The organism is Arthrobacter sp. PL16 (assembly GCF_035985055.1).
Taxonomy (GTDB): Bacteria; Actinomycetota; Actinomycetes; order Actinomycetales; family Micrococcaceae; genus Arthrobacter_D; species Arthrobacter_D cheniae.
Map to the genome: position 1 here is coordinate 115343 of NZ_JAXCIC010000004.1, position 53235 is coordinate 168577.

Genomic DNA, 53235 nt, shown 5'->3' on the forward strand with positions numbered 1-53235 from the left:
GGTCGGCGATGGCGGTCAGGCCCAGTGTGAACGCGAACCCGCGCACGTTGCCCACTGCGACGAAGTACAGGACGAGCGCGGCCAGGAGGTTCACGGCTTTCGACGCGAGCACCGTGCGTTTTGCGCGGCGCCAGCCGTTCTCGACGGCGGAGATGAGCCCGCGCCCGTCGCGCAGCTCGTCACGGATACGTTCGAAGTAGACGATGAACGAGTCGGCCGTCTGGCCGATGGCGACGATCAGCCCTGCTACACCCGCGAGTGAAAGGCGGTAGTTCTCGGTCCAGCCGAGGATGCAGATGGCGAGGTAGGTCAGGATGCCGGCCACGACGAGCGACGCGATCGTCACGAGGCCCAGCAGTCGGTACTGGAACATCGAGTACGCGGCGACCAGCAGGAGCCCGATCAGGCCGGCGATGAGCCCGAGGCGCAACTGGTCCGCACCGAGGGTCGCGGAGATCTGCTGCTCGCTCTGGATCTCGAAGCTGATGGGTAGTGCGCCGTACTTGAGCTGCTCGGCCAGGGCGGCGGCGGATTCCTCGGTGAAGTTTCCGCTGATCTGCGGGTTGCCGTCGGCGATCACAGCGTTGGTGGTCGGCGCGGACACGATCCGCCCGTCCAGCACGATGGCGAACTGATTCCTCGGATCGCCTTCGCCGAGTGCGAAGAGTCGCTCGGTGACCTCGCGGAAGGTCTCTGTGCCTTCATCGTTGAAGTCGATGTTCACGGCCCACGTGTTGAGGGCCTGACCCTGCGGGCTCCGCTGCAGCCCGTAGCTTGCCGTCGAGATGTCGGTACCGGGCACCTCGACGGGGCCGAGGATGTACTTCCCTTGCGTGTCGGGCTCACAGGCGACCATGGGCTGGTCGGCGGGGGCGGTTTCCTCCGAAGGCTCCAGAGCGGCGGGATCGAGGCAGTTCAACGCCTCGAACTCCTTGTACAGCTCGGGGGTGATCCAGTTGGGGTCGCTCGCGTCCTGCGGCTCGGCCGCGGGCTGGGGCAGCTGGTCGTCCGGGGTCGGGGTCTCGGCCGCCGGAGCCTGACCGGGCCCGCCCGCCAGAACCGGACGGAATTCCATCTGCGCCGAGGCCTGGATCAGGTCGCGTGTCTGCGGATCCGGGGTTCCGGGCAGCGACACGATGACGTTCTGGCCGGACTGCGTGTTGATCTCCGCTTCAGCCACACCCGAACCGTCGACGCGCTGGCGGATGATTTCCACGGCCTGATCGAGCTGCTCCGGTGTGATCTCGCTGCCACCTTGTACCCGGGGGGCGAGGATCATCTGCGTGCCGCCCTCCAGGTCGAGGGCGAGGCGGGGGCTCCAGCTCGCGGTACTCCAGTAGGAGCCCACTCCCAGCAGGATCGCGAGCAGTGCTGTCAATGCGCCCAGCCAGACTAATGTCCGCTTGGCTGCCGTCCCGGGACCGGTACGAGGCATGGTGGGTTGTCCTTATGCAATGGCGCGGCTCGTGCGCCGAATTGATCGTGACGGGCCCGGTTGAGTACCGGCCCTACGGAATGCTAGTTGTCCGGGTTCACTTTGGGATCGCGGGCATCACGCGCGTCGCGGTTTTCCCGCACGGCCTGCTCCCGGTTCAACCGTTCGGTGGTCTCCTCATGGCTCTCGCCCAGCGTCGAACCTGTGGTTCCCGCCGCTGTGGCACCGCCTGATGGGGCGCGGTCGGCGCCGTCGATCGAGGAGGCGTCGTCGGGTACCGGAGCGCCGTCGTACGCATCGAGATCGCGCTGAGCTGCCGCGTCATCCCCGGTAGCTTCCGCTCCGTCACCAGCGACGGCGCTCTCCTGCTGGACGACCTTGGACAGGGCCTGCGTGTGCACGGTCGCGAGGTTGCCCGGAGAGAGTTCGAGGACTGCCTTGTTGTTCTCCTGGTCGATCGAGACGATCGTGCCGTAGAGACCGAACTGGGTCATGACCTCGGTACCGGGCTCCATCTGCGTACGCATCTCCTTCACCTGCTTCTGCGACTTACGCTGCCTGCGGAACATGGTGAAGATCAGGAATGCCAATGCCAGCGGCAGCAGCAGCGAGAAGATGTCGAAGGGGGGTGCATCTCCGGAGGCGGTCTGGGCAACTACATGTGCAAGCACTGGAAAATCCGTTCCTGGGACTGGGTGTGGGCGGCAGAACTGTGCCCCGGCACACATCGTGAGACTCCAGTCTAAAGGGGAATGCTGACCACTCCCGCGTCAGGAGTCCTGTTGGCCCCAACTGTCAAGGGCGGATTCGGTACCCATCAGGTCATCCGGAGCTACGGAGAACAGATCCTCGGGCATGGCGGCGGCAACGTTCGCCGGCATCACCAGGCCCAGGTGTTTCCAGGCCGCCGCCGTCGCGATACGCCCACGCGGGGTACGCCCGAGCATGCCTTCGCGGACCAGGTACGGTTCAGCCACTGTCTCGACCGTCTCGGGTTCCTCTCCGACGGCGATCGCCAGCGTGGACAGGCCGACGGGGCCGCCGTTGAATTTCGTGATGAGTGCCGTGAGGACGGAGCGGTCGAGGCGATCAAGGCCCCGTGCATCGACCTCGTACATGTCCAGCGCAGCACTCGCCGCGCGGACATCGATGGTATCCATACCGTGGACGAGCGCCCAGTCACGGACGCGCCGCAGCAGGCGATTGGCGATACGGGGCGTGCCGCGCGAACGGCCTGCGATCTCGGCGAAGGATGCCGAACTGACCTTCATGTCCATGAGCATCGCGGAGCGGCGGAGCACGAGTTCGAGTTCAGCGGTGGAGTAGAACTCGAGGTGCCCCGTGAATCCGAACCGGTCCCTCAGCGGACCCGGCAGCAGTCCCGCGCGTGTCGTGGCCCCGACGAGGGTGAACGGGGGCAGTTCGAGGGGGATGGCGGTGGCGCCGGGACCCTTGCCGACGATGATGTCGACGCGGAAATCCTCCATGGCCATGTAGAGCATCTCCTCGGCCGGCCGCGACATGCGGTGGATCTCGTCGAGGAAGAGAACCTCCCCCTCGGTGAGGGACGAGAGGATCGCGGCGAGGTCACCGGCGTGCTGGATCGCGGGACCGGACGTGATGCGGAGCGGTGCATTCATCTCGGCGGCGATGATCAGGGCGAGGGTCGTCTTGCCGAGGCCGGGCGGACCTGACAGCAGGACGTGGTCGGCGCTGCGTCCGCGGAGCCGCGAGGCTTCCAGGACGAGGGAGAGCTGCCGCCGGACCCGCTTCTGACCGACGAAATCGTCGAGGTTCTTCGGGCGCAGCGCCGCCTCGACGGCGCGGTCCTCGGGATCGGAGGACGGAGCGACGAGCGGCACCTCCTCGGAGTTCTGGTTCGTCACGAGCCGACCCTCCTCCGGGCCGAGCTGCGTGCGCCGTCCTGGCCGAGCCTGCGCAGCGTGAGCTTGAGGATCTGTCCGACATCACCTGTCGCTGCCACCTCGGGGGACTCTTCGACCGCGGCGTCGATGGCCGCTCCGGCGTCCTTCTCGGACCAGCCGAGGCCCATCATGGCGGTGAGCACCTGGCCCTGCCACGTCTGCTTGGAGATGCCGGGCTTGGATTCCAGCGGCACGAGCTTGCCCGCGAGTTCGAGCACGATGCGCCGCGCACCCTTGGGCCCGATGCCCGGCACCTTGCTGAACGCCTTGTCGTCGCCCGACGACGCCGCCACGCGGACGGCATCGGGGGTGTGGACGGCGAGGACGGCCAGCGCCAGGCGCGGCCCGACCCCGCTGACCGCGAGGAGCGTCTCGAAGACTTCGCGCTGGTCCGCGTCCTCGAACCCGAAAAGAGTCATCGAATCCTCGCGCACGATCATGGCGGTGGACACGGAGGCCTGCTCCCCCGTCCTCAGCCCGGCGAGGGTCTGCGGCGTGGCCTGGACGAGCATGCCGAAGCCGTTGACGTCGATGACGGCGGATTGCAGGCCCACGTGGGTCACTGTCCCGCGTAGGGAACTGATCATGAGGAACTCCAGGGGCACGTGCGGATGGATGTCCGGGCTTCCGCCCGTCGAACATACGTTCTAATGCTCAACCGTACCGGCGTCGCGCCGTGCGATCGAGCCGCCACACCGAAAACCGGTTCTACCGACGTCGCGCCTTGGCTTCTGCCTCGGCCCAGATCCTCTGGGCGGGCGTGATGGAACCGGCCGCCGCGGCCGCACCCTGCTGTCCCACTCCCCGTCGCCACGCATGGGTGATGGCGAGGGCCAGCGCATCGGCGGCATCTGCGGGCCTGGGGGCGGTGTCGAGCCGCAGGATCTTCGTCACCATCTTCGTGACCGCCACCTTGTCGGCCTGGCCGTTGCCCGTGACCGCCGCCTTCACCTCGGTCGGCGTGTGCAGGGCGACCGGGATCCCGCGCCGGGCGGCTGCGACGATCACGACTCCGGAGGCCTGCGCGGTGCCCATGACGGTGCTGACGTTCAGCTGGCTGAAGACGCGCTCGACGGCGAGGACCTGCGGCTTGTGCAAGTCCAACCAGGAGTCGACGGCGTCCGAGATGACCAGGAGCCGCTCATCCAGGCTGCGACCCGCCTCCGTGCCGACGACACCGACGGCGACGAGGGTGGAACGCCGGTTCGGTTCGATGTCGACGACGGCGAGTCCGCAGCGAGTCAGGCCAGGGTCCACTCCCATCACGCGGTAGGTCATCGGGCACCCCGCAGGGCGGCGTCGAGCGGTGCGATGTCAGTCGTCGTTCTCGAGCTCGGCCAGCACATCGTCCGCGAGATGCGCGTTCGAGTAGACATTCTGGACGTCGTCGAGCTCCTCGAGCGCGTCCACGAGCTTGAGGAACTTCCGGCCGCCGTCGGCATCTAGGTCCACGTGCATGGACGGGACGAACTCCACCTCGTCGGACTCGTACTCGATACCACTCTCATCGAGCGCTGCGACCACTCCACGAAGGTCCTGCGGCTCGGAGACGATCTCGAAGGCATCAGCCGATTCCCTGACCTCGTCAGCTCCGGCGTCGAGGACGGACATGAGCAGCTCGTCCTCCGTGAGTCCGTTCTTCGGCAGGGTGACGACGCCCCTGCGCGCGAAGAGGTACGCCACGGAGCCGGGGTCGGCGATGGTGCCCCCGTTGCGACTGATCCCCAGGCGCACCTCGGACGCTGCGCGGTTCTTGTTGTCCGTCAGGCACTCGATCAGCAGGGCTGAGCCCTGGGGACCGCGGGCCTCGTACATGATTGTCTGGTAATCGACGACCTCGCCGAGCAGACCGGCACCGCGCTTCACTGCGCGGTTGATGTTGTCGATGGGGACGGAGGTCTTCTTGGCCTTGGAGACGGCCAGCTCGAGGCCAGGATTACCGGCGACGTCTGCACCGCCGGCCCGCGCAGCGACCTCGATGTTCTTGATCAACTTCGCGAAGGACTTCGCGCGCTTGGCGTCGATCGCAGCCTTCTTGTGCTTGGTTGTTGCCCATTTGGAGTGGCCCGACATGCTTACGCTTCTCCTCTGATCATCCGGATAAACAATTCGTGGACCCGCCGCTCGCCCGTTACTTCCGGGTGGAAACTCGTGGCCAGGAGGTTCCCTGAACGCACTGCGACAATTCTAGCGACCGGGGCCAAGTCGGTCCCCGTACCGGGTGCCCCAGCCCCATACGAAGCGCCCGATCCACCGCTCGGCGGGCCGGCAGGGGGCGTCTCCGCGGCAGGTACCTGAGCCAGGACCTCGACACCTTCGCCGACCTTCTCCACCCATGGAGCGCGGATGAAAACCGCCCGAACGGGGTTATCACCCGCCGCGTTGCCGGTCGTCGCGAGGCCCGCGAAGTCGAGGTCCGTCTCGAAGGACTCGCGCTGGCGTCCGAAGGCGTTGCGCCGCACCACCATGTCGAGGCCCCCGAAGGTCTGCTGCGGATTCCCCGAGCGGTCGGTGGAAGGATCGGCGACGACGTCGGACAGCATGATCATGCCCGCGCAGGAGCCGTACACCGGCAGTCCACCGGCGATCAGGTCCCGCAACGGATCGGCGAGGCCGAGGGTGCGCGACAGCTTGTCCATGGTGGTCGACTCGCCTCCGGGAATGATCAGCCCGTCGACCGCAGCGAGCTCGGACGGGCGCCGGACGGCAATTGCGCGCCCTCCCAGTGATTCGATGGTCGCGATGTGCTCGCGCACGTCGCCCTGCACGGCGAGAACGCCGACGACGATATCGCGCCGGCCGTTCGCCGTCGTGCCGATGGTCCCTGCAGCTGAAGGGACAGGTGGTGACGGTGCATCATCGGATTCGGGGACCGACATGGGCAGGGGCGCCGAGAAGGACGGGGAGGACATCCCTCAATTCTATGGCGTGCGGATCCCGTACCCGACCCTCGGAGGCGGCCGCGCGGAGCGAGTCTCCGTCGCTTCCCGGCAACGGTGGCACGCCAGCGATAATGTGGAGGGATGAATCCCCTTCCAGTCCTCGTGGGCAAGGCCGTGCGCATCGCGTCCCGCCTGCGCGGCGGCGGCTCCGCCCTTCCCGGCCTCGTGGTCGAGCGCCTCGACCCCGGTTTCATGGGCCGCGCCCTGTCCACCCTCCCCCACGGCGTGGTCGTCGTCAGCGGAACCAATGGCAAGACGACCACCACCAAGATGGTGGTCGAGCTGCTCGAGGGGCAAGGGCTGACCGTCTTCACCAACCGCACGGGCAGCAATTTCACGCGCGGCGTCGCGGCGGCGCTCCTCGGTGACGTCGACTGGCGCGGACGCCTGAAGGCTGACGTCGCCGTCCTCGAGCTCGACGAAGCGCACGCCGTGCACTTCGTGAAGCTCGTGCCCCCGGAGTACTCGCTCCTCCTCAATGTCCTTCGGGACCAGCTCGACCGCTTCGGCGAGATCGACGCGACCACCCGCCTGTTGGAGCGCATAGCCATTGCCACCACGGGGACGGTGGTGCTGAACCGCGAGGATCCCCGCGTCGCCGGCCTCGCTCCGTCGATCTCCAGGGCCGACGTCGTCTATTTCGGACTCGACGCTTCCCTCCGCAGCACGTTCCCCAACGACGATGAGCTGCGCAGCGCCGAAGGAACCGCTCCCGCATCGGAGCTGCCGGCCGACGTCGTGCTCCGCTCCGTCGACGGCAACTCCGCGGAGTTCGAGGCGGACGGAAAACTGACACACACCGATCTGCGACTGCGCGGGGTCTACAACATCTTCAACGCCGCCGCTGCGCTCGCGGCGGCCCGCGCCGTCCTCGGCGCCACGGTCGACGACGCGCGACTCTTCTCGTCGCTGGCCGCGGTCGAACCAGCGTTCGGGCGGGGCGAGAGTCTCGTCGTCGACGGCCAGGCTCTCGAGCTGGTCCTCGTGAAGAATCCCAGTGGTTTCCGGCTCGGACTGAAATCGTTCGACCCGGCAGGATGCGCCACCATGATCGCCATCAACGACAACTATGCCGACGGGCGCGACATGTCCTGGCTGTGGGACGTCGACTTCGATTCGCTCGGCCTCGGCGGGGTGGACATCGTCAGCGGCGTCCGCGCCTACGACATGGCGCTCCGGCTCACGTACGACGACGTCCGGGTGGGTGCCGTCGAAACCGACATCGCCGACGCACTCAAGCTGTTCATCCGCGGCTCGGAGGGGCGCCCCAAGCGCATCTTCTGCACCTACACGGCGATGCTCGCGGTTCGCCGTGAACTCTCCAAGATCACGAAGGTCGAGGTGGTCTCCTGATGACCGACGCACCATCCGCCATCGCCCTGACCGAGGCACCCGCCGATCCGTCGAAGGGCACCCTGCGCATCCTGCAGCTCTACCCGCGGGAGATGAACATCTACGGGGACTACGGGAACGTCCTCGTGCTCAAACAACGCCTCGCATGGCGCGGCTACGGGGCAGAGATCCTTGAACACAACGCCGGCGACACCTTCCCCGAGGACGTCGACCTGATCATCGGTGGAGGAGGACAGGACAGCGGTCAGGTCGTCATCCAGGACGACCTGCAGGCCATAGCTCCGAGGCTGCGCGAGCTGGCGGAGGAGGGAACTCCCATGCTGCTCATCTGCGGGCTGTACCAGCTGTTCGGCAACGAGTTCCGCACGCACGACGGCGCCGTCATCCCCGGCATCGGCGTGCTGGACCTCGAGACGCGCGGCGGTACCGAGCGCCTGATCGGCAACGTCGTCGCCACGAGCGAGGAGTTCGGCGAGATCCATGGGTATGAGAACCACAGTGGGCAGACTTTCCTCGGGGACGGCCTGAAACCGTTGGCCACCGTCGTCAAGGGAGCCGGCAACAACGCCGAAGAGGGACACGAGGGCGCTCGATACAGGAATATCGTGGCGAGCTACCTCCATGGCTCACTTCTGCCGAAGAATCCTGCGATCGCCGACTTCCTGCTGCGCACGGCGGCGGAGCGGAAGTTCGGTTCGTTCGAGGACGAAGGCGTGGACGACTCCCTCGCGGACCTCGCGCGGAAGCACGCCGGCGCCAGGCCACGGTAGGGACAGCCCTCCGCCATATCTCACGGCGCGAGCCGAGGCTTCGACCTGTGAGCGGTGCACCTCCTAGCGGGAGCGACGCTCATCCCGGGAGGCCCTAGGGCTCCCGCGCTACCAACACACCCGTCGTCACCAGCTCCCGTGCCACCTCGTGCAGTTTCAGATTGGTCCGGGAGCTCGCCAGCATGAGCACCTGGAACGCACCATCAGCATCCAGTCGGTGGCGTTCCATCAGAATGCCCTTTGCCTGCCCGATCACGTCCCGCGACGCCAGCGCTTCATACAGCTGGCCCACCTTCGCCCGCTCCTGCTCGAAGCGCAGGAGCAACTCCTGATACTTCAACTCCCACATGCCCGCATCAACAAAGGGATACGTCTCCATGATGCTCCCCCTCATGCCCGCTCCGGTTGAGACCGTTGGGCAAAGCCTAACCGGAGAAGTCGACACCAGACAGGGTCACCCACCCCAAGGATTCGCTGCGCTGACGATGTTCCCTGCCTCCCGTGAGCGGGTCGGTGCCATGAGGGGTTCTACCAGTTCCGCCCGTTCCTGGCCGCGTCGTTACGGCCATCGAGGCATCTAAGCAGGAGCTCCTTCAGCTCTCAGGGCGTGCCACCTGGTCCCCTGGTCAATACAGTTGGGTCATGATCATCAACACAGACGGCATCACTTTGACCAGCAACCAGCGGAACGACGTGGAGGCGGGGCTTCTCGCCATGGGGGATCCGGAAGGTACGGTCCTCGTCACGACCGACTTCGAGCAGTCCGTCCGCACCCTCTCAGGCCTGAAGGACTACTCAGCGGGTCGAGGCAGTGGACAAGTCGCAGCGAAGACCGTAGAAGACCAGGTGATCATCAATGCATCGGTGTTGGACGAGCTGGCTGACGGCGGCCTCAAGCGTCTGACTGCGCATGAAGCCGGACACGTCCTGATGAACCTCCGGGAGGAGGACGGCAGGAATTACCACAGCCTCGCGACCACACAGTGGCAGTGGAACATCATCGGGCTCGCTGTGAAGGGTATGGAGGAGTACCGCATCGAGCGGAGGCTGGCTCAGCTTGGATTCGACCCTGCGCCTCTTACAGCGCTCGATTACTGGGACATCATACTTTTCGAAATCAACGCCACCCTGGCCGAGTCGGTCGTGAAGAACCTGCTTGCTGAAATCACCGGGGCGGCCGACATCCTCGTGACGACCCTGGCGTACACCATCGGTTCGTCCACAAACCCCAGGAGTACGTTTGCCGTAGAGGCGCTCCCGCCGTATGCACGCCAGAACTGGGACGACTTCGTCGCTCCGACGTGGGAACGGCGCGTCCAGCTCTACCAGGATCTTCCTACCTGCTCGGAGCCCACTTCCTCCACCGACTGGGAGATGAAGATCAAGGAGGCTCGGTCGCTGGAGAACGAACTCTTCAGGAGTTTCGGCTGGGAGTTGAGCGGCAATGGACAGGACGAACCCGAGGCGTTCCGGCGCACCGGTGATGATGATCTTTTCCATCGCCGAATTGCTCGGTTCCAGGTCGAGAATGATCTGATCTAGCGTTCGTTCCAAGGGCCTTCGACGAGGTAAAGTTCGTGAGTGCGCACAGATGCACGCTCAGGGCAATTGCTTCTGATTCCACCTCCAGGAGGCACTTTGCTTTCAGTCTTCCGTCATTCCGCATACCGCAACCTCTTCACCGCTCAGGTCGTGGCCCTGTTGGGGACGGGCCTGCTCACGGTGGGACTGGGTCTGCTGGCTTTCGACGTGGCCGGCGCCCGGGCCGGTGCTGTACTGGGCACCGCACTGACGATCAAGATGGTCGCCTACGTCTTCGTGGCACCCCTGATGGCCGCGCTGGTCGAACATCTCCCCCGCAAGGGCGTCCTCGTCGGCGCGGACCTGGTCCGGGTGGCCATAGCCCTGAGCCTGCCGTTCATCGATCAGGTGTGGCAGATCTACGCGCTGGTCTTCGTCCTCCAGTCGGCATCGGCCACTTTCACGCCCGCATTTCAGGCCCTGATCCCGGTTGTCCTGCCGGAGGAGAGGGACTACACGAAGGCCCTGTCGCTCTCGAGGCTCGCGTATGACCTCGAATCCCTTGTCAGCCCCCTGCTCGCTGCAGCCTTGTTGGCCGTCACGAGCTATCACAACCTCTTCGTCGGCACGATGGTGGGGTTCCTGGTGTCTGCCGCGATGGTCCTTGCGACCAGGCTTCCCACTCCCCCAACCTCACCCGCCCACGGTTCGCTCCTGCACCGCACCACCCTTGGCACACGGATATTCCAACGGGAATCGGCCCTGCGCGGACTGATGGTGCTCAATCTTGTCGTCGCCGCCGCCACAGCCCTCGTACTCGTGAACACCGTCGTCTACGCCCGGGACCTGTTCGACGGATCCAACACCGACGTCGCGATCGCCCTGGCGTTCTACGGTGCCGGGTCGATGCTCGTCGCGTTCATCGCACCACGAGTCCTCGAGCGCATGCCAGACCGCACGTTCATGCTGATCGGTGGCACCATCGTGCCCTTGGGCCTGGTCGGTGCTGCGCTCATTGCACCGACGGGCGCACCATGGCTCCTGCTTCTTGGCCTGTGGTTCGCGCTGGGCATCGGGACATCGATGATCAGTACACCGTCCTCGCGGCTGCTGCGGCGGGTCGCGACGGACAAGACGCGAAGCTACCTCTTCACGGCCCAGTTCTCCCTCTCGCACGCCTGCTTCATGCTTACGTACCCCGTCGCCGGATGGGTCGGAGCCGCCGCGGGTCAAACGGCTGCAGCCCTCATTCTCGGCGCGCTCGCCCTGGCCGGGACCATCACTGCCGTATCGGTGTGGCCGTCGGAATCGGCCGGTGCACCCGTGGGCGCACCGGAAGTGACTGGGGACATGAGAAGCCGGCGGTAACGTAGCGATCAACAGCAAAGTGAACAGGGAAAGGACGGTGATCGACATCGGCGAGCAACGCAACGAACACGACCCAGCACCGCATCGGGCTCCAGCACCACCCCCGATCATGCACTCGCCCCCCTCCGGTGGGCCCAGTCTCGTCCATCCGAGAGAACCGGACAGGCAGCGCCTCGAGGCAGGGGCGGAAACGTTCCGCATGCTTGCCGATCCGACCCGACTACACATCCTTTGGCTCCTTACACAGAACCCGTCCGACGTCGGAACCCTCGTCGCAGCGACCGGCGCACCTCGCACCGCGGTCAGCCAACACCTGGCTAAACTGCGATTTTCCGGCCTCGTCTCCACACGCAAGATCTCCCGCAACGTCGAGTACAGCATCGTTGACGGGCACCTGTCCCGCCTTATCCGCGAAGGTATGAATCACGCGGATCACCGCGTGAGCGGCGAGCCGGCTCACGAATAATCCGCTGCGACAGCGAGGACGCCGCGGTATCCCGGACAGCGACCTCGCACGAGCACGCACAACGGATCAAGGTGCTCCGTGCCGATAGGGCGGAAGCAACCCACAAAACACCCACCCGAGTCCTGAAAGATCTGACCATCATGAAGCGTTACCTCACTCTTGCCGCACTGGGCCTCGCGACAGCCCTCCCCCTCTCCGCCTGCGGCACCGATTCCGGCACCACCGGCAGTGACACGACAACCGGAACCACGAGCGCCGAGGCAGCGGCACCTGCCCCGAGCGCGGCCGCCGGAACTTCTTCGTCCGCTGAAGGGTCGATCAGCTCCGACGCCCTGCCGCCGGAACACAATGACGCGGACGTCATGTTCGCGCAGATGATGATCCCCCACCACCAGCAAGCTGTCGAGATGAGCGACCTGATGCTCGCTCAGGACGGCATCAGCCCTGAGATCACAGAGCTCGCAACGAGGATCAAGGAAGCCCAGGGCCCGGAGATCGGGACGATGACCAGCTTGCTCGAAGCCTGGGATGAGCCTGTCGAACCGGACGGCGGCATGGAAGGCCACTCGATGGACGGCACGGATACGGGCATGGGCTCCGATTCCGGATCCATGGAGGGCATGTTGAGCGAGCGCCAGATGTCCGAACTCGAGTCCGCCGAGGGAGTCGAGGCTTCCCGCATCTTCCTCGAGTCCATGACGGCCCACCATGAGGGTGCGATCGGCATGGCACGGAACGAGATCGAGAACGGGCAGAATCCCGAAGCCGTGGAACTGGCCGAGACCATCGTCGCCACCCAGAAGGCCGAGATCGACGACATGGAAGAGCTGCTCGAAGGCCTCTGACTCCGTCAGTACTCGTCTACCCGATGATCACCTCGCCCGACGCCTAGGGACTTCCGACCATGGTCCGAGCGATGCCCGCTCATGCGCGCCTCACCCTTGGGGAGGATCCGCGGCCTTTCGACAGTAGGTATCCTGCCCGAGCACGGTCGAGGGTGGTGCACGAAGGTGCAACATCGTGCAAAAGTTAGTTCCCATGAGCAACCCCTTCCTCGAGCCGAGCACCCTCGACTACCAGCTGCCCCCCTTCGCCTCCATCAGGGAAGAGCACTACCTGCCTGCTTTCGATGCGGGATTCGCGGAGCACCTCGCCGACATCGACCGCATCACGGCTTCGGGCGAGACGCCCACGTTCGAGAACACCGTCGTCGCGCTCGAACGTGCGGGGAGCACGCTGGACCGGGTGTCGAGCGTCTTCTTCAGCAACTCAGTCAGCCACGCCACGGCGACCATCCAGGACCTCGAACAGCAGGTGGCCCCACGCCTCGCCGAGCACGAGGACAACATCAAGCTGAACCGAGCCCTGTTCGGACGCCTCCGTCAGGTGCCGCTCGACGGGCTCGACGAAGAGTCCATGCGGCTCGTCGAGGAATACCTCCGCAGTTTCGTCAGGGCGGGCGCGGAGCTCGACGACGACGCGCAGGCCACGCTACGGGGGCTCAACTCGGAGCTCTCGGGGCTGAGCACGGAGTTCTCGCAGAAGCTGCTGAAGGACACCAATGACTCAGCGCTGCTGCTCGATTCGGTCGAGGAGCTCGACGGGTTGTCCGCCGACTCGATTTCCGCCGCAGCCGGTGCAGCTTCGGATGCCGGCCACGAGGGCAAGTACCTCCTGACCCTCATCCTGCCGACGGCGCAGCCGGCCCTGGAATCGCTCACCGGCCGGGACGTCCGCCGTCGCCTGCACGAGGCGTCGGTCAACCGCGGTGCGCGAGGCACCGACGCCGACACCCTCGCGATCGCGACCCGCATGGCGACCCTACGCGCGGAGCGCGCCGCCCTGCTCGGCTTCGACACCCACGCCGCCGCAGCGACCGACAATCAGACGGCCCCGTCGCTGGACGCGATCATGGACCGCATGCGGCAACTCGCCGCTCCGGCCGTCCGGAACGCGCGGGACGAGGCTGCCGAGCTCGAGGCCGAGGCAGGCCACCCGATCGAGCCCTGGGACTGGGCGTTCTACGCCGCCCGGGTCCGGAAGGCAAAGTTCGACGTCGACATGGACGCGCTGCGCCCCTACTTCGAGCTCGAGCGGGTCATTCACGACGGCGTCTTCTACGCTGCCAACCGCCTCTACGGGCTCTCGTTCACGGAGCGACCCGACCTCGTCGGTTATCACCCGGACGTCCGGGTGTGGGAGGTCTTCAACGAGGACGGATCCGGACTCGGCCTGTTCCTCGGCGACTACTACACCCGTGATACCAAGAGCGGCGGAGCCTGGATGAACTCCTTCGTCGACCAGTCGACGCTCGAGGGCACCCGCGCCGTCGTCATCAACAACCTCAACATCTCGAAGCCCGGCCCCGGGGAACCGACGTTGCTGTCCTACGACCAGGTGGTCACCACGTTCCATGAGTTCGGCCACGCACTGCACGGGCTGTTTTCGGACGTCACCTACCCGCTCTTCGCCGGCACCTCGGTGCCGCGTGACTTCGTCGAGTACCCCTCCCAGGTCAATGAGATGTGGATCCTCTGGCCCGAGATCGTCGCGAACTACGCGCGCCATCACGAGACCGGCGAGGCACTTCCCCAGGAGGTCATCGACCGCATCCATGCCGCCGGAGCGTGGGGTGAGGGTTTCGAGACGACCGCCTACCTCGGAGCCACCCTCCTGGACCTCGCCTGGCACTCTATCCCCGCCGGCACGGAGATCGAGGACCCGCTCGCCTTCGAAGCGACCGCCCTCGCCGATGCCGGCGTGGATTTTGCGCCCGTTCCCCCGCGCTACCGCACCTCCTACTTCAAGCACATCTTCGCTGGAGGCTACGCGGCGTCCTACTACGCGTACATCTGGAGCGAGATGCTGGACGCCGACACCGTCGAGTGGTTCAAGTCCTCCGGTGGCCTGACGCGCGAGAACGGCGACCACTTCCGGCGCGAACTTCTGTCGCGAGGCAACAGCATCGATCCACTCGAGGCGTTCCGCCGCTTCCGCGGCCGTGATGCCGACCTGCACCCGCTGCTCGTCCGCCGCGGCCTGGCATGAGTTCCCGTCCCGTCGGCGGTGCGGGATGGTAACCATCGTGCAGTGCCAGCGGCTCCAATCCGCGTGGTGTGCTGCGCTGGCCACGGCCACGGGCGGGAAGACGTTCTCGACACACGGTTCCACCTGGGTATGGCTGCCCGCGCGGAAGGAACTGATGATGATGTTCCCCGAGCGGGTCAGTGCCTACGCGGTCAGGCCGGCCCTGGCCGAGGGCATGCGTCTCGGTGCCTCGTCGGCGCGGGTGTGGCTGAACAGCGCGGTGAACGCCAGCGAACTGGGAGTTGTCGGGTTCTCGCCGAGCTGGCAGCCCTGGTGGATGGCGGCGCCTGTGTCCGCCGTCGTCCGCTCCGACGACGACGACGCCGTCCTCACAACGGACGTCCCCGACTACTCGGGCCCGCTCGAGCAGGAACTGCGGGTGGTGAGGTCCCAGCCTCGGCAGGCCTGGCACGCGGTGACACGGGACCGGGACAGCGGCATGCTTTCCGGCGCGGCGTATTCGTTCTACCCCTCGGGTGTCGACGGGCTCGACCGCCTCGGCGGCATCCATCACCTCGAAGTGCTGCCGGACCACCAGCGGCGCGGTCTTGCCACGGCGCTGCTGAGCGCGACGGCCCGGGCGGCGGGTGATGCCGGGGCCACGAACCTCGCCGTCAATGCCACTCCGCAGGGATTCGAGTTCCTCTCCCGGCGCGGTTTCACGCTGATCGGACGCGGCAGGACCTACGCCCTGCATCTCTGAGCCCCGCTCCGTGCCACTGCGCCGCACGTCGCTACCCTTGACGCACGATGGCCGACCAACCCCCTTACCCACCCATCGCGGCGGGCGAACAGGCCACCCTCACCGGCTTCCTCGACTACGTGAGCGGTAGCAGAAAGGACCGCACCCTCCTGGGGGTGCGATCCTTTCCGCTGCGCGCCCGATGCCGGCGCTCGGCCGTCCTACAGGCCGTACTGCAAAGCTGCTACCAGCCGCGCTCCGCGAGACGGTGCGGCTGCGGGATCTCGTCCACGTTGATGCCGACCATCGCTTCGCCCAGTCCACGCGAGACCTTTGCGATCATGTCGGGGTCGTCATGGAACGTCGTCGCCTGCACGATGGCGTTCGCGCGCTCGGCCGGGTTTCCCGACTTGAAGATGCCTGAGCCGACGAACACGCCGTCGGCGCCGAGCTGCATCATCATGGCCGCATCCGCAGGCGTGGCGATGCCACCCGCGGTGAACAGAACCACGGGCAGGCGGCCGGCGGAGGCCACTTCCTTCACGAGTTGATAGGGAGCCTGGAGCTCCTTGGCCGCGACGTACAGCTCATCCTCGGCCATCGAGGACAGCCTGTTGATCTCCGAGCGGATCTTGCGCATGTGCATCGTGGCGTTGGAGACGTCACCGGTACCAGCCTCGCCCTTCGAGCGGATCATCGCAGCGCCCTCGTTGATACGCCGAAGCGCCTCACCGAGGTTGGTGGCTCCGCAGACGAAGGGAATGGTGAACTTCCACTTGTCGATGTGATTGGTGAAGTCGGCGGGCGTGAGGACCTCGGACTCATCGATGTAGTCGACGCCGAGGGACTGAAGGACCTGTGCCTCCACAAAGTGACCGATACGGGCCTTGGCCATGACGGGGATGGACACGGCGTCGATGATGCTGTCGATCATGTCGGGATCGCTCATGCGGGAGACCCCGCCCTGGGCACGGATGTCCGCGGGAACCCGTTCGAGCGCCATGACGGCTACCGCACCGGCGTCCTCGGCGATGCGTGCCTGATCGGCTGTGACGACATCCATGATGACGCCGCCCTTGAGCATTTCAGCCATACCGCGCTTGACCCGGTTGCCGCCGGTCTGCGCTGTGGTTGCCGAATTGTCTTCAACGGTGGACACAACTTGCCCCTAAAGGTAGATAAAAGCTGACCCTTCATGATACGCCGCTCGCGACCCCTCCCCCGCTCGCCAGCGTCCTCCGGTGACACGCACGCCGCCGTGGCGCGGACGAATGCGGATGGATCAGGTCCAGTAGAGGAGCCGGGCAGCGGGTAGGCGCCGCTCCAGTTCCTCCGTGAACCACTGCCGCATCTCCGTCATGGTCTGCTTCGGGTACACGTACTTGACCCCGCCGAACTTCGAACGCTTCTGGCTCCACAGATCCTCGTCCATGTCGAGCTTCGTCCTGGGATACCAGCTCAGCAACACCTCCTTGCTCGCCGGGGTGAAGCGGTGCGTGATAATCTCCGCCGTCAGGTCGAGGTCGTCGATACCGGCGACTGCCTCGGAGATGTCATCCAGCAATGCGCCGTACTGCTCGCGCCAATCCGGTACGGGCATGATGGGCGCGATCGTCAGGCCCACACGGTAGCCGGCTGTAGCCACAGCACGGAGGGCGGCGAGCCGGGCCGGCATACGCGCCGTTCCGCCCTCGAACCGGTTAGCTACCTCGGCAGCATTGACCGAGAAACGGACCCGCGTCCTGCGCCCATGGTCGAGCGTCACCAGCTCTCCGACGTCGTCGAACTTGGTGGTGAACCGCAGTTGGACGTCGCTGCCGAACTCGCCCGAGCCGACGCGGGAGATCGCGGCAGCAAGCGAGCCGGTCACGCTCTCGATGCCGAGTGGATCGGTGTAGCAGGACATCTCGAAGGTCGTGCCCTCGTCACCCCGATCGATGGTTCCGCGGGTGACGGAACCCCTGCCGGCGTGGGTGCGGATCCCGCCCAGCACCTCGTCGAGATTGGCGTAGGCCCGGGTGACCGGAGGCCCCTGCAGGGATCCGGCGAGGTAACAGTACTGGCAGTGGGCGGGGCAGCCCTTGGCGAGGTCGATCCGCCAGTCCGCGCTCGGTGGGATCGGCTGCGGCTTGAGGGCGCTCGGAGGTGCGACGACGACGGCCAGCGTGTTCTTGGCGGATGCGTAGGTTTCGCGCTCGGTGGCGCCACGGAGTCCCGTCAGCGCGTTGCCGGGCAGGATCCGGATGTCGTCGACGCCGGCGATTTCGCAGCGCCTGATGATCTCGGCTGTGTGCGGTAGGTCGGCTGCGGCCCGCGTGATCATCACGTGTCTGGGCACCCACAGACGGGTAGGAGAGAGGGTGGTCAGGTCCATTTCCTGGGCTGTTGTCATTACCTCGTATAACAAGTCGGACGTCTCGGATGTTCCGCCGGATCACGGTCCGTGCGGTCATCCGCACGGTCGTCCGCACGGTTCAGGTCACGCGAGGTCATAGTGCGTTACCGCGCGTCTCAATGCCGTTCCTTCCACCTCTGTCGGCCTAGTCTCGGGAGCACAGATCAAGAGTTCCGACGCAAAGCCCTGGCTCGTCGGACGGCAACCCCCTCCGTGGTGGGGTGCCCCAGGTGAAGATCCGGCACTGCGTGAAGCGCGCGGGGCAAGCACGGCGCGTACCCGAGGGTCCGCGTCCCGTCGATGGGACGTCCATGTCATACATCTGCCTCCTGCTTTCCGGAGCAGCTCTTCTGATCAACGGTCTCGGCCTGCTGGGCCGTGTGGCACCGCGCGATTCGGGATTCTTCAACCTGGTGATCGGTGTACTCCAACTGGTCATCGCCCTGCTGATCGCATCGACGGGAGGCCCGGAAGCCGCTGGTTCGGCCAGCGGAATCGTCCTGTTCGGTCTCACCTACCTCTATGTAGGGCTCAGCTCGGTCGCCGGCCTCGGTTCCGCCGGCGTCGGCTGGTTCTGTGCCTTCGTCGCCGTTCTCGCAGTCGTGTTCGCCGGAACGGAGGCCGACGGCGACCCCATCAATTCCGTGCTGTGGCTCGGTTGGGCGGTGCTCTGGAGCCTCTTCTTCCTGCTGCTCGCCCGCGGCGCCACGCGCCTCACACGAATCACCGCCTGGAGCGCGATCCTCGTCGGCACGTCCAGCACCGTGATTCCCGCCGTCCTCGGCCTCAACGGAGCATGGCCGTCGGGCGGTACCTCTGTCATCGCTGCTGCCGCAGCCCTAGGTGTCCTGTTCGTCGTGGCCGCGACCATCAGCGCACGCCCCGTGCGTGTCCTTACACCCCCGGTACCCGTCTCAGCCTGACGCTCCTCTGCTTCCTCTCTCCCTTCCCGTTCGATCTCCACCAGCGAAAGGTCCGACATGCCGACCCTGACCCACACCCCTCCGACCACGGACGCGGATTACGAACTCCTGGCCGCCCGCTTCCGGCCCCTCTTCGCCGAGATCGCCGAGGGTGCGTCACGCCGCGAGCTCGACCATGAGCTGCCCCGGAAGGAGATCCGATCGCTCATCACTGCCGGGTTCGGAGCGTTGCGGGTGCCTGTCGCAGACGGCGGCCTCGGCGCCTCCCTGCCACAGCTCTTCCGCCTCCTCACCGAGCTGGCAGCTGCCGATTCGAACATCCCGCAAGCGCTGCGCGCGCACTTCGCCTTCGTCGAGGACCGCCTTGTCTCGACCGGCCCTCAGCGCGCAGTCTGGCTCAAGCGCTTCGTCGATGGCGAAACCGTCGGCAATTCGTGGACGGAGGTCGGCGGCGTCACGATCGGCGACGTCATCACCAAGGTGAGCCCCGACCCCGACAGGCACGACGGCGGCTTCCTCATCAGCGGCACCAAGTACTACTCGACCGGCAGCATCTTCGCGGACTGGATCGACACCTTCGCCCAGCGCACCGACAACGACGTCAAGGTGATCGCGGTGGTGAGCGCCCACCAGCCCGGGGTCACGCACGCCGACGACTGGAACGGTTTCGGCCAGCAGACAACCGGCTCCGGTACCTCGACCTTCGAGCGGGCGCGGGTCGACGCCGGGAACGTCATCGACTTCGACACCAGGTTCAAGTACCAGACGGCCTTCTACCAGGCGGTGCTGCTCGCCGTCCTGGCCGGCACCATCACTGCAGCCGAACGCGACGTCGCACACGAGGTGCGCAACCGGACCCGGATCTTCAGCCACGGCAATGCTTCGTCGTTCGCGGCCGACCCGCAGATCCTGCAGGTGATCGGCGAGGTCTCCGCAGCCGCTTACGCCGCGGACGCCACAGTCGAACGGGCCGCCCGCGCCCTGCAGCACGCCTATGAGAGTGCCTTCCTCGACGACGAGGCCGAGGACGAGCGGCGGAACGACGTCGCCGAACTCGAGACCGCGAAGGCGCAGGTGATCCTGACGGCACTTGCCACGAGGGCGACATCGGACGTCTTCAACGCGCTCGCCGCCTCCGGCGTGAGCACGGCGAAGAACTTCGATCGTCACTGGCGGAACGCGCGTACGGCTGCCAACCATAACCCGTGGGTCTTCAAGGCGAGGATCATCGGGGACCACTCGGTGAACGGGGTCGTGCCGCCTCGGGTCTGGTCCATAGGGTCAGCACCCTCGGGCGCCGCGAAAGCGTAAGCGACCGGAGCGATCAGGAGTTGGGGACACTGCCGCGCCACCCTGTCCACCGCCCATGGCAGGGATGCGGCGCGCCGGAGCTGCAGGGCGACAGCTCCGGCGGAGGATGAGGTCCCGTTACCCGGTGTCGTCGCCGTGCGAACTCGAGTGCCTCGGCGCATGTACCGTCGGGCCATGTACCGTCGGGCGGCGGGCGGCCATCATCTCGCGGCGCTCGAGTTCGTCGAGTACGCGGTCCACCGCCTGCTCGGGCCACGGTGAGGAGTGATGTCCTGCCCGCGTGGCTTCAAGTCGGGAGCTACGCGGTACGGCACCCCTCTGGAGGAGCAGCAGATCCACCTGCGAAACGATGTGCAGGTCAGCGGGCAGGAATCCTGAAAGATGTGGCATGGGGGGCGTCCTTCCGAGTTGAGCAGGTGTCCTCCCCTCTTAGACGGTTCATCCGGCGCTAACTCATCGACGGCTACCCACTTCAGTGGAGGTCCGACGGCGGATAAGGGGGAACCGTGCAAGCGGACGCATCGATACCCGGTGCCAAGCCGCCGGGGAGGTCCGCCCGGGACCGTCGCGGGCGGACCTCCCCGGCCTGCCGGGTTGTCGGAACCCGATCATGCACCTGGCTCTCGGCGCAGGGTCAGGACGGCGACGGCGCCTCGAGCGACTGCTGCCGCACCGCGTTCACACGTTGGAATACCGTGACGACGCTGGCCAGTGCCAGGATCACGAGCACGGCGAGAAGGACGCCTTCGGGCAGACCCAGCCCCGTCAGCCCCGTGACGACGAGGACGGATACGAGGCGCTCGGCGCGCTCCGCCAGGCCCACATTGGCCGTGAACCCGAGCGATTCTGCCTTGGCTCGCGCGTAGGAGACGATCATGCCGAGGACCAGGCACGCGAGTGCCGCGATGGCGATGGCCGGGTTCTGCCCGCCCGTGAAGAACCAGATGGCGACGCCGGCGAAGAGCGCGCCGTCGGCGATGCGGTCCAGGGTCGAGTCGAGGAAGCTCCCCCACAGACCATCGTGGCCCTTCATGCGCGCCATGATGCCGTCGATCATGTCCGAGAAGACGAAGAGGGTGATGAAGACCGTGCCCCAGAACAACTGTCCCAGCGGGTAGAACACGAGGGCACCGCCGGCCACCCCGATGGTCCCGGCGACGGTGACGGCGTCGGGAGTGACGCCCCACTTGAGCAGGAGCCGCGCCAAGGGCGTGAGCAGCCGCGTGAAGAATCCCCTTGCATATTTGTTGAGCATCAGGACACCGACCCGGGAGTACCACCCGTGGCGTTGCCTGCCGGCCAGGCCGCGGCCACCTGATCGCGGACCTCGCCGAGCGTCTGCGTGATGGCTTTGGTCTGCGCGATGATCGGCAGGAAGTTGCCGTCTCCGCCCCACCTCGGCACCACGTGCTGATGGAGGTGCGCGGCGATGCCGGCGCCGCCGGTGACACCCTGGTTCATCCCGAGGTTGAAGCCCGACGGGTTGGAGACGTGGCGCAGGACGCGCATCGCGGTCTGCGTGAGGGACGCGATCTCCGCGGTCTCGGCTTCGTTGATGTCCGTGTAGTCGGGGACGTGCCGGTAGGGACAGATGAGGAGGTGACCGGCGTTGTATGGGAAGAGGTTGAGCAGCACGAAGGCGTGGGCGCCACGGTGCACGATCAGGGATTCCTCGTCACTCAGTCCCGGAGCGTGGCAGAACGGGCAGGTCTCCTCCGACGTGACCTTGTCCTGTCCGCCCTTGATGTAGGCGAGGCGGTGCGGCGTCCACAGGCGTTGGAAAGCATCCGGGACGCCGGCAAGGTCGAAGCCGTCCGTCACGGCAGCATCACCCGGATAGGCTCCCGCCGGTTGCCCGGCCGGGAGCCCGTTCGCAGCGTCCGCGTCCGCCATCAGGGAGTAGCCTCCCTGCTGCGAACCGCCTCCACGATTCGGCGGACGGCCTCGTCCACAGGCACCTGATTGTCCTGGCTGCCGTCCCGGAACCTGAAGGAAACGGCGTTGGCTTCCTGGTCCTCGCCCCCTGCAATCAGCACGAACGGCACCTTCTCCTTGCTGGCTGTTCGGATCTTCTTCGGGAAACGGTCAGAGCCGGCGTCGACGTGCGCCCGGATGCCCTCGGCCTTGAGCTTGTCGACGACGTCGTACAGGTAGTCGTTGAAGGCCTCGGCGACAGGGACCGCGAGGACCTGCACGGGTGCAAGCCAGGCCGGGAACGCTCCGGCATAGTGTTCGGTGAGCACTCCCATGAAGCGCTCGATCGACCCGAACAGGGCCCGGTGGATCATCACCGGGCGCTGGCGGGAGCCATCGGCCGCCTGGTATTCGAGTTCGAAGCGGTCGGGCAGGTTGAAGTCGAGCTGGATCGTCGACATCTGCCAGGTACGCCCGATCGCATCGCGCGCCTGGACGGAGATCTTGGGCCCGTAGAACGCCGCTCCCCCGGGATCGGGCACGAGGTCCAGCCCGGAGGCCTCCGCGACCTCCGCGAGCGTGCGGGTGGCCTCGTCCCAGATCTCATCGGATCCGACGGACTTCTCCGGGTTGCGCGTCGAGAGCTCCAGGTAGAAGTCCTCGAGGCCGTAGTCCTTCAACAGTCCGAGGACGAAGTTCAGGGTTCCTGTCAGCTCGTCCTTCATCTGCTCGCGCGTGCAGTAGATGTGGGCGTCGTCCTGCGTCATGCCGCGGACCCGCGTCAGGCCGTGCACCACACCGGATTTCTCGTACCGGTAGACGGAACCGAACTCGAACAGGCGCAGTGGCAGTTCGCGGTAGGACCGGCCCCGGGACCTGAAGATCAGGTTGTGCATGGGGCAGTTCATCGGCTTGAGGTAGTAGTCCTGCCCGGGCTTGCGCACCGTGCCGTCCTCGTTGAGCTCCTCGTCGACGTGCATCGCCGGGAACATGCCGTCGCGGTACCAGTCGAGGTGGCCGGAGACCTCGTAGAGGTGGCCCTTCGTGATGTGCGGTGTGTAGACGAACTCGTATCCGGCGTCGGTGTGGCGCTGGCGCGAGTAGTCCTCCATGGCCTTGCGGATGATGCCGCCCTTGGGGTGGAACACCGGCAGGCCCGATCCGAGCTCGTCGGGGAAGGAGAAAAGGTCGAGCTCCGTGCCGAGTCGCCGGTGATCGCGGCGCTCGGCCTCGGCCAGGCGTTCCTGGTAGGCCTTCAGCGCGTCCTTCGTGGGCCACGCCGTACCGTAGATGCGCTGCAGCTGCTTGTTCTTCTCGCTTCCGCGCCAGTAGGCGGCGGCAGAGCGGGTGAGCGCGTAGGCGTTGGAGATGAGCTTCGTGTTGGGCAGGTGCGGACCGCGGCAGAGGTCCTGCCAGACGACGTCGCCGGACTTGCGGTCCACGTTGTCGTAGATGGTCAGGTCACCGGCGCCGACCTCGACGGAGGCGCCGTCCTCGTCCGTCGCCCCGCCCTTCAGCCCGATGAGCTCGAGCTTGTACGGCTCGTTCTTCATCGCCTCGCGGGCTTCGTCCTCGGACACGACGCGGCGCACGAAGCGCTGGTTGGTGTTGACGATCTTCAGCATCATCTTCTCGAGCTGCTTGAGCTCGTCCGGCGTGAAGGGCTCCTCGACGTCGAAATCGAAATAGAAGCCGTCGGTGATGTACGGGCCGATGCCGAGCTTGGCACCCGGGCGCAACTGCTGGACCGCCTGCGCCATGACATGGGCGGCGGAGTGCCGGAGCACCTCGAGGCCTGCGGGATCCTCGAGCGTGATGCCCTCCACGGATGCGCCGTCGGGCAGTTCCTGGTCGAGGTCCTTCAGCTCCCCGTCGACCCGCATGACGACGACGTCCCGCCGCTCTCCGAACAGCTCAGCGCCGGTGGTGCCCGTGGTCGCCTGTTTCTCTTCGCCGTCGACGATGAGTTTCATGGACTGGGGCGCTGACACGGGCGGTCTCCTCGGTGCTGGGAAAGATGGGTGCCCTGCGGGGCGCGACGGCCCCCGGTAGGACAGGGAATCGCCGTCCTGATCGTATCGGGTGGCCGCGGGGCCGACCAACAAGCTCGCCGCCGTGCGTCGACTCCGCCCTCCGGCTGAACGTGGCGGACTACCGCACGGCCCTCCGACGTGTCGCGGAGCGGACGTCAGGGCTCCCGACGCACCCGCAGCTCGAACTCGATGAACGCCGAGATCATGGCGCGGTAGGTGTGCTCGACGACCGTCGGATCGACACCGAGCTTCGAGGCGTAGCCGCGGACGTTCGTGATGACCTGCTCGACGCGCGCGGGGGCGCGCACCGAAGCGTCGTCGCGCTTCAGCGTCCCCGCCCTGCGGACGAGGCGCTCCCTGCGGGAGATCAGGGACACGATCTGCTCGTCCACCTCGTTGATGGCGTCACGTACCGCCATCAACTGCTGTGCATTCCGCTCTTCGTCTTCTCCGGCCATCCCGTGAGCCTACCGGTGCAGGTCGCCTCGCGGAGCACCGGGCAAGGAATGCCACGGCCGCGCGCCGTGTTGACGCGTGTGCGGGCAGATCAGCCGCCATCCATCGATACATAGCTGCGGGACCACCGCACGCAGACCTGAGGAGCACCGTGGATTACACGCCAGAAGCCGGATCCATCACCATGTTCTCGACCTCCTGGTGCGGCTACTGCCGTCGCCTGAAGTCGCAGCTCGACGCCCAGGGGATCGGCTACAACGAGGTCAACATCGAGCAGGTCGAAGGGACCGCGGAACTCGTGGCGTCGCTGAACGGCGGCAACCAGACCGTGCCCACGGTGATCTTCCCCGATGGCAGCACGGCCACGAATCCTTCCCTCGCCGAGGTGAAGACGAAGCTCGCGGTCTAGCCTTGCTTACCTGCCCCCACCGGCCGTCCCCCATATGCTGGGACTGGTGGCTCCCTCGACGGGACCACCGCTCCTAGCGGAAGGACAGCAAGAACATGGTGCATAGAGTTCAGGGCGTCGTGGTGCGGGCGAAGGATGCCCCCGCCGCTATAGAGACAATCCTGGTGCCGGATCCGGGGCCGGGTGAGGCCCTGGTCGACATCCTGACCTGCGGTGTCTGCCACACCGACCTCCACTACAAGCAGGGCGGCATCAATGATGATTTCCCCTTCCTGCTGGGCCACGAGGCCACCGGCGTCGTGAGTGCCGTCGGTGACGATGTCACCACGGTGGCCCCCGGCGACCGCGTGATCCTCAACTGGCGTGCTGTCTGCGGCGAATGCCGCGCCTGCCGCCGAGGAGAGCCGCAGTACTGTTTCAACACCCACAACGCCACGCAGAAGATGACGCTCGAGGACGGCACCGAGCTGTCACCGGCACTCGGCATCGGAGCCTTCGCGGAGAAGACACTCGTTGCCGCGGGCCAATGCACGAAGGTTGATCCAGCAGCGGATGCCGCCGCCGTGGGGCTGCTCGGCTGCGGCGTGATGGCCGGCATCGGCGCGGCCATCAACACCGGTAACGTCTCCCGCGGGGACTCGGTCGCCGTCATCGGCGCCGGCGGAGTGGGCATTGCAGCCATCGCCGGCTCGAAGCTCGCCGGTGCCACCACGATCATCGCCGTGGACATCGACAAGCGGAAGCTGGACCTGGCGAAGGATCTGGGCGCCACGCACGCCATCAATTCCAAGGAGGAGGATGCGGTGGAGGCCATCCGCGCACTCACCGGCGGCAACGGGGCCGACGTCGTGATCGACGCCGTCGGACGCCCGGAGACCTACAAGCAGGCGTTCTACGCACGCGACCTCGCCGGAACGGTGGTCCTCGTCGGGGTTCCCACGCCGGATATGACCCTCGAGCTCCCCCTGCTCGACGTCTTCAGCCGCGGCGGCGCGCTGAAGTCCTCCTGGTACGGCGACTGCCTGCCCAGCCGGGACTTCCCCATGCTCGTCAGCCACTACCTGCAGGGCAACCTCGACCTGGACGCCTTCGTCACCGAGCGCATCACCCTCGACCAGGTCGAAGAGGCCTTCGAGAAGATGCACGGCGGCACCGTACTCCGTTCGGTGGTGGAGCTCTGATGGCGGCGCGGATCGAGCACCTCGTCACCTCTGGCACCTTCTCGCTGGACGGCGGCACGTGGGACGTCGACAACAACGTATGGATCATCGGCGACGACGTGGAGTGCGTGGTGATCGACGCACCGCATGACGCGGCGGCGATCGTGGACCAGGTGAACGGGAGGGTTGTCCGCGCGATCCTCCTGACCCATGCCCATGATGACCACATTCGGGCCGTTCGGGACCTGTTCGACGTCGTGCATGCTCCCATCTACCTGCATGCAGGCGACCGGGAGCTGTGGAACATGGTGTTCCCCGAGCTCAGCCCGGACCAGTGGATAAGCGACGGCGACACGATCGACGTCGCCGGGGTCACCCTCACCGCACTCCACACCCCTGGCCATTCGCCGGGGTCCGTGTGCTACTACCTCGAGGAGGCGGGCACGGTGTTCACCGGCGACACGCTCTTCCAGGGAGGGCCGGGAGCCACGGGTCGCTCGTACAGCGACTTCCCGACCATTATCGAGTCCATCCGTACTCGCCTCCTGACCCTGCCCGCCGACACCATCGCGCGGACCGGACACGGGGACAGCACCACCATCGGTGATGAGGCTCCACACCTCGAGGAGTGGATCCAGCGCGGACACTGACCGCGCCAGGCGTCCTGCCCTTCCCGTCAGGAGGGGCGGGACGCCACCTCCGCTGGAGCTGCATGGAGGTCCAGGACAGCGGCATAGGCCGCCAGCAGGGCGTCCTGGACGGCGTCGACGGTGACCCCGGGCACCAGGTCCTCGGCCGTTCCGGCGGTCGCCGGTTCCCAGCCGAGGCCGAGGGCCGCATAGACGTCCGTGAGGACGGAACGCAGTGGCCGCGCGTCCTCGACGACGACGACGGACGAGAACAGCCACGCTCCCGCGATGACGCGCTGGGCGGTGCCAACGAGCTTGATGGTCGGGACGCCGTTACGCCGTCCATGCACGCTGAACTCACCCGGGCAGTACTCGCCGGGAACCTCACCCACGTGTGCGTCGATCCCTACAGCGGCGAGTACGTCCGCGAAGAAGTTCCCGAACGCCGCGAACCGCAGGTGCGTCCCCGCGACGGCGTCGGGCGCCGGCTCGATGTGATCGATGACCAGGCACCCCCGGTGGTACGCGGCCGCCCGACCTCCGGCCCGACGCACGAGCGGCGCGAAACCTCTGTCTGCCGCGGCCCTGCCGGCGTCGACGAAACCGGGTAGCCGTGCGTCCCGTTGCCCGAAAGCCACCGTGGGGCTCGGGCGGTAGAGACGGAGCGTCGGCAGGCGTTTCCCGTCCGCCACGTCGCGCAGGAGGCTGATCCCCCGGCCCAGTTCTGCGGCGGCGTCATCGGAGACGGGGTCGATGACGAGTTCGAGCCCGCCTGCGCCGTTCCACGAAGTGCTCATTCGTCCATCGTAGGCAGTGGGTCGAACAGCAGACGCCACGTCCGGACCCGGTCAGATGCCGCCGGAAGTCCTTCCGGCGTCGGTGCCGCTCGCATCAGGGCGTGGGAGTCCAGTCGAGCCAGAGAGCCGCTTCGACCGCGATGGCCGACGGGACGGTGTGCGGGCCGTCGAACTCCCGGTACACGACCTCGTAGCCCTGGCGCTCGAGGGCAGGGACCACGCGTCGGCTCGTGGCATCGATCGGGAGGACGGTGTCCTTGGTGCCGTGGGCGATGAAGATCGCCGGCCGACCGTTCTGCGGCCCGGCCGGAACGAATCCTGGGGAGAAGGCGAGCACCTTGCGGAAAAGGTCACCGTTGGCGAGGCCGAGCCCCAGCGCGTAGGACGCACCGTCCGAGAATCCGGCCACGCCGATCCGCTCCGGGTCGACCGGGACGAAAGAGAAAATCTCTTCCAGCGCCCTGTCGATGACGTCCGTGTCCGGTCCGAACCTTCCCCGCATGGCGTCCCAGGTGGTTCCTCGTGAGGCAGGCGCGAAGATGGCGATGCCGAGCTGTTCTGCCGCCGCGCGCAGGACGGACAGGCCACCCTGCGCGTCCCCGCCCGCACCGTGGAGTGCGACGAGGAGCGGAACCGGTGCGTCGGTCGCCAGTGATTCGGGGAGGAAGACGATCGCGTCCCGCGTCTCGGCGACACCGAGGGCGTGCACTCCGGGCTTCCTCGTGGGACCGGGTGCCGTCGCCCCGGGTCGTGCTGTCAGTACGGCGGGATCCCCCGCCGTGCCCTCGGGCCGTCTGCCGTCCATGGAATCTCCCTCACAGGCCGTGGCCGTCAGGAGGAGCGGCGCGATCATCGCACCTGCAAGCACGGACCTCCTCGTTGCCACACCTCGGATTCTAGATTCCCCGGGCAGGGCGATTCTGGTTGCCGTCCGGCGCAGATTCGGCTACGGGCGGAGTCCCGGATGCACTGCCGCGCGTTCACGATCAGGACCGGACGGGACGCCGGTGGCGGCGCAGGTCGGGTCATCCCCCATGCTCCTCCGGCTCCTAGGAGTTCCAGGCGTTCAGCAGGGCTCGGGCCGCGCCAGCCGGAGTGGGAGCGGCGCAGATGGCCGACACGACGGCGATGCCCGCTGCCCCCGCCCGGCGCAGGGGCGCCGCGTCCGTTCCGCTGATACCCCCGATAGCGACGCAGGGCAGGTGCGCAGTCGCCACGAGGTGCGCAAAACCGTCGATACCCAGGGGTGCGGGGTGGTCCGGCTTGGTCGAGGTCGCGTGCACTGCACCCACGCCCAGGTAGTCCACGGTGCCCGCAGCAAGCGCAGCGCTCGCGGCGAACTGCTCCGGAGTGGCGGCGCTCAAACCGACGACGGCGTCCACGCCGACGATCTCCCGCACGAGCGCCGCGGGGATATCGGATTGCCCGACATGCACGCCGTGGACCTGCGCACCCCGTGCGCGTGCGGCGAGGAACACGTCGATCCTGTCGTCCACCAGCACGGGCACCCTCCCGTCGACGGCGGCGGCCACGGCGACCAGGAGGTCGACCAGCTCACGTCCTCCCGCCTGTTTGTCCCGCACCTGCACGCAGGTCACGCCGCCGAAGATCGCCGCTCCGACCACCTCGGGCACTGATCTCGGTGAGCACAGAGCCGTATCGGTCACGAGGTAGAGGGGAAGGTAGGAGGAAGGGTCCGGCCGTCCCATCAGGCACCTGCCGACAGGATCAGGCCGCGCACGACTTCGTCGGGCGTGATCGCGGCGAGCGCGTCCAGGAAAAGTGGCGCGAAGGTCCCTGGTCCGGCGGCCGTTGCGGCTGCCGACTCCGCTGCCAGCGTGTAGATGCCGGTCGCGGCGGTAGCCGCGAGCAGTGCGTCCGAGGTGAGTGCGGCGAAGGCGGCCATCACGGCGCCGAGCGCACATCCACCGCCGGTGACGCGCGTCAGCAGGGGTGTTCCGTTGGCTACCCTGAGGACGGCATCCCCCGGCGCGACGATTGCATCGACCGCCCCGGAGACCGCAACCACGGAGCCGTGCAGCGAGGCGAGCAGCCGCGCGGCCTCAAGGGCAGCTGCCGGCTCGTCGAGGGAGTCGACCCCGCGTCCGCCTTCCCCGGCGCCGGCGAGCGCGATGATCTCGGACGCGTTGCCGCGGATGATCGTCGGTCGCCGGGTGACGAGGAGCTTCGCGGTCCCGGTGCGGATGGAGAGGAACCCGACGGCGACGGGATCGAGGACCCACGGGGTCCCGGCGTCGGCCGCTGCCTCCGACGCCTCGAGCATCGCGTCGCGCTGCGATCCGGTGGGCGTCCCGAGGTTGACCAGGAGCCCTGATGCCACAGGCGCGAACTGCCCGGCTTCGCCGGGGATGTCGACCATGGCAGGGGACGCACCGAGCGCGAGCAGGACGTTGGCCGTGAAGTTGGAGACCACGACGTTGGTGATGCACTGGACCAGCGGAGCGGTATCGCGCAGGTCGGCCAGCAGCCCCGCGCAGGCCTCGGCGGTGGTGTGCCCTGCGGTCGGGGTGGGACGTTCCGTGGCGTTTCTCAAGCGATGTGCCTCTCGTGAGGAGGCGAGAGGACGTACGGGGCTGACAGCCCGGCAGGACATCCCTTCGCCAGTATGAGCTGGATCAGGTTCGACGGGTCTTATCTCAGCCCCTCCGGTGGAGGGACACCCCGTGTCATTGCTCGAACGATAACGCGTCACGCGGACGCATCCAACCCCTGGTCTGCGACGCCCTTCACGTCGGTGCGCTGTTACCGCCGGGGCGGACCTGTCAGCGGCCGCCGTCGATGCCGCGACTGCGCTGCTCGATGCCCGGGCCACCGTAGGGGTAGTCGCTGAAGGTCGGGGCGCTGACGTCGTCGAGCCGCCCGAGCTCCTCGGCGCTCAGCCGCAGGTCCGCCGAGGCGAGGTTGTCGGCCAGTTGCTCCTGCGTACGCGCTCCGAGGATCACCGAGGTGACACCGGGCTTCGCGGCCACCCAGGCCAGCGCCACGTGTGACGCGTTGACGGCACGCTCTGTCGCGATGCCGGTCACCGTGTCGATGATGCGCCACGTCCGCTCCTGCGCGTTCCGCTTCTCCCAGGCCTCCATGCCGCGCTGGGGGTTCTCGCCGAGCCGGGTGGCTCCCGTCGGCTCCGTGTCCCGGGTGTACTTGCCCGTCAGCCAGCCACCGCCGAGCGGGGACCAGGGCAGCATGCCCATCTCGGCGTCGAGCACTGCGGGGACGATTTCCGCCTCGATCTCCCGTACCAGCAGGGAGTACTGCGGCTGCAGTGTGACCGGGAGGGAATACCCGCGCTGGCGCGCGATCATGACCGCCTTCGTCAGCTGCCAGCCCGTGTAGTTGGAGAAACCGTAGTAGCCGATCTTGCCCTGCACCACCGCTTCATTGAGGAAGCCGAGGGTCTCCTCCAGCGGGGTCAGGGGATCCCAGGAGTGCACCTGGTACAGGTCGAGGTGGTCCACCCCGAGGCGGGTCAGGGATGCATCCAGTGCGCGGCGGAGGTGCCGCCGGGACAAGCCGAGGTCGTTGGCGTCGGAGCCCATGGGGAAGCGGCCCTTGGAAGCGAGCACCATGCGATCCCGCTCCGCCGGGTTCTTGCCCAGCCATCGCCCGATGATCTCCTCCGAGGTCCCTGCGGTGTAGACGTCGGCGGTATCGATCAGGTTTCCGCCCGCCGCCGCGTAGTCGGACAGGATGGCGTGCGACGTGGCCTCGTCCGATTCCGCGCCGAAGGTCATCGTGCCGAGCGCGAGGTGCGACACCGACGTGCCGCTGTTGCCGAGTTTCCGGTTCTCCATGGTGCTCCTTCATTGGTGCGCCGTGCGGCGCCGTCGTGCGTCCGGTCGGTTATTCGCTGACCGTGACGCCCTTCCAGAAAGCGTAGTAACCACGGATGTTCTCCGCCGCTTCCTTCGGTTCCGAATAGCTCCAGGCGGCATCCTTGTTCTTCTCGCCCCCGACCTCCAGGGTGAAATAGCTGGCCGTTCCCTTCCAGTGGCAGACGGTGTTGGTCTGCGTGGGTACGAAGAACTCCTCGGTGATCGAGCTCGGTGGGAAGTAGTGGTTCCCCTCGACCATCACGGTGTCCGCTGACTCCGCGATGACACTGCCGTTCCAGACTGCCTTGGGCATGATTCCTCTTCCTCGAAAACGTCCCACGGTCGCGTGGGTGTGATGTCCGCCGCGCCCGGGTGGTGCGTGGGCGGCCGTTCTCCGTGCAACCCGGGGCGGGCCCGACGCATTCCGCGGCGTCCGGGCCTCGGCTTCTGCTCAGAGCTTCCGGACGGTGAGGATCTGTTCGAGCCGACCGAACGGCCCATCGAGGTCGTGGACGACGCTCGAGGTCAGCCCCACGCCGTGCTCACCGAAGGTGACCCGGGTGTCGAGTCCGAGCCACTCCCCGGACGGCATGCGGTGGAGGTGGATCTGCAGGTCGACATTGGGGAACATCCAGCTGTCCCCGCCCGGCAGCACCCGGGAAGCGATTCCGTTGGCCGCGTCCATCATGCCGACGAGGCGCACGACATCGGAGGTCTTCTTCCCGTCCACCATCGCGTAGGGGTTTCGGATCCAGACCTGTCCCCGCCCCGGGCGATGGCCGGGCACCACGCGGACCTCGAGCGAGCGGATGAAGCCTCCCGGCCACGCCGTCATCCCCTCGTGCGGCCCTGCCGCGTCGGGCCCCGGGATGCGTGGATCCTCCACAGCGGCGACGGCGGCGGTGTCCTGCGAGCTGAGGCGCCAGGCCTTCACCACGATGGCTGTCCGTCCACCGGCCTCCATCCGCGCCTCCAGCAGTTCGATGGTGCGTCCGGGCCGGACGACGGCGGTGGAGATGTCGAACTCTCCCCCGGGGATCATGCCGAGGATGTCGAAGCTCAGGCGGCTCAGCTGCATCCCCTCGCGGGGCTCGCACTCGAGCAGGCACTGCGTCAGGAGTCCCGAGATAGGAGCCATGTGTTGCTCTTCAGGGTTCCAGGCGCCCTGGGCGTTGATCGTCGATGCGAATCTGCCCCCGCCGAGCTCGCGGTAGAAAGCATCAGGCACAAGGACTCTCCTTCGTCGATGAAAGCCGCGCGCTCGTGATGCGCCGGCCGGCAGGAATCCGCCCGGAGCCGGAGCTCCGGGCGTCGCACCCGCCCAATGCTAATGGAGCAGTCGTGCTCCCATCTCCCGGGCATCCTGCTGCCCGCGCCGACGGACGCGCCCCGTGGACGGGCGCGACGGAATAGACTCCCCCGTCCCGGAGTTCAGATGATTGATCGGACCAACGCTCCCTGAGCGGTCCCACAGAGCACATGTTCAGCGGCACCCGGACGGCTAGATCCCGGCCGAGCCGCGCAGCAGATCGAATCGAGCGGACCCCATGACCCAGAGCACACCGTCCCGCGTCTCCGACGCGATCCCGAGCCCCGAGGTTCCGTCCCCCGGCGCTGCCGCCTCCCCGGAACCCGGGTCCTCCACACAGAACACGCGTCCCTACTCCCCGGCCCCCTCATCTTCTCCCGCCGACGGCGCCCTCCCGCCGCGCGACAAGCTGGTCATCACCCTCCTGCTGATCTCCGCCTTCGTGGTCATCCTCAACGAGACCATCATGGGTGTGGCGATCCCCCGCCTCGTCGAGGACCTCGGCATCACCGTGGGCGCCGGTCAATGGCTCAGCACCGCCTTCATGCTGACCATGGCCGTCGTCATTCCCATCACCGGGTACCTGCTCCAGCGGTTCAACACGCGACCGGTGTTCATGGCGGCCATGGGTCTCTTCAGCCTCGGCACGCTCATTGCCGCACTGGCTCCCGGGTTCGGCGTCCTGGTGGTCGGCCGCGTCGTGCAGGCCAGCGGAACAGCGATCATGATGCCCCTCCTCATGACCACGGTCATGACACTGGTCCCTCCGGCTTCGCGCGGGAAGATCATGGGCAACATCTCCATCGTGATCTCCGTGGCTCCCGCGCTCGGCCCCACCATCTCCGGCGCAATCCTGAGCGTGCTCGACTGGCGCTGGATGTTCTGGCTGGTCCTCCCGATCTCCCTCGCCTCCCTCGCCGTCGGCTCCTCGAAGATGCAGAATGTCACGGAGCCCCGCCGGTCGGCGATCGACGTCCCGTCGGTCATCCTGTCCGCTGTCGCCTTCGGCGGCATCATCTACGGCCTGAGCCAGTTGGGCGAGGCTTCCACCGGAAGCGCCGTCCCCGCATGGATCCCGCTGGTCGCCGGCATCGTCGGACTCGGGCTCTTCATTGCACGCCAGCTGATGCTGCAGCGGCAGGACGCCGCCCTGCTGGACCTTCGGGTCTTCGCCTCGCGCAACTTCACCATCTCCATCGTGGCCATCGCGGTCAGCATGATGGCCCTTTTCGGAACCATCATCCTGATCCCTATCTACGTGCAGACCGTCCTCGGCATGGACCCCCTGATCTCCGGACTGCTGCTCCTGCCCGGTGGTCTCGCCATGGGCCTCCTCGGTCCCGTCGTCGGTCGTATCTACGATCGCCGTGGACCCCGAGTGCTGCTGGTACCGGGAGCGTTCATCGTCAGTGCGGTTTTCTGGTCCATGACCCAGGTGACCGAGACGACGCCCGTCCAGCTGGTCCTGGTGGCGCACGTGTTCCTCAGCATCGGCCTTGCACTGATGTTCACTCCCCTGCTGACCTCCGCCCTCGGCTCCGTAAAGCGGAACCTCTACTCCCATGGGAGCGCCGTGTTCGGTACGGCGCAGCAGCTGGCCGGGGCCGCCGGAACTGCCCTGTTCATCTCGGTGATGACCATCCAGAGCACCTCCCTGGCACGTACGGGCGTCGCTGCGGACGCTGCCCTCGCCGGTGGCATCAGGGCGGCCTTCCTGTACGGGGCGATCATCTTCCTGCTCGCCGTCGTCGCCTCGTTCTTCGTGCGTACACCGCAGCAGGACGACGACGCACCCACGCCGCTCCACTAGCGAGAAGCACGGTCCGCGAAGCCCCGTCGGAGTATTCCGGCGGGGCTTCGTCGCGTCCCGCTATAGGCTGTACCGGGGACGCCGCATGGGGGCGCTCAGGGCGGGAACGGACATCAATGAACAGCAGGACGACGGGACCCTCCGGGGTCCGCGACAGCGTGCGGAAGCGCACCTCCCGAGCCGCCGTCATGGCACTCGGGCTCAATCTGGCCGTGGTAGCAGGCTTCGTGCCGCCCGCCGCCGCGAACCCACCGGACAGGCCATCGGTCATCAGCGCCGAAGCGCCACGAGCCATCCCCCTGCTCACGCCGCCCGGGGTCAGCCTTCCCGCAGGGCCGGAATCGCGCGCCACGGGCCCCAGGACAACCGGTACGACGACGGTCAACGCTCCTGTGACCCCACCGGTAGTGAGACCACAGGTGGGCAGCTTCGCCAAGAATCCTGCTACGGGCCGTCGCGAGATCGTGGTGCCCGATATCCGGCGTACCGCGGTCCTGATCGGTGACTCCCAGGCCGCTGGTCCTGATACCTGGCCCCAGATAGCCCTGCGGCAGCTGGGCTACACCGTGAGCTTCGCCGGTGCCGGCGGCACCGGCTTCGTCGCGAACAGTCAGCATAATGGCGCCGCGAACTACTACGACGCGTTCACCAGCAATGCCTGGGTGCTGCCCCACGGAGACCCGGCCCTCGTCGTCGTACAGGGTGGCGGTAACGATGCCGCGAACGGCGCCTCCGACGGCGACATCCTCGCCAGCGCCAACGCCCTCCTTCTCGGCCTGGAGCGGACGTACCCCGCCTCGCGGCTGGTCCTGATCGGGACACTCAGCCGAAGCCGTCGGGACGGCGGTGGGCGCCGTGCCGAGGTCGATGCCCTTCTCCGCGACTTCGCGACAACGCGGGGCATCACGTTCGTATCACCGGGTGACTGGCTCACGACGCACAAGCTGAAGGGCTTCCTCGCCGACGAGGTGCACCTGACGTCCACGGGTGCCCAGAAGGCAGCCGTGGTCCTCGAACAGAACCTTGCCGCGCTGAAGCTCGGTGCGCCGGCGGTGCTCTCGAATCCCTCGCAGTGGCCCCGTTGGGAACGCCCCCTCGAATAGCGCGACCCGCTCGAACGACCGGTACCCAGGCAGACGCTAAGTCGGCTTATGGTTTAGGCATGAGCTTCAACGACAACACCCGGCTCGACCCGTCGAGGGTCGGAGAGTGGCGTGGACGCGGCCGTGGTGTCGCCCGGCGCCCGGCCTGGTTCTCACAGCGTTACGAGACCGGCGACCTGCGGTCCTGCGACACCTTCGCCGCACACGATCCCGACGTCCCCTGAACCTGGATCCGCTGCCATGCCCCCTTCCGCACCCCGTCAGGAACACCCCGTGACCGCCTCGCTCGCCGTCGTCGTACCCGCCTTCAACGAACCGGACATCACGCGCACGCTCGCGGCACTTTGCGGCCAGCGCGACCGGGGCGACCTGCGCATCTACGTGGTGGACAACGGCTCGACCGATGACACCGTGCAGCGCGTGCAGCGCTTCGCGGCCGCCCACCCGGACCTGGCCATCACGGTGCTCAGTGAACTGCAGAAGGGTACGGGAGCGGCGTGTGACACCGGCTTCCGTACCGCGATCGCGGACGGCTTCGCGATCATCGCCCGCACGGACGGGGACAGCGAGCCCACCGAGGACTGGACCGGGCGGATCCGCGGGTTGTTCGCGCGCCACCCCGAGGTGCAGTTGGTCGGCGGTACGAGTGTGCCGTTGCGGGACCGGTACTACCGCTGGGGAGATGACCTGCTCATGCCCGGCGCCCTGAGGCTTCTGCGGCTCATGATGGCCGCCATGCATCTGGACCCGGCGTTCCTGCGCTTCGTCGTCGGGCACAACATGGCCGTCCGGGCGTCGGCCTACCTCGCCACCGGCGGATTCGCGCGGACCTCCATAGACGAGCGGGATGAGGACATCGAGTTCTCCACGCTGGTTTCGCGTCGTCTCGGCTACGGTGCCGTGCGCATCGACCCGGCCCTCAGGGTCGCAACATCAATGCGCCGGGTCCGCCGATACGGCCTCGGCATGATGGGCATCCACCACCTCGTGCCGGCACTGCGCGGCAAACTCATCCGCACCATCGACATCCGCTAGCTGCTTCGGGAAGCCGCTTCACAAGCACGCCCACGGCAGCGCCACTATCGTCGCCCGCGGGACGGACATCAGAGGGCTTCGCTCTCCCGCACCAGGACGAGCGCCTCCTCGACCTCGACCACCCTCCCCTGCTGCGCTCCGGAGATCAGGCGCACTGTGCGGCGGAAGGAGGCGTCATCACCCGTGCCCGCGCGGAAGGCGGGCAGGTGTGCGAGCACGGCGGAGCGGCGCAACCAGGCGTCGTCCGCACTCGCCCAGCGGTCCAGGACCACACGGGCGCGGACGGCATCCTGTCCTGTCAGTCGCAGGAGGAGGTGCCCGACGACGTCGACGGCGAGCGGATCCACGAGTTCGGGCACCTGTGCCGATCGGAGGAACCCCTCGATGCGCGTCAGGTCCGAGTGCCGTAGGAGCTCCACCGCCGACTGCAGCAGGACCACGGCGCTCAATCGTCGCTCGAACACCGGCCGGGACCACAGCTCGGAAGCGAGCGCGGTGACGTCGTCGTGCCCGAGTCCCGGGTAGCGGCGCTCCGCGTTGCGGATGGTGCCGCGCACGGCGCCGACCGACGCACCGTAGTACTCGAGGTGTGGGCCGTAGCGGCGTTCGTGGTCCTCCGCGCGTTCCCATGAACTCTCGTACTGCAGTGACTCGTCGATGAACTCGGCGGGCTCGCTCACGGGTGTGTTCCTCCTCAGTAGATGAAGATGTCGATCCACGCCCGGTTGTGGGCGTGGATCAGCACGAGGAACAGGACGAAGTCGAAGAGGAGGTGCACGCAGATGATGTAGGAGAGCGATCGGGTCCTGGTGAAAATGAATGCCTGCAGGAGGGCGAAGGGGAAGATGAACAGCGGCGCCCAGGCGTGGAAGCCGAGTTCCCACAGGAAGGACGTGAAGAGGACGGCCTGCAGGACGTTCGCCTGCGCCATGGGCAGGTGCCGGCGCAGGAGGGCGAAGGCAGTGCAGATGAAGAACAGCTCGTCCCAGATGCCCAGCCCGTTGGTGCCGAGGAACAGTCGGGCGACTTCTGCGGGCTCGTCCGCGGCGGGCCAGTTCGTGTAGACCCCGGTATTGAGCATGTAGACGGGCAGCAGGGCATACCCGATGACGACGACGGCGGGCAGGTACCACTTCTCGGTCCGCGTCCACGGCTCCCCGGTGCGCACGGGGAAGGTGACCGCATGATCCCGGTAGGCGAAGCGCGACACCGCGTAAGGTACGCCGACTGCCAGGATCATGGCCGCCCCCATAACACCCATGTGCTGGGGGCTGATGTCCGTGGTGATGGGGACGAGGCTCATGACCGTGAGACCGAACGCGATGAGCAGGAGGTCCCGGAACAGCGGGCGATCGATGATGGCGGACGTCACGAGGGCCAGCACCATGAGCCCGTAGCCGGCGGCAGGCATATGCAGGACGAGAAGGAGGAAGCCTGAGAGAGACACCATCGCGGCGGGGATCAGCTGGCGCGACGGTGTGTTCCAGGCCCCCTGTTTCCAGGCGCGCGTGGCCCTCCGCGTCGCGCCTTCCCGCGGCAGATCCTGTGCTGCCGGTTCGGCTTGCTGCTCCACGTGATCCTGCTCCTCCATCCCTGCGCGCCTCCCCCCGGCGCCACGCCGCCTCGCTCTTCGGCTCCCATGCCGGCCCAGTGCCATTGTCTCCCGACGCTGCTCGGGTCCACCACTTCCTCGACCCGACCGGGTCGGTGCAAGACTGGGACCATGCGTGAGCTCGTCATCCTCGGTACGGCGTCCCAGGTACCCACCAGGACCCGCAACCACAACGGGTACTTCCTGCGGTGGGAGCGCGAGGGCCTCCTGTTCGACCCCGGCGAGGGTACGCAGCGGCAGATGATCCACGCCGGCGTCTCAGCCTCGAAGATCACGAGGATCTGCCTCACCCATGTCCACGGGGACCACTGCTTCGGGCTTCCCGGCGTGCTGTCCCGGATGGTGCTCGACGGCGTCGCGCACCCTGTACACCTCCACTACCCCGCGTCCGGCGGGGACGTGGTGCGGGCCCTCGTCTCCCTCGCGACACCGGGACTCGACCTCCACCTGCACCCGCATGGCACGGCCGGCCCGATCGCCGACGGCATCGAGGTCGAGCCGCTGCGTCACCGTATCGAGGCGTTCGGCTACCGGGTGGTCGAGCCGGACGGGCGGACCTTCCTCCCCCCGCTCCTCGAGGCAGCAGGTATCACGGGGCCGGACGTCGGGCTGCTACAACGGGAGGGCCGCCTCGGTCCCGTCCGCCTCGAGGACGTCAGCGTGCACCGGCCGGGGCTCCGGTTCGGCTTCGTGATGGACACGGCGGTGTGTGACGGCGCCTTCGCGCTCGCCGACGGTGCCGACCTGCTCGTCGCCGAGAGCACCTTCAGCAACGATGACGCAGCCCTCGCCGATCAGTACCTGCATCTCACCGCGGGGCAGGCCGGTGCCCTTGCCGGCAGCGGTGGAGCCGGCAGCCTCGTCCTCACCCACTTCTCGTCGAGGTACGACGACGTCGAGCTCCTGGCCGCGCAGGCACGCGGAACCGCTGGCGCCACGACGGTCATCCCGGCGTCGGACCTGGACCGCATCCCGTTCCCGTCGCGCCGGGGTTAACGACAGCCCTCGATCCTTCGTCGGCGGCGTCTGCTTGCGACCGGCGGAACGCTGCTCCAACTCACGACCGAGTATCCACTCTTGATCCGTAGGTTCTCCTGTGATTGATGATCAGAAGAGCCGCGACGATGCCGCAGATGATTCCGGTGGCTATCTCGATGACCACATGTGGAACTTGCTTGGCGGTGAGTAAGTCTCCCATCGTCGCACCAGCCAAGGGTCCCAGCGGAAGCGAAAAAGGACATCAGGGGCGGTACGGTAACCCGGAGTCGCTCTTCTCCGACCCTCCCGTCGGGTCTCACCGAATACACGTGCTTATAGTGTCGCTGCGACTCAGGTGCCTCGAGCGCTCCCCGTAATCCCACGAGACCGAAGACAGAAGCGGCGGCCTGCGACAACAACCCGGGCTCACCGCACCTGCGATTGCCAATTCTGTTGGATCGACCACCTCGAACGGCCTACCGCGTGCAACCGCTTGCGCGCGGATCGGCTGTAGCTTCGGGTGCAGCTCCCCCACTGTCGGTGCGTCGTCGTCGATGAACCACTCCCGACAGATTCGCCTGAGTACATGAAGTGCAGGGTTCCCTTCATGTACCGACGCAGGGAGACTGGTGCGCCGCCCGGCTCGCAACGCCGCCGGGCTATACAGCACGACGTGCCCCTGAAGAGGAGGATGCACCGCGATAAGGACTGCCATGGGCGCTGGTACCGGTAAGTTGTACGCGGTGAGGTCAGGGGAACGTATGGAGAAGCAGGGAACTCGAGCCCGTTATCTGCTCGAGCACGCCGGGGACTATCTGTGCCTTCAGTGGAGTTCGGGGATCACCGTGGAAGCCGCGGATGTGGTGTCTGCGACGACGGCGGTCTCTGCCGCATCCCCCGACGGTCCACGTCCCCTCCTGGTGAGCATCAACCTCCTCGCACACGTCACCGCGGAAGCCAAACAACTGCTGATCAGGGACATCTGCTCCTCCCGCATAGCCATCATCGGCGCCGACGACATGGGTAGGGTCCTCACCGCCTTCACCCACCGGTCGGTGACGCCCACCCGGTACTTCACCGATGACCAGGAAGCCACCGAATGGTTGCTCGATGAAACCCGTGAGCACCCCAGCATCTTCGGTGAAAGCTACGGGGTCGAGAAAGCCTTCAGCTCGGAAATGCGCGACGGGGTGCTGTGGGTGACCTGGGCGCAGGCCATGCACATCACGGATGCCATTGCGGAGAACATCGTATTGCGGGCCGAGTTCATGAATCCCATATCGTGTCCGCCCATGCTCCTGGAACTCCATCAGGTCATGTCAGCGACGGACAGCGCGATGAGAATCCTCGCCGACGGGTTGAACATTGCTGCCCTGGCCGTCGTCAGCGCGGATCCCCGTGGCCAGGCGCTCATCACCTACTACAAGCAGCGGTCGCACCCGCCCTACGCAACCCGCCACTTCCGCACCACCGGAGAGGCCGAGCACTGGCTGACCCTCATACCGACGCCGTAGCGTCGAGGTAGCGCTCCACACCTACGGGGGTGTTTCTCGTGACCGCAGGCCGATCCTTCCCAAGAGCAGTAAAGAGGTTCAGAGCTTCGTGACGCTGCTTGGCAGTTCTGCTGCGTAACCGGTGAGTGACCGCTTGTAGCCATCCAGCGTTGGGATGAGGGCCAGTAGCGCTGTCCTCAGCGCGTCCCCATGTCTGCCCTCATCATGCAACGCCAGGGCCAGGAATGCCTGGCGCGCCCCCTCGTCCATACCGGCATCGGGCATTGATTCGAGAATCGACACAGCCTCGGCGGACTCGCCGACGTTGCGCAGGGTGCTCGCGAGTTGGATGGACGCACGCAGGGCGCTCGTGCCCTCCAGTCCCGCTTCGAAAGCTTGCCTGTACAGCGGGATCGCGTCGTTCTCGAGACCCAGGGAATCGTACACACCGGCCAACTCGAACAGGGACTCTGCATCACCCTCGGGCCGCTCGGACAGAAGCTCGCGCATCCTTACGATGGAGCCTTTCGGATCGTCGTCGTCGAAGTCCTGCTCATAGAAGCGATCGACCTTCTGCTGCCACGCTGTCACTGTCACTGTCACTGTCATGCCATCAGCTTGGCAGGTCACCCTGATGCGTTCATACCGTGCGGCTGATGCGGAATTGCCGGTAGTAGCTGTCCTCGTTCAGGAAAGTCCCAAGCCCTCCTCTCCCTGTTTCCTCCATCCCGACGGAGCGCAGGATGCGTAGTGATGCTGTGTTGGCGGCCAAGGCTTCCGCCCAGACACGCTCGAGCCCCAGTTCCTCGAAGCCGTACATGAGACCGGCTGCGGCGGCTCGTCGCCCCAGACCCTGCCTCCAGCGGTGGGAGGGTCCGATGACGAACCCGAGTTCCTTCTCTCCCGGGTCCAAACCGTGAAGATCCACGTACCCGACCAACACGCCCTCGGCAGGGTCTTCGACCGCCAGCCGGATCAGCTCAGCAGGCGGGTCGGTGATCTGCCGCACCCAGAAGTCGTGCAGGGCGGCGCGAGACGTTGCAGTCCATCCGGCGTGCTGGCAAAAGAGACCGTCCCCGCCCCATTCAGCCAGAACAGGTGCGTCCTCGCGCAGCAGAGGCCGCAGACGCAGCGCAGGTGGGTTCATGTCCTCAACCTATCGGTCCACCAGTTAGCTCCGACCCCCTATAGCCGGTGCAACGGCGAACGGGCGTGAGAGGTTTTTGGGTGCAGCCACCCGTTCCCAGTCAAGTGACTGCGCCCCTGAAGTGCGACTACTCCAGACTCATCGAGGCGTCAGAAGTATGGGTTCCTCGAAAGCGGTCGAGCGACGGGGCTAGAGCCCGGATGACGACAGCAGCGCCGATCAGGGTTGTCCCCATGGGTATCATCGCCCATCGAACCAGCGTGAGAGCGACGTCTACGGCACCGACTCCGATCGCTGCTGTCGGGCCCGCGGTTTCAGGGAGCAGGCCGATCAACAGTGGAAGCAGCACGAGCACGAACTCCAGTTCCGGGATTACAAGCGGCCATTGGGGTGTGGACTGTTCCTACTGCGACACTGGGCGAATGGCTGTCTATTTCGAGTGCACCACCAAAGCACGCTTACCCAAAAGCGAGTTATTCGAAAGGTCAAGGGTCCGTTCCACCGATTCCGGCATGTTCACGAGTTCAGTCAGGAGGGTGAGATCACCACCATGATTGACAGGATCGAATTCGCAGCACCCTTGGGCGCACTGGGTCGCGTCGTCGAGAAGCTTGTACTCACCCGATACCTCAAACAGCTCATTGAAACGAGGAACCCGTACCTCGTGGACAAACCCCCCAACCACTAGCGTCCGTGAGATGGCGGGAGCGGTAAGAGGTGTAATCAAGCCCATGACCAAGCTGTTCGATGAGGACGACCCTCCGCCCTGCCAGGGCCTGCGCGGTGGGCAGAAAGTCCGTACTGTTTCCTGCCCACCTGAAGAATCACCACCGCCGGATCTGCACTCTGGAAGACCCGGTAGGAGACGCTCACGCCATCATTCGTTGTCGCTTCACGGAACATGTTCATCATCTGGCGATTCTGGAAGTAGGCCCTTCGATGCCCCGTAGGCGGATCATTCACCGCTCTCCGTCGATCAATCGAACCTTACGAAGGCCCTTACAGATCCACCTTGGAATTCCTCGGTCTGGGTGTAACCGAGCGCTTCGTAGAACGCCTTCTGCTGTGGCTCGTCATCGGTGATCAGTACTTTCTGACGCACATGTCGATACTGTTCCAGCGCTCGTTCAGCAAGGGCTCGTCCGATCCCTCTCCTATGGTGTGAGGGCAGTACAAGGATGTCCTGGAGGTAGCAGATCGAGGCACCGTCGGAGATGACCCTGACGAGCCCAACGAGCGTCTTTCGATCATGAGCGGCTACAAGGGTCGAAGACCCCGCCAACGCTCGAGCAAGGTTGTGGGGATCCTCTGTGTATGCCGACCACCCCACCGCACTGTAAAGCGCGAGGACCTCGCTGAGCGACAAGTCCTCAGCATTCACTACATCGATGGTCGTCATGCATTATCCAAACACAAAGCTCGATCAATGAGAGAGCGAGCGGGAAGTGTGCCCAGTGAAGGATTTCGCGCCGTAGATCGCGTAGCGATCAGCAAATAGGCTGTCCTGTCCTGTCCGGTAACGGTTTTCGGCGGACGGACGGTCGGTTATATGCCGGTTTGTGTGGTGAGCATGTTGCGTACGTCGGCCGGTAGTGTGCCGGTTTCGCTCCCATTGCGGTACAGCAGTCCACAGCCATCGAGCTCGACGGTGATTGTTCCGAGTTCATGCCCGTCTTGGCTGGGTGAGAGTGTCAGGAACATTGTCGCTGACTCATCACAGGAGGGTGCCACTGGTGTGGATAGGGCAGCGTCGACCACCATCTGGGAGTTTGCCTCGTCGAGTGTGCCGCCGGTGACGAATCGGCCTGAACGGAGCGTGATTACTCCCGTGAAGGTCTCTGTTTCCTCCTGCTCCGCTACCTCTGGAGTAGCGGCTTGGATCGTATAACGGCACCAACGCATCTCGACTGTGTCGGTCAGAACACTGTCGGGTAGTGGCGCAGGTGGAGCTGGTAACGCTCCGATGACACCGGAGGAGGAATCGGTCGACGGGATGGACTGCGAGGTTCCCTGCTTGACGGGAAGAGCCCGCGTCGCCGCGCATCCACTATCCAGTGCAGCCCGCGGTACATCCAACGTTCGCTTCAAAACCGTCGTTTTTTCTACGGACAACTCGGCGAGCGCGTCGTGCACAGCAGGCTTCGTCTTTGCACACTTGTTCCGGGGGTAGTGCGCAAGGATCGCCTGACCGGTCGCATCAACGAGCCATAACGGGGACACGATCTCCATGTCCGCTGTACACGGCCCACCCTCGATGGCGTCATTCGGCTCGGCTAAAGCCGCCAGAAGTGGTTTCAGGTCACCGGTGAGAGTGACAGCGGTGACGCCGCTCCACCGCCCCTCGGCATCATCAATACTGCCCATCTGATCGCAGCGAACAGCCACGGCCGGGGTGAAGCCGACCGGTACCCGTCCGGCATCTGGCGCATTTAAATGCTGGGGATTAGGAGAACTCATCTCGTCAGGAGGCTGCGCCCATTCACCAAGATTCGGGGCGAGACAGTCGTAGCTCTCAACGACCTCGGCAGCTTCCGTGCTGGAAGTATCACTGCCAGGGGCGCCGGCACATCCGCTCAGCAGCATCGACAGGGTGACGGCGCCGAGAAGCACCTGACGATAAATCGAGAACCTGCTCGGCGGTTGAATCGCGCGCATGGCTTCACCATGCCCGGGATGGCAAGCCGCGTCGATAGCAGGGGCAGCTTTGTTATCGGACCGGAAGCCTACCCACGCCAAGCGAGGCGAGTCCCGTCCGCCGGCCTTCGGTTAGCCTGCCCCCAGGATGATCCTCCTGCAGGACGCTGCCGGTGAACCATCAGTCGCGAACAGCGGCCACGGCTTCAATCTCCACGAGTTGGTGCTCGTATCCAAGAACTGTCACATCCAGCAGGGTGCTCGGGACGTCGTGGACGCCGAATGCTCTGCGTACAACGTTCCATGCACTGACGAGATCATTGCGGTCAGTCGATGCCACGAGCACGCGGGTACTGATGACGTCGTCGATGGTGGCTCCAGCTTCGTGGAGAGCAGTTGTCATGTTCCTGATGCACTGTTCCGCCTGGGCAGCGTAGCTGCCTTCACCTACCGTCGCTCCGGCTTTGTCGAAGGGGCAGGACCCTGCGAGGAAGATGAGCCGTGCATTTGCCGGCGCCGTGGCCGCGTAGGCATACGGCACTGCACCAAAAAGTGCGGTGGACCGAATCAAGGTCACTACCGAAGCCATCCGAGCCCTACTTTCCCTCGTGCCAATGAAGCTTCAGCTTCTCACCTGCCGCACGACACGGAAGAGGTTCCACTACCGCGATGGTGGCGAACTCACCTCAGTCTTCTGGGCCCCGTCCCCCCAATCCTTCAACCGAATTCCTGGTACTCCGGTTGACCGCGACACGGCCCGGTAGAGGATTGTTTAGTGGACGTCACCCGCTGCGCTTACCTGACTGAGTGCTAACCTCCTGCGATGGGACGGAATCCGAATCGCGAGTACCTCACGAATCGGCAGCGGCTACTCTGGTCGATGTTCGGGTGGGCCGTTGTCGCTACGATCCTTGTCCTAGTCTGTAGCGGAGTATCGGGGATGCTTGCCATTACGCCCGCATAACTATCCGTTGAGGGATCACTTTCGACACTTCTTGTCTCGCGGCCGGAGGTGCCCTTGTTCCGTCCGGCTATCGTTGCTGGCATGAGAACGTGTCGCTAGCGGATGAGCGCGAATGTGGTCACAGCGTTGATATAGCTGCAGACTGCGCTCATACTCATACTCAGGCCAAGGCAGATGCAATTTATCGAACGAACTCATACCGACCGAACTCAGGAGCGGAATGTCTGGTGCAACGCTGGCAAAGTCGACGATGAAGTTCGGGGCAAGGCTTGGCATCGCCGCCATTGTTTTGATCGTTCTAGGTCCGCCTATCAACAGGAACTTCGGTGTAGGAGACAGCCTGGGCCTTATGCCGCTCTCCGCGGTCTGGGAATCAGCGCCAGTAGCCGTGCTGGTGTCGCTGACCTACCTGATCCTACTGGTGCCGTGCGTCCTGCTCTCAGCCACACTCATCACGGCTTCCCTGGTGATCCGTCACGCCGAAGCAACCGAACAAGCAATGATTACAAAGGACTCACCCTCCAACGCACACTGATTCTGGCGAGTTCTTCTCCCGCCCCACCACAAGTGCGCCTGAGGATCCTCTTACGAGTATCGACGGAGTCAGCCTTTGAAGGCTGAGACCAACGCTTTGATGATGAGTGAGACCGTGAAAGTGAAGCGCCACGATGATCCAACCGGCCCGGAACTTATTGTGCTCCAACAGTTCGTCGACAACGAATACTTACGTGACAACGGTCCGTGGAACGCCGACGCCCCCTATAGCTATTCACCGGCAGATTTCCATGTCCTGGGATTACAAGGGACAGTACTGGCAGCACAAGTGGGCGTCCAACGTCGCGTGACCTAAGCGGCACACCCTGGTGACGAGGATTCGACTGTCCGTGCGGGATCCCTCATCGCACGGGCTTCGAAGGACCGTCAGTTCTTTTTCAGATCCTCGGCAAGCATCACCAGGATGTCGCTCGGGCCGCGCAGGTACGTGAGCTTGTAGAGGTCGCGGTAAGTCGCCACGCCGCGGAGCGGGTGACAGCCGTGCCGCGAAGCTATCTCAAGTGCTGCGTCGATGTCGTCCACGGAGAACGCGACACGGTGCATGCCAATCTCGTTAGGGAGGGTGGGGCTTGTCTCGATTGCGTCAGGGTGGAGGTACTCGAAGAGCTCGATTCGACCGTGACCGTCCGGCGTTTTGAACACAGCAATCTTGGCATGGTTGCCGTCGAGTCCTACGGCTGTATCGGCCCAGTCGCCGCTGATGATGTCGCGGCCGACAAGTTCGAGGCCTAAGTCCGTGAAGAACGCGATCGTCGCGTCGATGTCGCGGACGGCAATGCCGACGTTCTCTAGTTTGATCGTCATGCCTCACAGGCTACCGAGAGGCGCGCTGAGCTGGCCGGGCAGCTCCTTGCGCTGCACCTTAGCCGATCCTTCACCGGACCCTGTCGTTCAAGCGCTGGAACACGAGGTGATCCTTCCAGCTACCTGCAATCTTCAAGTACCTGGGTGCGAGGCCGTACTGTTCGAAGCCTGTCTTGGCCAAGACGCTTTGAGATGCAACATTCTCGATCAAGGTCTCGGCCTGCACTCGGTGAAGTTCCAGCTGGGTGAAAGCGAATATGATCGCTGCTCGGACAGCCTCTGTGGCTAAACCCTTACCTGTCTGGTCCTCCGCCAGCCAGTACCCCATGCTGCACGACTGGAACGGACCGCGGACGATGCCGCTGAGCGTCAATCGACCGGCGATCGCACCGTCATCAGTCAGAATTACCCAGGGCATCGCCTCGCCCCGCTCATGCCGGGCAAGTGCTCCTTCGATGTCGGCTCCCTGACCTGACACAGTGAAGTAGTCACCATTTCGGACGGGATCCCACAGTGCCAAGAAGTCACGGTTGCGTACTTGCAACTCGGTCAACGCTTCGTCATCACCGGATGCAACGAGTCGGATCCGTGAAGTCATGATTTCAACTTTCGCAGATCAAACCGTATCTCCCGGCCGGCGCATCATTGGGGGCCGTCCACCGTTCCTGCTCCGTGCGGCCGAGGTGAGTAGCCGCGGTCCTCGCGGCGTGGAGTACCGTCTGTGTGATGCCTGACGCTATCTTTGATCACCCGCGGGTTGCCCGCATGTATGACCCTCTCGATCCTGACCGTAGCGACCTAGACACCTATGTGAAGCTTGTCGATGAGTTCGAGGCGACGGCGGTCCTGGACGTGGGTTGCGGCACGGGGACCCTCTGCTCCCGGCTGGTGACGGAGCGCGGCCTGCGCGTCCTGGGCGTCGACCCTGCCGGAGCGTCCATCGACGTCGCCCGGACCAAGGCCGGCGCAGACCGCGTGACGTGGGTAGTGGGGATTGCCTCAAATGCAGGGGCTGATCCCGCTCACCGGCAGCAGTACGACCTTGCCACGATGACGGCCAATGTCGCCCAGGTGTTCCTAGACGACGAGGAATGGCTGGCCAACCTGCGAGCAATCCGCACCTGCCTGCGCTCCGGGGGTCACCTGGCGTTCGAAAGCCGTGTGCCTTCTGATCGGGCCGGGGAGCGGTGGACCAAGGAACTCACACATCAGGTCGTCGAAATCGAGGGCGAGGGGCCAGTGGAGGACTGGGTACAAGTCACGCGAGTCGATGGAGAGCTTGTCACGTTCGATTCCCCGACAATTTTTCTAGCTGATGGTGAGCGCATCGAATCCACGTCCACGCTCCGCTTCCGCAGCCGGGAAGCGCTTGGACGCTCATTGTCGGAGGCGGGCTTCACTGACACCGAGGTCCGGGACCTGCCTTACGCTCCCGGCCGGGGCTGGCTGGTTATCGCCCGCGCTTAAGTGCCGAGCGTTATCGCTGACTTAGTCGCACGGTGGAGTACAGCAGCATGTCCCGGCGCTGACCGAAAATCTCCTGGTGGGATCTGAGCAGACCCTCTCGGAGGTACTCGGCTCGCTCCGCTGTCCTGATGGAAGCTGTGTTCCAAAGCTCGATGTAGAGCTCGAGCCGATGAAGCTCGGGGATCGTCCAGGCGAATGGTTAGACGGCGCGAAGTGCATCAGACGCAGAATGTCGGCCCCTGGAGGATGGAGCGATGCCGTAGCCGGTCGTCGCCCGGCCGCTGTGGAGCTCGCGCACCCACAGACCCGTGAATCCCGCGCAGCGTCCTTCGGTGTTATCGACGACGGCGAACCAGAATTCTGTGCCAGCTGTGTGCCGGGTCTGCTGTCGATGTATCCACTGCTGTGCCTGGTGAGGTGTCGCATTAAGGGGAAGAGTCCCCGTCGTCGGGACGTATGGATCTCGGGAGAGATCCATAGCCATGTTGGCGTCCTCAGGGCGGAACGCACGTAACGTCACGTTCCCATAGGCAGGGTTTAGAGCAGGCCACCGGCCAGCGATTTCGGGGAGGTCCATCACCAGAGTCTGTCAGGCCTGCATCACCTGGACCGATTGGTTGGGGCCTGAACTCCCCTGCGTTGTATCTGCGACCTCTGCAGCGTGAGGACGCCGATGCCCTTTGGTCGACTGGGCCGAGGACGAATTTCTTGTCAGCAGGCCGGGTGGACTGCAGGCTCGCTGACCGCTCTGAACAACTTCTGGATACGGCAAGTTGATGACCCGCCCGCTGAGCTGATCGGTTGGCAGTTGAGAACGTCGAGGGTGAGTTGATCGGGTACGTGGATCTTCTCGGCTCTAACTCGGGTGGGAAGGAACTCGGGTTCGTGATTGGCCATCGGGCCGCTGGGCACAGGGACTAGGGAGACGAGCGGCCGTAGTCGGCCTCGTGTACGGCTTTCAGGAACTGGCCCTGGACTGCATCTGGGAGCTTCCTGAACGTTGCGGGGCATCTCTTCCATTTACGGATGCCGTGCCATTCGCCCCGCTGAAGTCCATGATGTAGAACAGCGAGTTCCCGTGGATGGGGTGCCGTTTCACTCGTGCGGTCTCGACGAATCCGAGCTTGACCAACACACGACGAGAAGCAGTATTCCATTCTCGAACGGTGGCCCACAGTCGCCGGTAGCCCAACTCCTTAGCCCAGCTCACTACTGCCAGCGATGCCTCGGTTGCATACCCCTGACCCCAGACCGCGCGGAGAAGCTCGTAAGCCATTTCTGGTTCGCCGTCCTGCCCGTGGTCATTTGCAATCAGACCGCAGTACCCGATGACATCACCGCGGTCTCGTCGCTCGATGGCCAGAAGTCCCAAGGAAGCATCCGGATCACCACGACGGACCCTGTCCTCAAGGTCGTTCAGGGTGGGGCGGCCCCTGGATCGATCCGACGATGCGGAGGCACGCGAGGATCGCGCTCCGTCCAGAGCTTGCGCTGCAATGCGGCATCCGACACGCACCAGCGCCGAAGCACCAGCCGATCCGTTTCCAGAACCACCATGCCTGCACCAACAGGAGCCTGGCCCATAGCGATGATTATGCCCCCACATTCTCATGAGCCTACGGAACCGCCCGCCCATCAATCCCCCACCGGACCTAGGACCTGCCTTCGGTATGGATCGCGGGCTGCACAAAGGTTCGCATGTCGGATTACCTGTGGTGACGCTCAAAGATCGACTACCTGGGCCTCGGTTCCCTAACGGGACGAGCAGGTTGACGTCAGTCTTCGTAGTACGAGAACGTCGTGGGCGCGATCTGGCCCCGTGTGGTGTGGTCGAGGCGGCGGCACGCCAACTTCTGGGGTCGTATCAGTCAGCACCAGTTGTTGTTGTACCGACTCTCTGCGACTGGCAGCCGCGGAATTGGCTGCGGGACGGGAACTGGCTGCAGGTGATCGATTTTGGTCGGTTCGATCTTCGGCCGGCAGCCACGGACTTTTGCCGTCTCGCTACCCAGCAGTGGAAGGAGATTCCCCTGTTGGAGGAAGCGTTCCTGAACGGGTACGGGCCGGATCCTAGAAACGAGCGGGTGTGGCCGATTGACCTGCTGCGACAAGCTGTCGGCACAGCCGTCTGGGCTTTCCTCGTCGGTGACACCATATTTGAAGCACAAGGGCACAAGTCACTGGAAGAAGCGATAGCTCGCTTCTAACGACGGTCCCCCCGTGCCACGGTGAAGTGCCTGAAACGCACGTTTCAGAATCGGCCTCCGGGCCGCAGATGAGGGCTCTCATCCTCGAGCGAGGCATAGGGTGCAGGCATGGTTGAAACGGCGCCCCAATCTCTCGACCCTGATCCCAACGTGATCCTGAGCTTGATCAACAAGGTGGTCAGAGGACCGTGGCCTGAGGATCCAGACCAGTTCAATGCGTACTTCGCCACCATCGGTTGCACGCCAGGACTGTTGTTCGAGCATCAGGATGACCTGCCGGACTCTTTTCGCGGTTCACTCCTCGTGCCAGGGGTATCGATGGATAACGGTTCATGGGCGGCGCTAGCCGGCAAGTTGCACTTCCTTGGATTTTTCTTTTATCCAGGCACACAGGATTCCCGCGCACGTTGCCGGCCTCGCGTTCGACGTCGTGCGGGCCAGCGTTACTGACGCCTATGGGAAAGCTACTGACGAATCAGATCAGGGCGAGGGAAACCGGTCGGCGCTCTGGGAAGTGAACGAGACGTCCATAGAGCTCTACGCTCATGTCAATCTCGCGCCGATGCTGCAGCTCGGGCTAAGCAACCGAGAGCTCGCCGTCTTTCCCGACACGTTGATCACCGACAAGCGCGGCTACTGACTCACTAAAGAATCCTCTACGGCGCGCACTAGCAGAGTGGTGTGTTGCCGCCCGGGACGAGTGAGGAGTAAGAAACAGGCTCATGATCCTTCCTGCTGTTCGCGATCCTCGGCTTGTGTCCATTCGGCGCGGTGGTCTGCTGGCCGATGCTGATCATCAGCTCCTGGCATTGTGGGCAGCTACCTGCGCCGAGCATGTTTTGGGGCTGTTCGAGAATTCATACCGTGACGATGACCGGCCTCGTGCTGCGATTGAAGCGGCACGAGCCTGGGCGCGTGGCGAAGCGAAGATGATGGTCACCCGGGCAACCGGAGGACACGCGATGGGCGCTGCGCGTCCTTTGCGTGGTGCTCCACGGTTCGCAGCCTACGCAGCCGGTCAGGCGGCCTGTGTCGCCCACGTTCCCGAGCACGACCTGGGGGCGGCCGCTTATGCCATTAAGGCTGCCGCAGCTGCAGTGCCCCGCGCTCAGGAGCGGGACGCCGGACGTGCTGAGCGCGACTGGCAGCGTCAGCAGATTCCGGATCATCTCCGCCCCCTTGTCCTCGAGGACCAAAGCCGCAGGAACAGCATCTGCTGGTTCGTCTTCGAGGACGAAACTCCGCCGAGGAGCAACATGGGACCCATCCCTCAGCCCGACGCTGGGCAAGGTGCGGGCGGCGCTTAGGTTGTGATCCAGTAGCGGAGCGTAGTCGCCGTGGGCCCACCGACCGCCCGTCGCGCCTCGAGGACTCCTCCGCACCTTTCGATAGTTGTCTTGGACCCCAGGTTGTCTGCGTCGCAGGTCACCAGTACGTCATCGATCCTGAGTCGTTTTGCTTCGACGAGGGCATGTTTCAACATCTGCTGGGCGTAGCCGCGGCGCCTGAACTGAGGGCGAACGGCGTACCCGATGTGCCCGCCGACGGTCCGCAGCACGGGAGTTAGCTTGTGGCGGATCGAAACTCGCCCCACGAGGTCTCCGTCCACCTCCGCGATGAGAAAAGTGGCAGGGACGTGCTCCTCGGGAAGGTTCTGGCCTTGTCGTATGTCCTCGGCCTTTTTGAGAAACTCTGTCCAGTCGACGGCGGCGTCGTCGCTTAGAAGGAAATCGAACTGTTCAGCGGCCAGTTCCTTGTGTGCGAGTAGTGCCTGGTCCTTATCGGACTCGGAAAGGAGACGTAGTTCCATGGGTTCACATGGTACGGGTCAGGCTGTTGAGTCCTACGGAAGTCGCCGGCCGATGAGCGGTAGTAAACCGTTTTCGACACTTTTTGGCTCGAGGCCGGAGGTGCCCTTCTTCCGTCCGGCTATCGTTGCTGGCATGAGCGATGACGCGCTGACAGTAGGGAAGCTGCATCCGAAACTCAAGCGGATCCGCGCACGAGCGGTTGCACGACGCATGCCTTTCGACGAAGTCAGCGCCACCGAGCTGGTAGTCCATGGCGCGTTCGGCCCCGGCTTCCTGCCGCGAGTCGTCACCGTTGTCATGGCCATCCTGGGTCTGCGGGGGTCGCTGGAGGCCCCTGAGACCCACAAACCCTACGCCCATGTGTACTTAGTGAAACCCAATGGGCATGTTCGAAAAGAGCGGCTTTGGGCTCCGTACCGCCCCGAAGTGTGAAGGTTGGCGGTCGGGCGCGCATGGATCGCCATACCGACAGGGCCGGTTGGGCTTGATTCAGCGGTTCAGTTCTTCACCTCGACGTTCATCGACAAGCTACCCTGCCATGAAGCGCGTGCTTCAAAGTCGAGAAGTTGGGGATGATGAATCTAATCCTGAACGAGTTCCCGGGTCCGTGGCTTTTGACAGGAACGTCACTGACGTTCGCAGGGCTAGCTGTTGGATGCCTGATCGCATACTTGCTGAACAGCAAGTTCCCGTACGACAGTGATGCCAACGGCCGTGTATCCGCAGTGGGAATCACTGCCACGGCTACACTCTGGCGACTCCTTGCGATCTTCGGTGCGGCTGTCTGGCTCGTGCTACTTGCCGTTCGCTTCGCGTTGTTCAGCAACATGCCGAGTGGCGAGGAGTGGCTGCCGGCGTGCACTTTGGCTGCCGTGGCAACCGCGATTGTCTGCC

62 protein-coding genes and 2 riboswitches (2 of these 64 only partly in view) are annotated in these 53235 nt (G+C 65.4%); of the genes, 28 read left to right on the forward strand and 34 right to left on the reverse strand.

Features of this window, described 5'->3' with window-relative positions:
- From secD to pdxT, 7 genes are all read right to left on the reverse strand, one after another.
- Positions 1–1435, reverse strand: the 5' portion of a protein-coding gene (gene secD, locus RCH21_RS09985; RefSeq protein ID WP_326964244.1) for a protein translocase subunit SecD. 326 nt of this gene lie to the left of the window's left edge; the window shows 1435 of its 1761 coding nt (coding positions 1–1435); it begins with the start codon at positions 1433–1435; its stop codon lies off the left edge, out of view.
- Between the two features lie 83 nt (positions 1436–1518).
- Positions 1519–2106: a preprotein translocase subunit YajC gene (gene yajC / locus RCH21_RS09990; protein WP_326964245.1), complete on the reverse strand. Its 588-nt coding sequence runs from the start codon at positions 2104–2106 to the stop codon at positions 1519–1521.
- 99 nt (positions 2107–2205) lie between these two features.
- The gene (ruvB, locus tag RCH21_RS09995) at positions 2206–3321 is read right to left on the reverse strand and encodes a Holliday junction branch migration DNA helicase RuvB (RefSeq protein ID WP_442784696.1); all 1116 of its coding nucleotides are present in this window, start codon (positions 3319–3321) and stop codon (positions 2206–2208) included.
- Positions 3318–3947, reverse strand: coding sequence for a Holliday junction branch migration protein RuvA (gene ruvA, locus RCH21_RS10000; RefSeq protein ID WP_120149064.1), 630 nt, complete (start codon positions 3945–3947; stop codon positions 3318–3320). Before ruvA ends, ruvB begins: the two co-directional genes overlap by 4 nt.
- A 121-nt stretch (positions 3948–4068) precedes the next feature.
- Positions 4069–4638, reverse strand: a complete 570-nt coding sequence (ruvC, locus tag RCH21_RS10005; protein WP_326964246.1) for a crossover junction endodeoxyribonuclease RuvC — start codon at positions 4636–4638, stop codon at positions 4069–4071.
- A 36-nt stretch (positions 4639–4674) separates the two neighbouring features.
- Positions 4675–5433, reverse strand: coding sequence for a YebC/PmpR family DNA-binding transcriptional regulator (locus RCH21_RS10010; protein ID WP_120149066.1), 759 nt, complete (start codon positions 5431–5433; stop codon positions 4675–4677).
- Positions 5434–5435: 2 nt separating this feature from the next.
- Complete coding sequence (gene pdxT, locus RCH21_RS10015) at positions 5436–6272, reverse strand: pyridoxal 5'-phosphate synthase glutaminase subunit PdxT (RefSeq protein WP_326964247.1); 837 nt, start codon at positions 6270–6272, stop codon at positions 5436–5438.
- Between the two features lie 111 nt (positions 6273–6383).
- Between pdxT and RCH21_RS10020 the strand changes: the two genes are divergently transcribed.
- Together RCH21_RS10020 and RCH21_RS10025 are read left to right on the forward strand one after the other, a co-directional pair.
- Positions 6384–7655 carry a Mur ligase family protein gene (locus tag RCH21_RS10020; protein WP_326964248.1) on the forward strand — a complete coding sequence of 424 codons (1272 nt, stop codon included), beginning with the start codon at positions 6384–6386 and terminating at the stop codon, positions 7653–7655.
- On the forward strand, positions 7655–8425 hold the full coding sequence (locus tag RCH21_RS10025; RefSeq protein ID WP_326964249.1) for a type 1 glutamine amidotransferase: 771 nt from the start codon (positions 7655–7657) through the stop codon (positions 8423–8425). Before RCH21_RS10020 ends, RCH21_RS10025 begins: the two co-directional genes overlap by 1 nt.
- 94 nt (positions 8426–8519) lie before the next feature.
- On the opposite strand, the gene RCH21_RS10030 is transcribed toward RCH21_RS10025, so the two are convergent.
- On the reverse strand, positions 8520–8804 hold the full coding sequence (locus RCH21_RS10030; RefSeq protein WP_326964250.1) for an ANTAR domain-containing protein: 285 nt from the start codon (positions 8802–8804) through the stop codon (positions 8520–8522).
- Between the two features lie 290 nt (positions 8805–9094).
- On the opposite strand from RCH21_RS10030, the gene RCH21_RS10035 reads away from it, so the two are divergent.
- The 6 genes from RCH21_RS10035 (at position 9095) to RCH21_RS10060 (ending at position 15570) form a co-directional block, all read left to right on the forward strand.
- Positions 9095–9967 carry a hypothetical protein gene (locus tag RCH21_RS10035; protein ID WP_326964251.1) on the forward strand — a complete coding sequence of 291 codons (873 nt, stop codon included), beginning with the start codon at positions 9095–9097 and terminating at the stop codon, positions 9965–9967.
- A gap of 96 nt (positions 9968–10063) precedes the next feature.
- On the forward strand, positions 10064–11314 hold the full coding sequence (locus RCH21_RS10040; protein WP_326964252.1) for an MFS transporter: 1251 nt from the start codon (positions 10064–10066) through the stop codon (positions 11312–11314).
- Between the two features lie 109 nt (positions 11315–11423).
- Complete coding sequence (locus tag RCH21_RS10045) at positions 11424–11780, forward strand: ArsR/SmtB family transcription factor (protein WP_326964421.1); 357 nt, start codon at positions 11424–11426, stop codon at positions 11778–11780.
- A 140-nt stretch (positions 11781–11920) separates the two neighbouring features.
- The gene (locus tag RCH21_RS10050; RefSeq protein ID WP_326964253.1) at positions 11921–12625 is read left to right on the forward strand and encodes a DUF305 domain-containing protein; all 705 of its coding nucleotides are present in this window, start codon (positions 11921–11923) and stop codon (positions 12623–12625) included.
- A 193-nt stretch (positions 12626–12818) separates the two neighbouring features.
- Entirely contained in the window at positions 12819–14828 is a 2010-nt protein-coding gene (locus RCH21_RS10055) for a M3 family metallopeptidase (RefSeq protein WP_326964254.1), read from the forward strand.
- Positions 14829–14853: 25 nt separating this feature from the next.
- On the forward strand, positions 14854–15570 hold the full coding sequence (locus RCH21_RS10060) for a GNAT family N-acetyltransferase (protein ID WP_326964255.1): 717 nt from the start codon (positions 14854–14856) through the stop codon (positions 15568–15570).
- Between the two features lie 223 nt (positions 15571–15793).
- Here the strand turns inward: RCH21_RS10060 and pdxS are convergent, their stop codons facing one another.
- A complete protein-coding gene (pdxS, locus tag RCH21_RS10065) occupies positions 15794–16708 on the reverse strand; it encodes a pyridoxal 5'-phosphate synthase lyase subunit PdxS (RefSeq protein ID WP_326964256.1) in 915 nt (304 codons plus the stop codon).
- Positions 16709–16831: 123 nt separating this feature from the next.
- Positions 16832–17941 carry a spore photoproduct lyase family protein gene (locus RCH21_RS10070; protein WP_326964257.1) on the reverse strand — a complete coding sequence of 370 codons (1110 nt, stop codon included), beginning with the start codon at positions 17939–17941 and terminating at the stop codon, positions 16832–16834.
- 165 nt (positions 17942–18106) lie between these two features.
- Positions 18107–18219: riboswitch (SAM riboswitch) on the forward strand.
- A gap of 36 nt (positions 18220–18255) precedes the next feature.
- Between RCH21_RS10070 and RCH21_RS10075 the strand changes: the two genes are divergently transcribed.
- Together RCH21_RS10075 and RCH21_RS10080 are read left to right on the forward strand one after the other, a co-directional pair.
- Positions 18256–18867 (forward strand): AmiS/UreI family transporter, encoded by a 612-nt coding sequence (locus RCH21_RS10075; RefSeq protein WP_326964258.1) that lies wholly within the window; start codon positions 18256–18258, stop codon positions 18865–18867.
- A 57-nt stretch (positions 18868–18924) separates the two neighbouring features.
- Positions 18925–20178, forward strand: coding sequence for an acyl-CoA dehydrogenase family protein (locus RCH21_RS10080; RefSeq protein ID WP_326964259.1), 1254 nt, complete (start codon positions 18925–18927; stop codon positions 20176–20178).
- 117 nt (positions 20179–20295) lie between these two features.
- Here RCH21_RS10080 and RCH21_RS10085 read toward each other — a convergent pair whose 3' ends face one another.
- The 5 genes from RCH21_RS10085 to RCH21_RS10105 form a co-directional block, all read right to left on the reverse strand.
- Positions 20296–20568: a hypothetical protein gene (locus RCH21_RS10085; RefSeq protein WP_326964260.1), complete on the reverse strand. Its 273-nt coding sequence runs from the start codon at positions 20566–20568 to the stop codon at positions 20296–20298.
- A 244-nt stretch (positions 20569–20812) separates the two neighbouring features.
- Positions 20813–21433, reverse strand: a complete 621-nt coding sequence (gene pgsA, locus RCH21_RS10090; protein WP_326964261.1) for a phosphatidylinositol phosphate synthase — start codon at positions 21431–21433, stop codon at positions 20813–20815.
- Positions 21433–22071, reverse strand: a complete 639-nt coding sequence (locus RCH21_RS10095) for an HIT family protein (protein WP_326964262.1) — start codon at positions 22069–22071, stop codon at positions 21433–21435. The genes pgsA and RCH21_RS10095 overlap by 1 nt, the downstream gene beginning before the upstream one ends.
- Positions 22071–24065 carry a threonine--tRNA ligase gene (gene thrS, locus RCH21_RS10100; protein ID WP_442784699.1) on the reverse strand — a complete coding sequence of 665 codons (1995 nt, stop codon included), beginning with the start codon at positions 24063–24065 and terminating at the stop codon, positions 22071–22073. Before thrS ends, RCH21_RS10095 begins: the two co-directional genes overlap by 1 nt.
- 215 nt (positions 24066–24280) lie before the next feature.
- On the reverse strand, positions 24281–24583 hold the full coding sequence (locus RCH21_RS10105) for a chorismate mutase (RefSeq protein WP_326964264.1): 303 nt from the start codon (positions 24581–24583) through the stop codon (positions 24281–24283).
- A gap of 149 nt (positions 24584–24732) precedes the next feature.
- On the opposite strand from RCH21_RS10105, the gene RCH21_RS10110 reads away from it, so the two are divergent.
- The 3 genes from RCH21_RS10110 (at position 24733) to RCH21_RS10120 (ending at position 26800) form a co-directional block, all read left to right on the forward strand.
- The gene (locus RCH21_RS10110; protein ID WP_326964265.1) at positions 24733–24990 is read left to right on the forward strand and encodes a mycoredoxin; all 258 of its coding nucleotides are present in this window, start codon (positions 24733–24735) and stop codon (positions 24988–24990) included.
- Positions 24991–25085: 95 nt separating this feature from the next.
- Positions 25086–26171 (forward strand): S-(hydroxymethyl)mycothiol dehydrogenase, encoded by a 1086-nt coding sequence (locus RCH21_RS10115; protein ID WP_326964266.1) that lies wholly within the window; start codon positions 25086–25088, stop codon positions 26169–26171.
- Entirely contained in the window at positions 26171–26800 is a 630-nt protein-coding gene (locus RCH21_RS10120) for an MBL fold metallo-hydrolase (protein WP_326964267.1), read from the forward strand. The genes RCH21_RS10115 and RCH21_RS10120 overlap by 1 nt, the downstream gene beginning before the upstream one ends.
- A 26-nt stretch (positions 26801–26826) precedes the next feature.
- Here the strand turns inward: RCH21_RS10120 and RCH21_RS10125 are convergent, their stop codons facing one another.
- The 7 genes from RCH21_RS10125 to RCH21_RS10155 all read right to left on the reverse strand — a co-directional run bounded on the left by RCH21_RS10125 (position 26827) and on the right by RCH21_RS10155 (position 32640).
- Positions 26827–27576: a lipoate--protein ligase family protein gene (locus RCH21_RS10125; RefSeq protein ID WP_326964268.1), complete on the reverse strand. Its 750-nt coding sequence runs from the start codon at positions 27574–27576 to the stop codon at positions 26827–26829.
- A 94-nt stretch (positions 27577–27670) separates the two neighbouring features.
- Entirely contained in the window at positions 27671–28462 is a 792-nt protein-coding gene (locus RCH21_RS10130) for an alpha/beta hydrolase (RefSeq protein WP_326964269.1), read from the reverse strand.
- Between the two features lie 163 nt (positions 28463–28625).
- Positions 28626–29285, reverse strand: coding sequence for a thiamine phosphate synthase (thiE, locus tag RCH21_RS10135; RefSeq protein ID WP_326964270.1), 660 nt, complete (start codon positions 29283–29285; stop codon positions 28626–28628).
- Positions 29285–30130, reverse strand: coding sequence for a hydroxyethylthiazole kinase (gene thiM, locus RCH21_RS10140; RefSeq protein ID WP_326964271.1), 846 nt, complete (start codon positions 30128–30130; stop codon positions 29285–29287). Before thiM ends, thiE begins: the two co-directional genes overlap by 1 nt.
- A 42-nt stretch (positions 30131–30172) precedes the next feature.
- A riboswitch (TPP riboswitch) is annotated at positions 30173–30271 on the reverse strand.
- A gap of 88 nt (positions 30272–30359) precedes the next feature.
- Entirely contained in the window at positions 30360–31391 is a 1032-nt protein-coding gene (locus RCH21_RS10145) for an aldo/keto reductase (protein ID WP_326964272.1), read from the reverse strand.
- 49 nt (positions 31392–31440) lie between these two features.
- On the reverse strand, positions 31441–31725 hold the full coding sequence (locus RCH21_RS10150; protein ID WP_326964273.1) for a DUF427 domain-containing protein: 285 nt from the start codon (positions 31723–31725) through the stop codon (positions 31441–31443).
- A 138-nt stretch (positions 31726–31863) separates the two neighbouring features.
- Positions 31864–32640, reverse strand: coding sequence for a thioesterase family protein (locus RCH21_RS10155; RefSeq protein ID WP_326964274.1), 777 nt, complete (start codon positions 32638–32640; stop codon positions 31864–31866).
- 319 nt (positions 32641–32959) lie between these two features.
- Here RCH21_RS10155 and RCH21_RS10160 point away from each other — a divergent pair, with 319 nt between their 5' ends.
- From RCH21_RS10160 to RCH21_RS10175, 4 genes are all read left to right on the forward strand, one after another.
- Positions 32960–34531, forward strand: coding sequence for an MDR family MFS transporter (locus RCH21_RS10160; protein ID WP_326964275.1), 1572 nt, complete (start codon positions 32960–32962; stop codon positions 34529–34531).
- A gap of 116 nt (positions 34532–34647) precedes the next feature.
- Positions 34648–35634 carry an SGNH/GDSL hydrolase family protein gene (locus RCH21_RS10165; RefSeq protein WP_326964276.1) on the forward strand — a complete coding sequence of 329 codons (987 nt, stop codon included), beginning with the start codon at positions 34648–34650 and terminating at the stop codon, positions 35632–35634.
- A gap of 59 nt (positions 35635–35693) precedes the next feature.
- Positions 35694–35858, forward strand: coding sequence for a hypothetical protein (locus tag RCH21_RS10170; protein WP_326964277.1), 165 nt, complete (start codon positions 35694–35696; stop codon positions 35856–35858).
- Between the two features lie 49 nt (positions 35859–35907).
- On the forward strand, positions 35908–36669 hold the full coding sequence (locus tag RCH21_RS10175; protein ID WP_326964278.1) for a glycosyltransferase family 2 protein: 762 nt from the start codon (positions 35908–35910) through the stop codon (positions 36667–36669).
- 68 nt (positions 36670–36737) lie between these two features.
- Here RCH21_RS10175 and RCH21_RS10180 read toward each other — a convergent pair whose 3' ends face one another.
- Complete coding sequence (locus RCH21_RS10180; protein WP_326964279.1) at positions 36738–37349, reverse strand: DNA alkylation repair protein; 612 nt, start codon at positions 37347–37349, stop codon at positions 36738–36740.
- A 14-nt stretch (positions 37350–37363) separates the two neighbouring features.
- Positions 37364–38119, reverse strand: a complete 756-nt coding sequence (locus RCH21_RS10185) for a CPBP family intramembrane glutamic endopeptidase (RefSeq protein WP_326964422.1) — start codon at positions 38117–38119, stop codon at positions 37364–37366.
- A gap of 273 nt (positions 38120–38392) precedes the next feature.
- Between RCH21_RS10185 and RCH21_RS10190 the strand changes: the two genes are divergently transcribed.
- Together RCH21_RS10190 and RCH21_RS10195 are read left to right on the forward strand one after the other, a co-directional pair.
- A complete protein-coding gene (locus tag RCH21_RS10190; RefSeq protein ID WP_326964280.1) occupies positions 38393–39277 on the forward strand; it encodes a ribonuclease Z in 885 nt (294 codons plus the stop codon).
- 743 nt (positions 39278–40020) lie between these two features.
- The gene (locus RCH21_RS10195; RefSeq protein ID WP_326964281.1) at positions 40021–40773 is read left to right on the forward strand and encodes a DUF7793 family protein; all 753 of its coding nucleotides are present in this window, start codon (positions 40021–40023) and stop codon (positions 40771–40773) included.
- A gap of 78 nt (positions 40774–40851) precedes the next feature.
- On the opposite strand, the gene RCH21_RS10200 is transcribed toward RCH21_RS10195, so the two are convergent.
- Complete coding sequence (locus tag RCH21_RS10200) at positions 40852–41361, reverse strand: tetratricopeptide repeat protein (RefSeq protein ID WP_326964282.1); 510 nt, start codon at positions 41359–41361, stop codon at positions 40852–40854.
- 31 nt (positions 41362–41392) lie between these two features.
- Positions 41393–41899: a GNAT family N-acetyltransferase gene (locus RCH21_RS10205; RefSeq protein ID WP_326964283.1), complete on the reverse strand. Its 507-nt coding sequence runs from the start codon at positions 41897–41899 to the stop codon at positions 41393–41395.
- 550 nt (positions 41900–42449) lie between these two features.
- Here RCH21_RS10205 and RCH21_RS10210 point away from each other — a divergent pair.
- On the forward strand, positions 42450–42587 hold the full coding sequence (locus RCH21_RS10210; RefSeq protein WP_326964284.1) for a hypothetical protein: 138 nt from the start codon (positions 42450–42452) through the stop codon (positions 42585–42587).
- Between the two features lie 288 nt (positions 42588–42875).
- On the opposite strand, the gene RCH21_RS10215 is transcribed toward RCH21_RS10210, so the two are convergent.
- The 3 genes from RCH21_RS10215 to RCH21_RS10225 form a co-directional block, all read right to left on the reverse strand.
- Positions 42876–43298, reverse strand: a complete 423-nt coding sequence (locus tag RCH21_RS10215; protein WP_326964285.1) for a GNAT family N-acetyltransferase — start codon at positions 43296–43298, stop codon at positions 42876–42878.
- 146 nt (positions 43299–43444) lie between these two features.
- Positions 43445–44554 (reverse strand): hypothetical protein, encoded by a 1110-nt coding sequence (locus RCH21_RS10220; RefSeq protein WP_326964286.1) that lies wholly within the window; start codon positions 44552–44554, stop codon positions 43445–43447.
- Positions 44555–44714: 160 nt separating this feature from the next.
- Positions 44715–45122, reverse strand: a complete 408-nt coding sequence (locus RCH21_RS10225; RefSeq protein ID WP_326964287.1) for a RidA family protein — start codon at positions 45120–45122, stop codon at positions 44715–44717.
- 595 nt (positions 45123–45717) lie between these two features.
- Here RCH21_RS10225 and RCH21_RS10230 point away from each other — a divergent pair.
- Positions 45718–46032, forward strand: a complete 315-nt coding sequence (locus tag RCH21_RS10230; RefSeq protein ID WP_326964288.1) for a hypothetical protein — start codon at positions 45718–45720, stop codon at positions 46030–46032.
- Between the two features lie 75 nt (positions 46033–46107).
- Positions 46108–46347: a hypothetical protein gene (locus RCH21_RS10235; RefSeq protein ID WP_326964289.1), complete on the forward strand. Its 240-nt coding sequence runs from the start codon at positions 46108–46110 to the stop codon at positions 46345–46347.
- A 71-nt stretch (positions 46348–46418) separates the two neighbouring features.
- On the opposite strand, the gene RCH21_RS10240 is transcribed toward RCH21_RS10235, so the two are convergent.
- Together RCH21_RS10240 and RCH21_RS10245 are read right to left on the reverse strand one after the other, a co-directional pair.
- Positions 46419–46856 (reverse strand): VOC family protein, encoded by a 438-nt coding sequence (locus RCH21_RS10240; RefSeq protein ID WP_326964290.1) that lies wholly within the window; start codon positions 46854–46856, stop codon positions 46419–46421.
- 70 nt (positions 46857–46926) lie between these two features.
- The gene (locus RCH21_RS10245) at positions 46927–47454 is read right to left on the reverse strand and encodes a GNAT family N-acetyltransferase (RefSeq protein WP_326964291.1); all 528 of its coding nucleotides are present in this window, start codon (positions 47452–47454) and stop codon (positions 46927–46929) included.
- Between the two features lie 212 nt (positions 47455–47666).
- Here RCH21_RS10245 and RCH21_RS10250 point away from each other — a divergent pair, with 212 nt between their 5' ends.
- Positions 47667–48323 (forward strand): class I SAM-dependent methyltransferase, encoded by a 657-nt coding sequence (locus RCH21_RS10250; RefSeq protein WP_326964292.1) that lies wholly within the window; start codon positions 47667–47669, stop codon positions 48321–48323.
- Between the two features lie 199 nt (positions 48324–48522).
- Here RCH21_RS10250 and RCH21_RS10255 read toward each other — a convergent pair whose 3' ends face one another.
- The gene (locus RCH21_RS10255) at positions 48523–48900 is read right to left on the reverse strand and encodes a GNAT family N-acetyltransferase (RefSeq protein ID WP_326964293.1); all 378 of its coding nucleotides are present in this window, start codon (positions 48898–48900) and stop codon (positions 48523–48525) included.
- A gap of 381 nt (positions 48901–49281) precedes the next feature.
- Positions 49282–49959 (reverse strand): GNAT family N-acetyltransferase, encoded by a 678-nt coding sequence (locus RCH21_RS10260; RefSeq protein ID WP_326964294.1) that lies wholly within the window; start codon positions 49957–49959, stop codon positions 49282–49284.
- Positions 49960–49993: 34 nt separating this feature from the next.
- Between RCH21_RS10260 and RCH21_RS10265 the strand changes: the two genes are divergently transcribed.
- The 3 genes from RCH21_RS10265 to RCH21_RS10275 all read left to right on the forward strand — a co-directional run bounded on the left by RCH21_RS10265 (position 49994) and on the right by RCH21_RS10275 (position 51837).
- A complete protein-coding gene (locus RCH21_RS10265) occupies positions 49994–50530 on the forward strand; it encodes a phosphotransferase (protein WP_326964295.1) in 537 nt (178 codons plus the stop codon).
- A gap of 364 nt (positions 50531–50894) precedes the next feature.
- The gene (locus RCH21_RS10270; protein WP_326964296.1) at positions 50895–51170 is read left to right on the forward strand and encodes a hypothetical protein; all 276 of its coding nucleotides are present in this window, start codon (positions 50895–50897) and stop codon (positions 51168–51170) included.
- An 82-nt stretch (positions 51171–51252) separates the two neighbouring features.
- The gene (locus RCH21_RS10275; RefSeq protein ID WP_326964297.1) at positions 51253–51837 is read left to right on the forward strand and encodes a putative immunity protein; all 585 of its coding nucleotides are present in this window, start codon (positions 51253–51255) and stop codon (positions 51835–51837) included.
- Here the strand turns inward: RCH21_RS10275 and RCH21_RS10280 are convergent.
- Complete coding sequence (locus RCH21_RS10280) at positions 51834–52340, reverse strand: GNAT family N-acetyltransferase (RefSeq protein WP_326964298.1); 507 nt, start codon at positions 52338–52340, stop codon at positions 51834–51836. The two genes, RCH21_RS10275 and RCH21_RS10280, sit on opposite strands and share 4 nt — an antisense overlap.
- 133 nt (positions 52341–52473) lie before the next feature.
- Here RCH21_RS10280 and RCH21_RS10285 point away from each other — a divergent pair, with 133 nt between their 5' ends.
- Positions 52474–52773 carry a hypothetical protein gene (locus tag RCH21_RS10285; protein WP_326964299.1) on the forward strand — a complete coding sequence of 100 codons (300 nt, stop codon included), beginning with the start codon at positions 52474–52476 and terminating at the stop codon, positions 52771–52773.
- 140 nt (positions 52774–52913) lie between these two features.
- Positions 52914–53235, forward strand: the 5' portion of a protein-coding gene (locus RCH21_RS10290; RefSeq protein WP_326964300.1) for a hypothetical protein. 47 nt of this gene lie beyond the right edge of the window; the window shows 322 of its 369 coding nt (coding positions 1–322); the start codon lies at positions 52914–52916; the stop codon falls past the right edge of the window.

Bases quoted from the DNA above. Each gene is read 5' to 3' on its own strand.
- RCH21_RS10240 (WP_326964290.1), bottom strand. From the start codon at position 46,856: ATGACGATCAAACTAGAGAACGTCGGCATTGCCGTCCGCGACATCGAC.
- RCH21_RS10265 (WP_326964295.1), top strand. From the start codon at position 49,994: ATGGATCGCGGGCTGCACAAAGGTTCGCATGTCGGATTACCTGTGGTG.
- RCH21_RS10220 (WP_326964286.1), bottom strand. From the start codon at position 44,554: ATGCGCGCGATTCAACCGCCGAGCAGGTTCTCGATTTATCGTCAGGTG.
- pdxT (WP_326964247.1), bottom strand. From the start codon at position 6,272: ATGTCCTCCCCGTCCTTCTCGGCGCCCCTGCCCATGTCGGTCCCCGAA.
- RCH21_RS10255 (WP_326964293.1), bottom strand. From the start codon at position 48,900: ATGGACCTCCCCGAAATCGCTGGCCGGTGGCCTGCTCTAAACCCTGCC.
- RCH21_RS10075 (WP_326964258.1), top strand. From the start codon at position 18,256: ATGTCATACATCTGCCTCCTGCTTTCCGGAGCAGCTCTTCTGATCAAC.
- RCH21_RS10095 (WP_326964262.1), bottom strand. From the start codon at position 22,071: ATGGCGGACGCGGACGCTGCGAACGGGCTCCCGGCCGGGCAACCGGCG.
- RCH21_RS10185 (WP_326964422.1), bottom strand. From the start codon at position 38,119: ATGGTGTCTCTCTCAGGCTTCCTCCTTCTCGTCCTGCATATGCCTGCC.
- ruvA (WP_120149064.1), bottom strand. From the start codon at position 3,947: ATGATCAGTTCCCTACGCGGGACAGTGACCCACGTGGGCCTGCAATCC.
- RCH21_RS10275 (WP_326964297.1), top strand. From the start codon at position 51,253: ATGATCCTTCCTGCTGTTCGCGATCCTCGGCTTGTGTCCATTCGGCGC.
- RCH21_RS10170 (WP_326964277.1), top strand. From the start codon at position 35,694: ATGAGCTTCAACGACAACACCCGGCTCGACCCGTCGAGGGTCGGAGAG.
- RCH21_RS10285 (WP_326964299.1), top strand. From the start codon at position 52,474: ATGAGCGATGACGCGCTGACAGTAGGGAAGCTGCATCCGAAACTCAAG.
- thiE (WP_326964270.1), bottom strand. From the start codon at position 29,285: ATGGGACGGCCGGACCCTTCCTCCTACCTTCCCCTCTACCTCGTGACC.
- RCH21_RS10010 (WP_120149066.1), bottom strand. From the start codon at position 5,433: ATGTCGGGCCACTCCAAATGGGCAACAACCAAGCACAAGAAGGCTGCG.
- RCH21_RS10150 (WP_326964273.1), bottom strand. From the start codon at position 31,725: ATGCCCAAGGCAGTCTGGAACGGCAGTGTCATCGCGGAGTCAGCGGAC.
- RCH21_RS10215 (WP_326964285.1), bottom strand. From the start codon at position 43,298: ATGACGACCATCGATGTAGTGAATGCTGAGGACTTGTCGCTCAGCGAG.
- RCH21_RS10260 (WP_326964294.1), bottom strand. From the start codon at position 49,959: ATGGGCGGGCGGTTCCGTAGGCTCATGAGAATGTGGGGGCATAATCAT.
- RCH21_RS10205 (WP_326964283.1), bottom strand. From the start codon at position 41,899: ATGAACCCACCTGCGCTGCGTCTGCGGCCTCTGCTGCGCGAGGACGCA.
- RCH21_RS10055 (WP_326964254.1), top strand. From the start codon at position 12,819: ATGAGCAACCCCTTCCTCGAGCCGAGCACCCTCGACTACCAGCTGCCC.
- RCH21_RS10200 (WP_326964282.1), bottom strand. From the start codon at position 41,361: ATGACAGTGACAGTGACAGTGACAGCGTGGCAGCAGAAGGTCGATCGC.
- RCH21_RS10020 (WP_326964248.1), top strand. From the start codon at position 6,384: ATGAATCCCCTTCCAGTCCTCGTGGGCAAGGCCGTGCGCATCGCGTCC.
- RCH21_RS10025 (WP_326964249.1), top strand. From the start codon at position 7,655: ATGACCGACGCACCATCCGCCATCGCCCTGACCGAGGCACCCGCCGAT.
- RCH21_RS10165 (WP_326964276.1), top strand. From the start codon at position 34,648: ATGAACAGCAGGACGACGGGACCCTCCGGGGTCCGCGACAGCGTGCGG.
- RCH21_RS10230 (WP_326964288.1), top strand. From the start codon at position 45,718: ATGTCTGGTGCAACGCTGGCAAAGTCGACGATGAAGTTCGGGGCAAGG.
- RCH21_RS10030 (WP_326964250.1), bottom strand. From the start codon at position 8,804: ATGGAGACGTATCCCTTTGTTGATGCGGGCATGTGGGAGTTGAAGTAT.
- RCH21_RS10060 (WP_326964255.1), top strand. From the start codon at position 14,854: ATGGTAACCATCGTGCAGTGCCAGCGGCTCCAATCCGCGTGGTGTGCT.
- pgsA (WP_326964261.1), bottom strand. From the start codon at position 21,433: ATGCTCAACAAATATGCAAGGGGATTCTTCACGCGGCTGCTCACGCCC.
- RCH21_RS10070 (WP_326964257.1), bottom strand. From the start codon at position 17,941: ATGACAACAGCCCAGGAAATGGACCTGACCACCCTCTCTCCTACCCGT.
- RCH21_RS10115 (WP_326964266.1), top strand. From the start codon at position 25,086: ATGGTGCATAGAGTTCAGGGCGTCGTGGTGCGGGCGAAGGATGCCCCC.
- RCH21_RS10195 (WP_326964281.1), top strand. From the start codon at position 40,021: ATGGAGAAGCAGGGAACTCGAGCCCGTTATCTGCTCGAGCACGCCGGG.
- RCH21_RS10190 (WP_326964280.1), top strand. From the start codon at position 38,393: ATGCGTGAGCTCGTCATCCTCGGTACGGCGTCCCAGGTACCCACCAGG.
- RCH21_RS10145 (WP_326964272.1), bottom strand. From the start codon at position 31,391: ATGGAGAACCGGAAACTCGGCAACAGCGGCACGTCGGTGTCGCACCTC.
- RCH21_RS10245 (WP_326964291.1), bottom strand. From the start codon at position 47,454: ATGACTTCACGGATCCGACTCGTTGCATCCGGTGATGACGAAGCGTTG.
- RCH21_RS10080 (WP_326964259.1), top strand. From the start codon at position 18,925: ATGCCGACCCTGACCCACACCCCTCCGACCACGGACGCGGATTACGAA.
- RCH21_RS10050 (WP_326964253.1), top strand. From the start codon at position 11,921: ATGAAGCGTTACCTCACTCTTGCCGCACTGGGCCTCGCGACAGCCCTC.
- RCH21_RS10160 (WP_326964275.1), top strand. From the start codon at position 32,960: ATGACCCAGAGCACACCGTCCCGCGTCTCCGACGCGATCCCGAGCCCC.
- RCH21_RS10120 (WP_326964267.1), top strand. From the start codon at position 26,171: ATGGCGGCGCGGATCGAGCACCTCGTCACCTCTGGCACCTTCTCGCTG.
- RCH21_RS10280 (WP_326964298.1), bottom strand. From the start codon at position 52,340: ATGGAACTACGTCTCCTTTCCGAGTCCGATAAGGACCAGGCACTACTC.
- RCH21_RS10125 (WP_326964268.1), bottom strand. From the start codon at position 27,576: ATGAGCACTTCGTGGAACGGCGCAGGCGGGCTCGAACTCGTCATCGAC.
- RCH21_RS10210 (WP_326964284.1), top strand. From the start codon at position 42,450: ATGATTGACAGGATCGAATTCGCAGCACCCTTGGGCGCACTGGGTCGC.
- RCH21_RS10045 (WP_326964421.1), top strand. From the start codon at position 11,424: ATGCACTCGCCCCCCTCCGGTGGGCCCAGTCTCGTCCATCCGAGAGAA.
- ruvC (WP_326964246.1), bottom strand. From the start codon at position 4,638: ATGACCTACCGCGTGATGGGAGTGGACCCTGGCCTGACTCGCTGCGGA.
- RCH21_RS10085 (WP_326964260.1), bottom strand. From the start codon at position 20,568: ATGCCACATCTTTCAGGATTCCTGCCCGCTGACCTGCACATCGTTTCG.
- thrS (WP_442784699.1), bottom strand. From the start codon at position 24,065: ATGAAACTCATCGTCGACGGCGAAGAGAAACAGGCGACCACGGGCACC.
- RCH21_RS10225 (WP_326964287.1), bottom strand. From the start codon at position 45,122: ATGGCTTCGGTAGTGACCTTGATTCGGTCCACCGCACTTTTTGGTGCA.
- RCH21_RS10105 (WP_326964264.1), bottom strand. From the start codon at position 24,583: ATGGCCGGAGAAGACGAAGAGCGGAATGCACAGCAGTTGATGGCGGTA.